The organism is Methanocaldococcus sp. (genome assembly GCF_024490875.1).
In the GTDB taxonomy this organism is placed as follows: Archaea; AGJL01; Methanococci; order Methanococcales; family Methanocaldococcaceae; genus Methanocaldococcus.
Window position 1 is genome coordinate 1 of the sequence record NZ_JACCLX010000003.1, and the last position, 57,671, is coordinate 57,671.

Sequence of the window (57,671 nt, forward strand, 5' to 3'; positions counted from 1 at the left end):
CAACAGAAGAGCAAATAAATAAGTTAGTAGAACTTGCTAAAAGCGTTAATAAAAAACCTTATGTAGCTCCTGCAGATGTAGTTCCAGTAGTCGCTGATATGGGTGTGTTGGTTACTGCTATTGCATTGGCTGGTATTTTAGATTATTATAGAGTTGGAAAAACAATAATAAAAGTCCCAAAGGATATGATGGAAAAGCAAATATTGGTTTCTCTTCAAACTATTGCCTCAATTATTGAAACTTCCGGAATTGAAGGTTTAATGAAGATTTTAGACAAAGATGTTTTAATTACATCTGCAAAGAATATACTAATTGATAAAAGGCAGGAGGATTTAATGTTGGCTTTAAAGATTCTTGAAGAGTTCGATAAATCAACAATTGGAGAAAAAGATGTTAATCAAACATATTTAGTAGCTCCTCAAGCTTTAATAAAAGAAGCCACATCATTAGTTGGAAAAAATGTTGTTGAAGGAATGATTAGAAGATGTTCCAATAAGTTATTTAAATAAAACTTTTTTAAATCAATTTAAATTTAAAGAGAATTATAATAGCATAACCTAACAGTATATATAAGAAAGATTTTTCTTTTTTATGCTCATAAATATGAGGAGATATAGTAAGAAAAGTTCCTAAAAATACTCCTCCAGAAACTGCTAATAGTGATTTTAAAGAGATTTTAAAGATATTTGAGAAATATTATTAAATACTATTAAACCAACGATGGTTCCTATAACCGATACAATAACTCCTGTAATTAATGGATTTTTATAAACTGTTTTTAATGGAGATATTAATACAAAACCTGCTGGTAATTTATGCATTAGTATAGCAAGATATAGAGGAAGTCCAATATTACTAATGTAAGATATAGAAATTATTAATCCATCTATAAGAGTATGTATGAAGAAAGATATTGGATAAAGGAATCTAATTTTAAACTCTCCTATATCACTACATTTTAAGCAGTATTTTTTGATAAGGGGCAATATGAAAGATATTTCTCAATAATATAAACTAAACCCATTCCCAACACTACAAATATTTCAAATCCTTTAAAAAATGCCTTTGGAATTAATATTAATGTTGCAACGCCCAAAATAAACCCAAAAGATATTGCCTCTATTTCATATTTATATTTTAGTGAGATAGAATAATATGCTAATATCTCTCCAAGGCACATAATAATAAAACTCAATACTGCAAAAAATAGTGGAATTTCCATAATCTCACATTGTTTTTATATTAAAATAAAAAACTTTTTTAAACATTATTTTTTATTATTTTGCAAATTTCTTTTAATAACATTAATTTATTTCCTTTATAATCAACTTCTACACATCCACAAATCTCCCAATGTTGTCTTGGATATCTCTTTTCTCTATGTATTATAGGATCTAAACCAAGTTTTTTTAAAGCATTCTCAATTTCTTTTAAACTGGGATTCTCTACTGCTAAATTTTTTGGAACTCTCCTTCCTTCTCTCCTACTTTTGTTTTTATCAATATATGAAGGCCAAATAATCATAAACTCACCTCTCACTAAATCCATCCTGACCTTTTGAATATATATACAAATATTATAATAATAATAATCATTAAAGATAGTATAATCCAAAAACCATCTGGATTATTTGCTAATGGTAAATAGGAAAAGTTCATTCCATATATTCCTGTAATCCACATTGGAACAGCAAAAATTGTAGTAACCATAGTCAGAATTTTCATAATTTGGTTCATCTTTATATTCTCCAACGATAAAGTTATGTCCATCATAGAAGTTAAAACTTCTCTATAAGTTACAGACATATCTATTAACTGCAAAGTGTCGTAGTATAAATCTTCAAAATTTTCTCTATCTTCTTTTGTAGTTATTGGTAAATACTTTCTTTTTAATATAACTAAGACATCTCTATTAGCAATTAATGATTTGTTAAAATAAACTAACGTTTTTCTTAAACTAAGTATATCTTCCATAACTACCTTATCGTATCCTACTAACACTTTATCCTCCAACTCTTCTAACTCTTCCTCTAAACTAATTAAAATCCTCGAAAAACTTCTCGTTATTTCATTCAGTATGTTGTATAATAAAAAACCAATACCTCTTTCAAATATAACTTTTGGCTTTTTTGTCAATATTAACTTGTGTAATCTTCCAATAGCCTTTATTTTATTTGTATGAATTGTCAATAATATATTATCTTTGATAAAAATACCTAAGGAAGTTGTAGTAATGTCCTCTTCAAGTAGAGGGGCTTTGTAAATAATCAAATAGTAATCTTCATTTTCTTCAACTCTTGGAATTTCTTGTTCATCTAACCCTACATACAATTCAGAGATCTCAATACCTATTTTTTTAGAAAGTTTATAAATTTCTTCATCATTAGGATTATAACAATCAATCCAAATAAGTTTGTAATCCTCTAAATTGAGATTATCAAATTTTACTTCCACAATTTTACCATCCTTAGATATTCCCATTACAGTAATCATAATTTAGCCCTATTTTTATTGTTTGATTTAGTGAATAAGATAACAGAAAGGATAATTATAATTGATATATAAACTATTATTTCAAGAACGAATGTAATAAATTCAATATTACCTAACAGATAGTTACCTCCACTTATAATTAATTCTCTTGCAATAAATATGCATATTAAATAGAAGAAATACTTTTTAAAAATCTCTAAAATTTCATTATCAGAGTGTATAACACTGTCTATAAACTTTCCAACCATTAAAACTATTAATGATAAGGTTAAAAAATTCACAAAATGTAGGAAAAATTTTCCAATTAGTAGGTTAAGTTCTTTTATTTGATGAATTAAACTTATAGAATATGTAAGTCCTATAATTAGTATAAACAAGGAAATAGTTGCAGAGATTGGGAATATTCTTCCTATTGAAAACTCTTCTTTCTTTTTAATTTTTTCATAAAGTAACTTTCTAACACCTAAACCTTCTGATAGTATGTAAAGTCCTAATATTCCTACAACAATTCTCCAACCAATGTCTGCAAATATTGCATAAAGCAACAATGAAAATCCAACAAACGATAAAATTAGTGGAATGTATTCTTCCATTGTCTTTTTTATAAATTCTTGAATTAAATAGTATGTAGATTCTAAGGTTTCACTCTGTTTAACAATAATCCTCTTTTTCCAAACAAAAACATCTTTTGATTCTAAATATTTTAAAATTAACTCATCTTCCTTACCATCAGAAACCAAGTAAATAAAATCTGGATTATACAAATAAAGAATAAAATCAATCTGTTCCTTTAATCTTAAAGCACATTTTTCCGATTCAACATTCACATCTCCTGATATCGTAACTATTTCAACATTTTTTCCAGAACTTTTTAATTCATCATAAATTTTAACTCCCCCTAAAATTGCATTAACATCACTATCTCCGGGGTCTGCTAAACCTAATTTTATCAATGCCTTTATATTTTCATCTCTTCCCAATATAGGAGTATTTAATCCTGCCTTTCTTCCAATGTCATCATCAATATCAACAACAAGAACAAGATAATTTTTTATAGAGTTTTTTCTTTTTGTCATTTTAATCCCCTACATAATAAATTTTACAAAAATATTAAAAATTAACAAAGAATCCAATTCCAAAGACCTATAACCAATAAAGATAAAGTTGTAGTTATAAATATAGAGGATGCTATTAATTTAATGTCCAATTCATACAATGTTCCTAAGACAAGGGACATCATTGCAGAGGGCATAGAACTCTCAACTAATAAAACATTTCTATCTAATCCTACTATCTTGATTATATCAGATAGCGTAAAAGATAATGTTGGAGAAATAATAAATCTAAATAAAGATGCTACCAATCCCCAAAAGATTCCAAACTTTAAGGATTTTGGAGATAAAGATAAACCTAAGGACATCATAATTAAGGGAACTGTTGCAGAAGACAGATAATTTAAAGATTTTAATAGGAAGTTAGGCAAATAACTTAACTTAAAATTAAAAATTGTTAATATTATAGAAAAAATTCCAGTCAAAAGAGGAGGAAACTTTATCATTTCTTTTAAAACACTTTTATTTTTACTCTTTCCAAATCTTATTCCTACATAAGTACCTAAAAGCATAGTGGCAAAAACACTTCCTAAGTCGCAAAAAATGGCTCTTGCTAATCCTTCCTCTCCAAACATTCCTAAAATAACTGGATAACCCAAGAAACCTGTATTTCCAAGCATTGAAACTAATATTAATCCACCAAGTTTTTTATCATCCAATTTAAATATATACTTTCCTAATAGATAAGATAGTAATCCAACTAACATAAAGGAAATAAAAATAATTATTGGTAGTTTTAAAAAATTTAATATTTGATTAGAGGAGACATTTTTTATTATAGTTAAAAATATTGTTGATGGCATTGCAAAATAGATAACAATACTATTCAAAATTTTTGCATGTTCTTCATTTAATATATTTAAAACTTTTGAGATATAGCCAACCATAATTAAAGTTAATATAATTAGAACTACATCCATAGTATCACATTTTTAAATAAAAATTTAACAAAAGATTATTTTATTAATCTACCCTCTTCATCTATTTTTCCCTTTCTGATCCTTGTCGTAGATATTGGTTTTCCATTTTCAGCAGTAATTTGTTTAAAAACAATTATTTTTAATGGCTTTAAACCTTTAAGTTTTCTAATTTCATTTATTTTTTCAGCATTTTTTAAAGTTTCTTTAGTTACTACAATAATATCATAATCTTCTGTAATTGCATCTCCATATGGGTCATTTATAACTTTAATCTCATAATCTGCATTTATACTATCTAAAAATTTTTTTAAATTTTCAATTCTTGTTTTTAAATCATTTATTTCATGTGTTTTATATTTTTTTGCAAAATTATCACTTGTTATTCCAACGGTTAATTTACCCAACGAAGAGGCAAACTTTAACAGTTCCTTATGCCCCTTATGTAATATATCAAATGTTCCTCCTACAACTACTTTCATACTATCTAACCTTCGGACAAAAATCTATAAAATTTATTTGAAAGATTAACAATTTCATCAACAGAAAGTTTAAAAACCTTTTTATTCATTAAATCTTTTACATCTAAATTATTTTTCACGAATTCATCTAAAATTTTTTTCATCTCTTCTTTACTATAATTTAATTCCTTAGAGGAATCAATTAAAGATTTCCTAACTGATTTATTTCTATGCTGAAATATTGCTCTCAAAAAATTATCAAAAAATTCTTCGTTCTCTATTTTTTTCTTTTTCTCAATGTTTGGGGTTATTTTGACCAAGGCAGAATAAACCTTTGGTTTTGGATTAAATGCAGTTGGAGGAACTTTACACAATATTTCTGGGTCAGATCTTGCTTTTACTGCAACTGTTAATCTACCATAATCTTTTGTTCCTTCTTTTGCTACCATTCTCTTTGCAAATTCATATTGATACATCAAAACTGCCAAATCAAAACCTCTCTTTAACAGTTTAAAAGTTATTGGAGATGAGATTTGATAAGGAAGATTAGCAACAACTTTATTAAAATCTAATTTATTTAAATCAAATTTTACAGCATCTCCCCAGATAATCTCAACATTGTCATAATTTTCCATTAATTTTTTAGCATAAGGTTCTAAATTTTTGTCAATTTCAATAACATAAACTTTTTTAGCATTTTTAGATAGTTTTTCAGTTAAAATCCCCTTTCCCAAGCCAATCTCTAAAACAATGTCATTTTTTGTTAAATTTGCAGATTCTATTGCCTTATCTACAAAGTTTTTATCTATTAAAAAACACTGTCCTAATTTTTTCTTTGGTTTGAACATTGTTTCACTTATCAAATAAATGTAAAATTTATTTTGATAATAGTTCAATAACTCTCTTCTCAATTTCATCAACTGGCTTATTTAATATGTTTGCCAATGCCTCTGCAAATATCTTAGCATACTTCATAACATACTTTCTTTTCTTTTCTTCTTCTGCCTCTCTTCTAATTCTTGATAAATACTTCTCTAACGCTCTTGCACAAATCATAAGAGCATGTCTAATCTCATTATAAATTTCTTCATTTTCATTTTCACTACATGCTACTGCCTGCTTTCCAGCAGATGTATAAGGGATAAATGTAGATATCAAATTAACAAACACTGTTATTGGAGCGTCTTCCCCTCTTAAACCATATCTTCTCCAATTTATGCTTTTAACTGCCTTAGTTAAACCGCATGCAGAAGCATCATACAGCAAAGGAACATGATTGGCAAACCTCATAATTTCCATTCTTCTACCTTCATCACTCTGCCTTCCTGCATTACCTCCATAAGCTATTGCTACTTCAACAGCAAAGGGTATTCCTCCTCTATATGTTTTTGGATTTCTTGTAATTGCCTTTACGAAATCAGGATTTAAGAATTCTTTTAATGACTTTTCAATATTTTCAGCCCCTATTGGTCTTAATCCAGTTGTAGGAGGGGCCATGAACTCCATACTTTGGAGGCTATTAACAATCATCTCTGCTTCATCCCAAGTCAATTCCTTAGGATTTTTATTTAAGATATTTTTAACATCCTTTTCTAATTTTTTTAACTCTTCATCAGAAATTAATCCTTTCTTTTTTATAGTAGCAATAAACTCCTCTGGTGGCTTTACAATATTTTTAATTTTTTTATTTAATTCTTCAACTACTGAGGCAGATAAATAATTCTTTTCAGCCCATTCCATGAAGTTTTCTGGTATCTTTTTAAAGTGATTTTTTATTTTATTAATTTCCTCTTTATTTAACTTACTAAATAGATATTCCATAGTTATATATTTTAAAGCATATCTCTTCAACTCATCCAAACTTTCTGGAAGGTTTGCAATTAACATCTTTACAGTATCTATTTCCTCACTACTTAAATAATCTTTAAATTTGGTTAAATATTTATCAATATCTATATTTAAATAGCATTGTATAATCATACTCCAAAATACACTATCTTTAAATTTTTTTAATATTAAATCTCTCAACAAATATTTTTCAAGTTCCTTAATTCTTTTTGTTGTAACTCTTGAAAGTTCAGAAACGAGCATTGAAGAAACTTTTTTTGATTTTGTTTTTCTTGCAATATAGAGTAGTTCATCAGTAGTTAATCCATAAGGGTGGGGCTTCATCTCTTCTGGTTTTTTTGGTAGTTCTTTAACAACTCTATCAAATACAACTTCTCCATAAGGATCTTTTAATATAATCTTAGCGTGAGGCGTTGCTAAACTAATCCTTCTCAAATACTCAAATGGACCAAATTCTCCTCTATTATAACTAACTTCTTTAAACTCTCCTTCTACTCTTGTTCCTCTCCACTTTCCTTTTCTAACTTTTTTTGATACTATTTCCCCTTCATTTTTTTCAACATTCATTTTTACTTCAACTTCGTAAATCTTACCGTCTCCCGTAGATGTTATAATTTTTAATGGCTTTCCAGTAGTTATTTGTGAAAATAATAAAACACCTGCCGCTCCAATTCCCTGTTGTCCTCTTGATTGAATAAATCTATGCATCTTAGAACCAGCTAACATTTTCCCAAATACCTTTGGAATAAACTCTAAGGGAATTCCTGGTCCATTATCTTCAACCGCCACTTTGTAATGATCAGCCCCTAACTTCTCAATCTCAACTTTTATATCTGGTAAAATTCCTGCCTCTTCACAAGCATCTAAACTGTTAGTGACTAACTCATGAATTATAGTCGTTAAACTTCTAACTTTTCCACTATATCCCAGCATGTGCTTATTTTTTCTAAAAAATTCAGCAACAGAATGCTCTTTAAATTCTTTAAATAAATCTTTGCTCATTTTATCACCATGATAATCTTAATGTCAATACAAAAATTGAAATTGAATTAGTTATATTTATATATTCTTTAATTAAATAAGGGAGACAATAAAAATAATGGGATAAATTATTTAGTAAGTGCAAGTATATAAAGAGCATTGGAAAAAGAATCATTTTTTATTTCTTTTCTTTAATAACAATCATTCTATCAGTGCAAGTAAAGCAAGGATCACAACTTGCTATAATTAATTCAGCATCTGAAACATGATGCTCAGGAAGAATAGCCTCCATACATGCCAAGTTAGTTAATGTAGGAGTTCTAACTTTCACATGTCTAACTCTTCCATTTTCATCTAATCCGTAGGAATAATAAACCTGCCCCCTTTGAGCTTCATTATAAACATCTATTGGTTTAAATTCTTTTAATTCATAGTTTGGATTATATATCTTTTTATCTAAATTTGGCAACTCTTTCAATCCTTGCCTAATAATCTTAATACTTTCAAAACATTCGTAAAATCTTACTGCCAATCTACTGAAAACATCACCATCGTCAAATATAACTTCTTCAAATTCAAAATTATCATATACTGGCACTATTCCCTTTTTTCTCATATCACAAGATAATCCTGAACCTCTTGCTGTTGGTCCAGTTGCATGCAATTTTTTAGCAGTTTTTTTATCTAAGACACCAACATCTTTAATTCTTGCCATAATCATTGGGTCATTTATAGTTCTATTCATCAATTTATTTAAATTTTCTTCAAATTTTTCTAATCTTTCCAATATTGATGAGATTTTGCTATCCTTTATATTACATCTCGGTCTAATTCCTCCAATTATTGGGCAAGAATTTTGGACTCTTCCACCAGTAATTTCTCTCAAAATTTGCATTATTGGCTCTCTAATCATAAATGCCCTAAAAGCCATAGTTTCAAAGCCAATAACTTCAAAGGCGTGACCAAATAATAACATATGAGAGTGTAATCTTTCAAATTCTTCAACTATTGCCCTTATATACTCTGCCCTCTCTGGAACCTCTATATCACAACCTTTTTCAGTTACCATTACATTAGTCCATACGTGAATGTGAGAACAAATTCCACAAATTTTCTCTGACAATATACTAATTTTTTCGGGTGGTAGCCCTTCCATAATGAGTTCTATTCCTCTATAATTAACGCCAATTACTAATTCAGCCTCCTTTATAATCTCATCTTCAATAAATAATCTTAATCTATGAGGTTCAAGCATTGTAGGATGAACTGGACCTATGGCAATCTCTCCTTCATACTTCATAATCAACACCTAATTTTAAATATTAATCTAAAAGAATTAACTATAAAATTTGTCATAATTAATAATGATAATTTAATTTATATAGTTTTGTTTTAATAGGACATTTACAGAATTTTTAATTGGTGATAGTTATGACTCAAATGGACGATGCAAAAAAGGGAATTATCACTGAGGAGATGAAAATTGTATCTGAAAAAGAAAAAATTGATGTTGAAAAACTTAGAAACCTTATAGCCAAAGGTTACGTTGTTATTCCAAAAAATGTTAATAGAAATACTGAGCCAGTAGGTATTGGTAAATATTTGAGAACTAAAGTGAATGCAAACATTGGAACATCCCCAGATTTCGTAGATATTGACTTAGAGATAAAAAAGGCAAAAGTTGCTGAAAAATATGGGGCAGATACTATAATGGATTTAAGTACTGGAGGAGATTTAGAAAAAATTAGAAAGGCTATTATGAACGCTGTTAATTTGCCAATAGGAACAGTTCCAATTTATGAGGCTGGAAAAATAGCGAGAGAAAAGTATGGAAGAGTTGTAGATATGAATGAAGATTTGATATTCAATGTTATTGAAAAACAGGCAAAGGAAGGCGTAGATTTTATGACACTACATTGTGGAATAACTAAACAATCCGTTGAAAGATTAAAAAAAAGTGGTAGAGTTTTGGGAGTAGTTAGTAGAGGAGGAGCGTTTTTAACAGCCTATATTTTATATCACAACGAAGAAAATCCTTTATACAAAAACTTTGATTATCTCTTAGAGATTTTAAAAGAGTATGATGTAACCATAAGTTTGGGAGATGGAATGAGACCGGGATGTTTATTAGACAATACAGACAGGGCTCAAATTGAAGAACTTATAATATTAGGAGAATTAGTAGAAAGATGTAGAGAAAAAGGAGTTCAATGTATGGTTGAAGGGCCAGGACATATTCCTTTAAACTATATTGAAACTAACATTAAATTACAAAAGAGTTTATGCAAAAATGCTCCATTCTATGTTTTGGGTCCAGTAGTTACAGATATAGCCCCTGGATATGACCACATAACAGCCGCAATTGGAGGAGCGTTAGCAGGCTACTATGGGGCTGATTTCCTTTGCTATGTAACTCCAAGCGAGCATTTAAGATTACCAACAGTAGAGGATGTTAAAGAGGGAGTTATAGCCACTAAAATAGCGGCTCAGGCGGCAGATATTGCCAAAGGTAATAAATTGGCGTGGGAAAAAGAGAAAGAGATGGCTTACGCAAGGAAAAACCACGATTGGGAGAAACAATATAAGTTGGCAATAGATAAAGAAAAAGCAAAAAAAATGAGAGAAGAGATTCCTTCAAAAGAAAAAAGAGCGTGCTCAATTTGTGGTGACTATTGTGCCTTATTGATGGTCGAGAAATTTTTAAGGTGAATTTTATGGAAAAAAATGAATTAATTACTGAAATTTTAAAGAAAGAGATTGTTAAGGCATTAGGTTGCACTGAGGTGGGATTAATTGGCTATACAGTTGCTAAGGCTAAGCCAGATGATGCATATTCAATAAAAGAGATCAAAATAATTTTAGATAAAGGAACTTTTAAAAATGCATATTCAGTAGGAGTTCCAAATACTGGAAAATTTGGGATACTTCCAGCTGTTGTTGGTGGTTTGTTGGGAAATAAAGAAAATGGTTTAGAAATATTTAAAGATATAAAATATGATGAAGAATTAGAAGAATTTATAAAAGATAAATTGAAAATTGAAGTTATAGATTCTGAAGTTTATTGTAAAGTATATATTGAGGCGGATAAAACTTATGAGAGTGAAACTAAGGGTAGTCATTCTGGAAAAGTCATAGATGAAACTTTGAAAGAGGCTTATAAAAATCTAACTCTCAAAGACTTTATAGATTATTTAGATGACATTCCAAAAGATGTAATTAATTTGATAAAAGAAACAATAAATATAAATAATAATCTCTCAATTCCAGAAGTCTCAGAAGATTTTATAAATTTAAATATAAATGATGATGTTTTAAATAATATGGTAAAAAAAACAGTTTCAGGTGTTTATAATAGAATGATTGGTGTTAATAAGCCAGCGATGGCTATTGCTGGCAGTGGAAATATGGGTTTAGTATCTACTTTACCAATAATTGCTTACGATGAAATTAATGATAAAGATGAAGAAAAACTAATTAAATCAATTACTTTATCTTCTTTAACTACTATATATTCAACCTACTATTCCTCTTATATTTCATCAATGTGTGGATGTGTAAATAGAGGTGGCATAGGGGCGGTTTCTGGTTTGTCATATTATAATCATTACAATGAGGAAAATATCATTAACTATATAGAAGAGAGTATTAAGAGTTTTACAGCAAATTTAACTGGAATTATTTGCGATGGAGGTAAAATAGGCTGTGCTTTAAAAATAGTATCAGGAGTTTTTGGAATCTATTTATCTCTATTTTCAAAGGTTCCATACAACAATGGAATTGTTGGAAAAAACTTTGAGGAATGCATTAAAAACATTGGAAAAATTGGAAAATCTATGAAGTTAGTAGATGATGCAATAATAGAGATATTAAAAAGTAAGGAATTATAAATTAGATGTTTTATTTGTTCAATATAATTTTTATAACTTTTTTTAAAGTTAAATTTTCCTCATATAACAATACTCCAATTTTAAACAGTTTTATTGACAAAACGAAAGATAATACAATACTAACAACCATAATTAATGTTGATATTATTATTTCAGTTAAAGGTAGTTGAGTTACACTTTCTCTTAAAACTACTGTATATGGTAATGTAAAGGGTATATATGATAAAATTTTAGCGATGTAGTGATTTGGATTAACCATTATAGTGTTCATAAACATTATTGGTATAATTTGAACAATTATTATTGGAGATATTAGTTGAGAGGCATCCTTAGGATGAGAGAATAATGAGACAATTCCGCACAACAAAGAGGAATAGAACAAATATCCAAGTATAAAGTAAATTAATGCAAATAATACTAAGTATAATGAAACTTTAACTGCATATATTATAATTACAGGTAAAGCAAATATAAGCCAAATACCTATTTGAATTAAACCTACTATAGATATTCCTAATATTTTTCCAAACATTAAATTTTCTGATGATGCATAACACAGTAGAATTTCCATAATTCTATTTTGTTTCTCTTCAATAATTGAGGAGACAATAATTCCAGATAATGATGTAATAGCCATATAAAGCAAAAATACAAAGCCCATTGGCAATAGTTGAGATAAAAATGATTCTTTTTCAACTCCTTTCTTAGAAACAAAATAGATCTTTGCATTTATAGGATTTACAACCCTATTGTAAGTTAAATTATCTACTTTCCCTTTTAGTAAGTTCTTAATTATAATATTAGATAATGTATCGGTTATTAAAGGATTTGGCGATTTTGTTGCCGAGTAAATAATTATATTCCCTGTTTTTAAATAATCTTTGGGAATAACAATTAAAGCATCTATTTTTTTATTTAAAATCTCCTCTTTTCCCTTTTCTATATTTTGGTATTTTATAAAGTATATTGTTATAGTTTTATTACCGATATTGTTTTTTACCACTTTATTTGGAATTTCTAAGCCAAAATTATCTATATAACCCACTTTAAGTTCTTTAATGTCAAACATCATTAAACTACCCATTACAGCCAAAGATATCATAATTATGGGAACTATTACAGTAGATATTAAGAACTGTTTTCTTTTTACATTACTAAAAATCTCTCTCTTTCCAATTGTAAATATTTTTTTAATGTCTATTTTCATATTTCCACCTTTAATTATTCAAAAAATAACTCCTCTAATGAGTATCTAACTTCAAATTTAATGACATTTTCAGCACTTTCCTTTAAAATTTTTATTGCCTCATTGTATGGAATTTCTTTTTTTATCAATCTTCCATTTTCTAAATATTCGATGTATGCCATTTTTCTACAAATATTTTCAATTCTTCCATAATGAACTACTTTTCCATTTTTTATTATTAAAACTCTATCACACAATCTCTCAATTTTTTCCAACTGATGCGTTGATAAAAGTATAGTTTTACCTTCGTTTTTTAATTCATACAATATATTTTTTAATAATTTAGTGTTAAAAACATCTAAACCAGAAAATGGCTCATCTAAAATAATAATATCTGGATTGTGCATAACTGACACAATAAACTGAACTTTTTGTTGATTCCCCTTAGATAACTCTTTAATTTTTGAAAATTTGTAATTGTAAATATTTAATTTATTTAACCAATAGTTAATACTTTTATTAATTTCTTCTTTTTTCATTCCCGCCAATTCTCCAAAAAATTTTAACACATTTACAACTTTTTCATCTCTATAAAGCCCTCTTTCTTCTGGTAAATAACCAATTTTTCCATTAATTTCAACATATCCTTCATAATCTTCAATAATCCCCGCCAATACCCTCAAAGTAGTTGTTTTTCCCGCCCCATTATGTCCCAATATTCCAAAAATTTCTCCTTCATAAACCTCAAAAGAAATATTATTAAGAACTTTTTTATTACCAAAATATTTAGACAAGTTTTTCACAAATACTCTTGGTTTCATATTTTCACTTTATTTAATTTTAATTATCTATCTTTGTTTTAACTATTCAACATTAGGTATTTATTTAAGTTTTTATCTAAAATTAATTAAAAAGATAAAATTAAAACTTAAAAATGTGATAAGATGCTTGAACCGATTGCCTACGATATTGGAAGATTATGCAAAGAAAAAGATAAAGAATTGACTCCAAATTTAATAAACATTGACATTGAAGTTAATGGTATTAAGATGCCATTTGATGTTCATAGAGAACTAACAACTCTATTTAAAAAATTTTTTACTGGAACTGTTGAATATAAGGGAGAGATAATTAAGTATCAAATATTAAATTTTGGTAAGCATATTGATTTAATTGAACTGGAAGATGTAGATTTATACATAATAGGTGATGGTAGAAGATTGATAGAAAGAAAAGAACTACAAATAATTCCAAAGATTAGAGAAAAAATATCTCCAAATTCAGCAATTTACTTTCCAGCAGTGTTTCCTTGGGAAATTCCACTTTTGGTTTATATGGGTGTTGATTACTTCGATGATTCATTGGCAAAGTTATATGCTTCATTAGGATACAAATTTACAAAAAATAGAGTTTTAAAACTAAATAATTATAATTTTGATGAGTTATTAAATTACAATAGAGAAGTTTATAGAGAGATATTGGAAGAAGTTAGATTAGGTATAAAAAATGGATTTTTAAGAAATATTGTAGAGGAAACATCTATATCTTATCCATATCTATGGGCAAATTATAGAAGGTATAAGCCAGATTTAAGAAATATTCCCTTATCAAAAGAGAATAAAATTATAGTTACCGCAAATATAGATATTCCAGAAGTTCAAAAATATTTAGATAGGTTGGATAGATATGAGCCTTATTCTAATATAGTGGTTTTACTTCCTTGCTCATCAAAAAAGCCATATTCTATATCTCAATCACATCAAAAGTTCATAAATGCAATAAAATCTGCAAAGGTTGTAGTAGAGGAAGTTATACTTACATCTCCTTACGGTTTAGTTCCAAGACCTTTGGAGGGAGTAGTAAATTATGACATTCCAGTAACTGGAAATTGGAGTTTTGAAGAAATAGAATTAATAAATAAATGTCTAAAAAACTTTTTAAAGAAAGTTAAGAATAAATTCAAAGATTTTATTGTTATTGCTCATCTACCAAAAAATTACCTTGAAATTTTAGATTTAGATAATATAATTGTTACTTCAAAGGATAATCCTACATCAAAAGAATCTTTAGAGAATTTAACAAATACATTAAAAGAATATAAGTATTTAACAGAAAACCTAAATATTAATAAAAAAGAGCAGAAAATTCATAACATTCAGCAACTTGCAAAGTTTCAGTTTGGTATAAATTTCATTCCTAATGAAATATTTATAAATCACAGAAAGCAAATATTTATAAATAAAAATATACAGATCGCCTCTATAAATCCTAAGAATGGATTACTTGTATTAACATTGAAAGGAGGAGAGTTATTATGGAATGTTGGAAAGAGAAATATTAACTATGTGGAAGTAAATTATAATATTAAAAAAGGTTCTCTTTTCCCTCCAGGATTCATTGATTGCAATGAAAATATATCCTACAACGATGAAGTAGTCTTAATAAAGGATGAAGAATTTTTAGGCGTTGGAAGATCTTTAATGAGTGGATTTGAGATGAAAAAGGCAAGGCATGGAGCATTAGTAAATATAAGAAATGTTAAAAGGTGAAAAATTTGGACAATGTTGAGAGAATTGTTAAATTGTTATTGATGGAGAAAGATTTTAATGATAAAGAGAAATTGAGGGATTTATATAAAGAATACATAAAAACAAAGGATGAAATTAGTTATTTAGAAAATATTCTTGAAGATTTTGAAACCTTGGATACAAATATAAATCATATTAAAAGATATTCTGAAATTGTAAAGTCATTATTACCTAAGTTGAGTAAATTTACTAATATTCCTATTTTTGTTGATATTGTTAAAATGTTGGAAACTGTTGATAATATTGATACAAAAGAACTTGAATCATTAAGATGGGAAATTAATAAAGAGATAGAGGAGTTAAATGATAAATTGAAAACTATAAAAAATGAAATAATGGCTATAGTTGTTAATGAGTCATTATCAAAAATAGGATCTTCAAACTTAGAAGAATTTTTAAAATACTTAGAAAATAACAAAGAAAATAAAAAACTTGAAATTGATGAATACAAAGAAGAGCCAAAAGTCGTTGATTAAAAGTTAATCTCTTCAAATACTGGTTTTTCCTTCTCTACTTTTGCATATACTGAGATGTAATCTTTTATACCACTCCACTTTATTTTTTCCCCTAAAATTTCTTGAATTTGGAATATTCCTGCCTCATTTGATAAAATTACTTCAATTTTAACCGGTTTTTCCTTTCCTTCCTTTATTATAACTTTCTCTACAGATGCCGCTGAAATTGAATGGATATCATAGCATTTTTTACATATTGGAATTCTTGATCTTCCTTTTGTCATATCCGTTCCATCAGCAACTGCAATAACTCCTGCTTCGATAGTTAAAGACATAATTCCCTCGCTGTGTGAATAAATAGCGTGTAATATTTCAGTAGTCATTTGATAAGCCTTTTCTTCATCGTAGTATTTTTTTAATATCTCTTCAATAATATTTATAGATAAATAGGCAGAGTGTAAATGATGTATATCTCTATGAACAGCATTTCCTATATCGTGTAAATACGCTCCCATAATTGTTATAACCAAAGAATCTTCAAAACTTCCTTTACAATCCTTCATAAAACTTGGCTTTATCCCTTTTTTATATAATATTTTCAATATCTTTATTGCGTTATTAGTTACAATTTTTGAATGTGTCTTTCCGTGATCGTTATATCCTAACCTACCCACAGCCATTATATTAGACATTTTTAAAAAAGTATTGACTTTTTTATTTTTAGATAACTCGTTGTAAATTTTTTTTGGAATTCCAATTAATGATTTAATCTCTTCATAGCTCATATTTCTCCCCAGAATAATTTTACTATTTACATTTAAATATTTTAATTAATAGACAAAATTTAAAATTAAAGAAAATAAAAAAATAATAAATTATTAAACACTAATTCAATAATTATCTGATCAATTAATAAATTATTAGAATTAACTTAGAGGTAATATAGAGTTAGCAATAATTTTAGTTATTATTTTACTCTTAGGTGACTACGTTTTATTATTTTCATCAAAAAATTAACTGTGTAAATGTCTAAATTTTATAATAATTATTTTCTATCCTTTAACTTAATCATCTCATCAAATAAGAACATTGTATCATGTGGTCCAGGTCTCGCCTCTGGGTGGAATTGAACTGAAAATATTGGTAGATCATTATGCATAATTCCTTCAACTGTAATATCGTTTAAGTTTATAAAACTCACTTTGACATCGTCAGGCAAACTTTCCTCTCTAACGGCAAATCCGTGGTTTTGAGAAGTTATATAAACTTTATCTGTTTTTAGGTCTTTAACTGGCTGATTTCCACCCCTATGACCAAACTTCATTTTGTATGTTTCTCCTCCAAAAGCTAAGGCTAAAAGTTGATTTCCTAAACAAATTCCTGTTATTGGCACCACTCCAATTAAATTTTTAATGCATTTAATAACTTCTTTTAACCTTGCAGGGTCTCCAGGACCGTTAGAAATTAAAACAAAATCTGGTTTATATTCCAATATCTCGTCATATTTTGTATTGTATGGAACTTGAACTACTTCGCAGTTTCTTTTAACCAAACTTCTTATTATATTCATCTTAACTCCGCAGTCAATTAAAACACACCTTGCTTTTCTGTTGGTAGTTTTATGAATTATCGTTTCTTTAGTGGAAACTAATGGAACTAAATCAATATCTGATATATCTTTATATTTTTTAACTTTATCTAATAAATCTTTAATTTCCTCATCACTTATTTCTTCAGCAACTTTTAAACAACTTTTTACGACCCCTTTATCTCTAATGTTTCTTGTTAAGAATCTTGTATCTATATCTTGAATTCCAGGGACATTATACTCTTTTAAAAAGTCATCTAAGGCTTTATTAGTTACTTCTCTAACTACAAAGCCCTCTGCCTTTATTCCATCTGACTCAAACCATTCTTTTTTAACGCCATAGTTTCCTTGTAGGGGATAGGTCATCATTACAATCTGTCCTTTATAGGAAGGATCTGTTAAAACTTCCACATAGCCAGTCATAACTGTTGTAAAAACCAACTCTCCAAAAACTTCTTTTTCTGCTCCAAAACCTTTTCCTTTAAAGACAATTCCATTCTCTAAAACTAACACTGCCTCCATAATTTTCACCAAAATACCTATATAAAGTAGTTATAATAAATAAGGCATTAATGAATGCCTTCCAAAAGGAAGGCATTCAAATTTCCTTATAAAATTTATTTTATTTTGCACAAAGCTATAAACTATACACATATATATAGGATTAGGATAAATCATCTATACTGAACTGATCTTATATTGCATTATTATAGTTTATTATATAGTTTTGTTTATGTTATAATGTATTAATGAGATTTGAATACCTCTCATAAGGAAGATCTAATTTCTTCATTATTAATTTAAAAACTTTTATACCCCCTCTATAAATGACATTAATACAAAAAACATCCTATGTTGGTGAATAGATTATGGTTAAAATATTGGTTACAGATCCACTGCACGAAGAGGCTATAAAGATATTGGAAGAGATTGGAGATGTTGAAATCGCAATAGGATTGTCTAAAGAGGAATTATTGAAAAAAATTAGAGATGTTGATGTTTTAGTTGTAAGAAGTGGGACTAAGGTTACAAGAGATGTTATTGAAAAGGCTGAAAAATTGAAAGTTATAGGTAGGGCTGGGGTTGGAGTTGATAACATAGATGTTGATGCCGCTACTGAAAAAGGGATTATTGTAGTTAATGCCCCAGACGCTTCATCAATTTCAGTGGCTGAATTAACAATGGGTTTAATGCTTGCCGCTGCAAGGAATATTTCACAAGCTACGGCATCTTTAAAAAGGGGAGAATGGGATAGAAAGAGGTTTAAGGGAATTGAGTTATATGGAAAAACTCTTGGAGTTATTGGTTTAGGAAGAATTGGACAACAAGTTGTTAAAAGGGCTAAGGCATTTGGAATGAATATTATCGGATATGATCCTTACATCCCAAAGGAAGTTGCTGAAAGATTAGGAGTTGAGTTGGTTGATGATATAAATGAATTATGTAGGAGATCTGATGTAATAACACTTCATGTTCCTTTAACTCCAAAAACTAAACATATTATTGGTAAAGAACAAATTGCATTAATGAAAAAGAATGCAATAATTGTCAATTGTGCAAGAGGAGGATTAATAGATGAAAAAGCACTATATGAGGCATTAAAAAATAAAAAAATTAGAGCGGCGGCATTAGATGTTTTTGAAGAAGAACCTCCAAAGAACAATCCTTTATTAACATTGGATAATGTTATTGGGACTCCTCATCAAGGGGCATCTACTGAAGAGGCTCAAAAGGCGGCTGGAACAATAGTTGCTGAACAAATAAAAAAAGTTTTGAGAGGAGAACTTGCCGAAAATGTTGTAAATATGCCAAATATACCTCAAGAAAAGTTAGGAAAATTAAAGCCATATATGTTATTGGCAGAACTTATGGGTAATATAGTTATGCAGGTATTAGATGGATCAGTTAATAGAGTGGAAATTACTTACTCAGGAGAATTATCAAAAGAAAAAACTGATTTAATAAAAAGAGCCTTTTTAAAAGGATTATTATCTCCAATATTGCTGGCAGGAATTAACTTAGTTAATGCTCCTGTTATAGCCAAAAATAGAAACATCAATGTAGTTGAAAATACTACTACATCTGAGGAAAAATATGGAAATGCTATTAAGATAAATGCTGAAAGTAATAATAAAAAGTTTTCAATTGTTGGAAGTATAATAAACAATAAACCAGTTATCTTAGAAGTTGATGGATATGAAGTTAATTTTATTCCAGAGGGTGTTTTGGCAATTATCAAACACATAGATAGACCTGGCACAATTGGTAAAGTTTGTATAACTCTTGGAGATTATGGAATAAACATTGCAAGTATGCAGGTTGGTAGAAAAGAGCCGGGAGGAGAGAGTGTAATGCTGTTAAACTTAGATCACACAGTTCCTGATGAGGTTATAGAGAAAATAAAAGAAATTCCAAATATTAAGGATGTGGCAATAGTTAATTTATAAAAAATTAAACTTTAATTTCAAATTTTTTAATTTCATCAATATGCATTCTTTCTTTTAAAAACTCTTTTGGTATTAAATATAAATATTTTGGCTCATAAGGTTCTCCTTTTAATCCCAAAATAACTGCATCAATATTTTCAGGATAATTTAGTTTTATAATTTCATTTATCGGATAAGTTTTTTTAAATATAGGATATACTTTGTATCCTTTAAAGTATATTCCATCATCTTTTAACTCCGCCCCCACATTTTTTAAATAATATATAAAGGTTTTTGTAGTTTCATCTAAGTTATCTAAATTATTTAAGGAAATATTTTTTAGTTTATCTGAACTATCTTCTATCTCTATCCTCTTACCAAAGTTTATTTTTACATAGCCATTATTTGAAACATCTTCAATTTTTATCTTCTTTCTCTTAAGTTTATACCATATTTTTTTAAAAAAACCTTTTACTTTATATTTAACCAAAATATAGATTAAAAATACCCCCAATATTACTAAAAATAAAGGTAGCATCAATATAGCTAATATTAATAGAATTAAAAATATTATAAAACCTTCTAAAATTCCCAATCTATAAACTTTAATTTTCATATAAATCCCTCAAAGATTTTTTAATTAACCTTACATATTCCTCCTTTCTTGGAACTACGATAATTTTTTTAGATGGAAGTTTTATTGACGCCCTAAAATTATATTTTTTTGCAACCTCTGTAACTATTTTGTTGTATTTATATAGTTCATTAAATAAATCTTCACTTAATTTTACATCTTCATCAGCATACTGCAAACAACAACCTTCTCTCCAAAAACCAAACTTGTCTCCAACTTCATGTGCCTTTTCTATTTCAATATTGTAATATTTCATCAAATTTAAAACATCTTCATAAGATAATCTTATCAATGGTCTAAAAAATAAAATTTCCTTATCTTTACCTTTACTATACTTTTGAGGAACTGGTGTGAGTTCCATTTTATTATAGACAACTTCTCCATAAACCTCTCTCAAATAGTTCATTACAGCCCCAGAAACTTTTTCAAGAGCAGAGTCTCCCGTCATAATTATTCTAATATCCCTCTCTTTTGCTATATCTACTGCCTTATCTTTCATTATATTTTTGCATATTCTACAAATACTACTTCCCTTAGCCCCTTTAATCCTTTTTAGCAATTCGTTAGTTATATCGTAATATATGACTGGGATATTGTATCTTTGAGAGATTTTTTCAACCATTTTTTTTGAAACATCCCAACTCCATTTATGGTAAAAATGTATTAATGCATCTATTTTTAAATTTAAATCTTCAGCTAAAGCTATTGCAGTTGAAGAATCCTTTCCACCACTTGCCATAACTACAATTTTTTCATTTAATACATTCTTTTCTTTAAATTGCTCAATAATATCTTTTTTTAATTCATCCAAATTATTTAACTTTCTCCTATTTTTTGTCCATTCTGAAAACTCCATATTTTCACTATTCTAAATCTTCCTATAAACATGAATATGCCTTATAAGTCCCTTATGAATGTATATCTTATAAAGACTTTCTAATTCCATATCATTAAGGTCTATTTTTTTAGGATAGGCAAAAACAAAATATCCATTCTTTTTAATGACATCTGGAAGTATTTTTAATATATTTTCAATTTCTCCTTTTTTAGCAGTAGAAATTCCATAAGGAGGATCTGTCACAATAGCATCAACTTCTTTTATTCCCAACTCATTTAAAAAATCTTTTACATATTTAGCATCTAACCTCTTAACCTTTATTACTTTATCTATTAAATTATATTCTTCAAGGTTTATTAAAGTTCCAGAGGACATTCTCCAATCAATATCACAACCAATAAGTTTAGCCCCAATTAATCCCGCCTCAATTAAAAATCCACCAGTTCCACAGAATGGGTCTAAAACAATATCTCCCTCTTTTACTCTTGCTAAATTTACCATAGCCCTCGCTAATTTAGGCAATATACATCCTGGATGAAAATATTTTCTTAAATGAGGTCTATTTTTTTGGAAATATTCTCTATCTCTCATGCCTAATACATTCCCAATAATAAATGAATCCTTTAAGATAACTACTCTAACTAATACATCTGGTTTTGTCAAATTTACTTTAGCATTAGTTTTTAGTTTTATAATTCCTCCTATCTCTCTCTCAATCTTTAAAGAATCTATCTTTTTTGTAAAATCATCTTTATGTAGTTTTAAAACTCTAACGGCAAATGATTTATTTTCATCAATATCTGGATAATATTCTATATTATCAATAAATGATTTAAATGTATTAATAAAATCTTTTGTAATCTCATCTATTAAGTTTATATCCCTATTTTCTAAATTATATCTAAAAATAACTCTATGTCCCTCATCTACATATCCACTTCTCTTAATTATTTCTTTAACTGGGCTATTTTCAGTTAAAACATATCTCTTTAACCTCTCAACATTTCCTTTATATTTATATATGTTCAACAATGCCATAAGTTCTCCATAAGGAAGTTCTTCATACTCTCCACTTAAAACATATCCAAACATATTAATCTCCTAAGTAGTTTTTTGATTTATTATAATATAGTTTTAAATTAAAAAATTAACTTCTATATTTTCCCTCTAACTTTAACATTGAATTTATTGCAATTATTCCAAATATCAGAGAAAAAATTCCAGATGTAAAGTCGCCAAATACTAAACTTATATATATTCCAAATATCCCTAAGCCCAAAATTATTGCAAATATGTATGCATAAGAGATATGACATATTAGAGATCTAAAAATAGCGATTATTAAAGATTTTTCCCCTTTTCCAATACCTTGAAATAACGCTGATGTAGTTAATATAAAAGGAGTAAAGATTAAGTATAATGGAATAATTCTTAACGCCTTAACTAACTCCTCGTGAATTCCCATTGAAATTTTAGTATAGGTAAATAAATACGCTAATATTGGTGCAAATAGAATTATTAAAGAAACTATAACAATCTCCATCAAAACTCCTATCTTTATAGTATAAAAATATGCTGTTTTTAGTTTTTTGAACTCTTTTGCTCCATAAGACGCTCCTATAACTGATGTAGCACCACTTGCTAATCCTAACATTGGAATAAATCCAAATTCAGTTATTCTCAATGCTCCAGTATATACAGCCAAATCTCTACTATCTCCAACTAACATAATTAAATATGTCATTATGAAAAATGATAATGCAACAGTTAAATCTATACATGATGTAGGGAGTCCTACTCTAATTAAGTCAGAAATAATCTTAAAATCTGGTTTAAAATTTTTTAAATTAACGGTAATGTAAGATGATTTTTTTATAAATAATTTATATGAAAGTATCAAAAGAGATATAAAAACTGATAATATTGTGGCTATACTTGCTCCACTAATTCCTAAGTTCAGGTTGTAAATAAATATTGGGTCTAAGATGATGTTTGAAACTGTCCCAACAATGCTCGCTATCATAACAATTTTTGTATTACCCTCTCCTCTAAATATTCCATAAAGAGCGTCGCATAAATTAATTATAATAACTCCTAAAACTAAGATTTTAGAATATTCTACTGCCAAAGTTTTACACAATCCATAGGTTCCCATTAAACTAAATATACTATTAAGATTTGGATAAACTAATATAATAAACAAAATCCCCATAATAATTGCCAAAACAATTCCATGATTAGCCACTTTATTTGCCTCTTTTTTATTTCTTTCTCCTATTTTTCTTGAAATTCCAGAACTTATTCCTATACTTAAACCCCAACTAATTGCATATACACTTATCAGTATAGGAAAACTCGCCCCTATGGCGGCTAATGCATTATATCCCAATCCAGAAACCCAAATACTATCTACTAAACTGTATATTGACTCAATAAATGTAGCAACAATTATAGGCTTAGAAACATAAATAACTGCCTTTTTTGGATCATCTAACAGTATTTTAACATTGTCCATTTGCTATCACCACAAAACAGTAAAGGATAAATATCACTTTCACATTTTAATTCTTTTTACTACACTCTAAAATCACTGTGATAAAAATGCCCAAACTTTTCATATATCACGCAAACCAATGTAATCCAAAAAAATGCACATCTCTAAAAATGGCTAAAATGGGTAAAGCAATTTTATTAAAAAACCCTTATAAAGTTCCAAAAAACTCAATTATTTTAAATCCTTTTTCAGAAAAAGCTATTTCTCCAGAAGATAGAAAAATTGTAGAAAAGTTTGGAATTACTGCCTTAGATTGCTCTTGGAAAGAGGCAGAATTAATATTTAAAAAATTTAAATTTAAGAATCAAAGAGCATTGCCATATTTAATTGCCTGCAACCCAGTAAATTATGGTAAGCCGTGTATGTTGTCAACCTTAGAAGCATTTATCGCCGCACTATATATAACTAACTTTAAAGAGGAGGCACTAAAATTAACTGGATGTTTTAAGTGGGTAGAAACATTTATAAATGTTAATTACGAACTATTAGGAAGATATTCTCAGGCTAAAAATTCAACTGATATTATAAAAATCCAAGAGGAATATTTAAAAAATAAATGAAGGTGAAACAATGCCATTCGAAGAGGCAATGAAAAGATTATTTATGAAAAAAATATGTATGAGATGTAATGCAAGAAATCCATGGAGAGCTACAAAGTGTAGAAAATGTGGTTATAAAGGTTTGAGACCTAAAGCTAAGGAGCCAAGAGGATAAACAAAATATTTGTTATTTTTCAAAATCTTTTTTTATTTTAAAAATCTATATAAACATATTGTTATATATAAATATAATAATCTCGAATTCTGCGTAATATATTAAAAAGACTAAAACGAAATACGAACCGTTAGGTTATTATAATATTCATTCATAACATCTTAATATAAGGTAATAATTTTAAAAATTTAAAATAAAATAAATATTAATAAAGTGGTGTCTATTATGAGGAAACTCCTTACCATCTTATTATTTTTATCAATATTAACATTATCCTATGCTTGGAATGACTGTCCTTTTGGAAAAGTTAATGATCCCTATCCTGGAATGTGCAGAATGTATATAGATACTAATCATGATGGAATTTGCGATCACAGTGAGCCACCACCTACAATTGTAAATAAATTCGTAAATATGTCTTATAAAGATCTAGAATCATATAATATTGAAGAAATCTGTAAATTATATAAGATAGATCCAAAAAGTTTAAAAGAAAAGTTAAAAATAAATGTTCCTAATAATACTAGTTTAAAATATATTGTAAAAAATTATCATATTTCACCAATATTTATAAAAGTTGCAATAGCTGAATGTATTATTGAAAAAAATAAAAATTCATCAAATAAAAACTCATCGTGGATTGATAAAATAATATCTTTCCTATTCTCAACGATAAATTTAAGAGATATTTTACTTGGGTGGTTATAAATGGATAAAATTCAGATATTGAGAAAAATATCTCAAATTTTCTTTTTTATTTATTTTGTTTTCTTAACAAGTTTTTGTTTGTGCTTTTTTGGAATTATTGAAAAATTTATTTTAAAAGGAACTTTTGGACAGTTGATTGTTAAATTAATTATTATTGTTGTTTTAACTTTATTATTGGGGAAGGTATTTTGTGGCTGGATGTGTCCATTGGGATTTTTGTTTGAATTATCCTATAAATTAAGAGTAAAGATTTTTAAGATAAAAAAACTTCCTAAGGTTGATGAGAAAATTCACAATAAATTAATATATTTAAGATATGTAGTATTAATACTTTCTTTAATATTAACTTACTATTTATCAACTTATGCCTTTTGTCAAGTTTGTCCAATTGGATTTTTAACTAATCTTTATGGAACAGTTATTTCTCTTATAATTTTAATTATCTTTTTAATTATTTCTTTCTTTATTCCCATGGCATTTTGTAGGTATTTTTGCCCATTAGGTGCATTTTTATCGATATTTTCAATAAAGCCAATATTTCAACTAAAAACAAATGATAACTGCGTTAAATGTAAGTTATGTGAGTTCAAATGTCCGATGCAAATAAAAATAACTGAAAATCTTGACCAAAAAGAATGCATTAGATGTTTCGAGTGTAAAAGTAACTGTAAAAAAGGAGGTTTATCATTTTCATACAAAAACTAATTATTTTTATGAATAATTGTGTATATTTTATATTTAGAATTATCTAATTTTGTATAACCTTCTTTTTAAATAATTAGTTAAAAATCTTTTTATATAGTATAGATATAAGATTATTTTAATGATTTTGAATTTTTTTATTCCATAAATATGGTGAAAATATGACAAAATTCAAATATTGAGGAAAATATCTCAAACATTCTTTTTTGTAAGGGCATTATTAACAGGTTTTTATTTGAGTATAATAGGTTTTGTTTGGAACTTTATTTTTGGATATGGTAACTTTTCTAATTTTAGAATTATAGCCATTATCTTGGCAATTATTGGTGGAAGAATATTTTGTGGCTGGATGTGTCCTTTTGGATTCTTATTTGATTTAACATATAAATTGAGAGTAAAAATTTTTAAGATAAAAAAACTCCCAACGGTTCCAGAGTATATACACAATAAACTAAAATATTTTAAGTATTTTGTTTTAATTGTAGTTATTGTCTTAGGTTATACATTTGGATTTAAAGTATTTACTGATTTATATTTATTATCTGATTCATTGCTAATTTTATTTTTAATTTTAGGTTTTATTTATCCAAGATTCTTTTGTAGATATGTATGTCCAGTAGGGGCATTGTTAAGTATATTTTCAAAGATTTCAATATTTAAATTAAAATTAAATAAAGATAAGTGTGTTGGTTGTAAATTGTGTGAGAGAAAATGTCCAATGCAGATAAAAATAGTAGATGTTGATAAAATAAACCAGATGGAATGTGTAAGATGCTTTGAGTGTATGAGTGCATGTAAAAAAGAAAGTTTATCATTTTCTTATAAAAAATAATTATTTTAATTTAATAATTTTTATATTCACATATTATATTTAAAAGTAATACTTAACCTCAATAAATTTTCAAAAATTTTAAAATCAGAAAAAATCTAAGATTAATTATTATTAAATACATATTTTTGCTACAAAATAATAAAAAATTTTTAACTCTATTTCAGCCATCTATCTAATGTTATTTCCTCCTTATACCAATCAACTTTTTGTGGCTTGAACGATATTTTTCCATACTCTCCACCACCACCTGGATAGATATATATTCTTCCCTCTCTAAACCTCTTTATAGTTTCAGCCACTTTTGGGTTAATTTTAGATAATTCCTCAATATTTGCATTTATCAATACTTCTATCTCATTACCATATTTTTTAATAAATTCTTTCCATAAACTTTGAACAGTTTTTGTAAATATTCCTTTATTAAGGGTTAAACTTATAATCTCTGCCAATGGAATTATTCTATAATATGGAGGTCTAAATTTAGGATGTTCTATTTTCCCATCACTTAACTCTTCAACTCTACTTAAAACTCCTTTCTTTATACTTCCACCACATCTTGGACATTTCCAATGGTATTTTTTAGCATCCTCCAACTTAAACCTTGTATGGCATTTAGAACAGGCAGTTAAATGATACTTTCCTAATTTTGGGTCTAATCCATAATTGGCAATTATTTTATTATGCTTTATTGCTTTTTTTATTTCTTCAAAGTTATCCTCTATTCCACCTATATAATCAACCTCTATTTGATTAAATTCTCTACCCAATCTGTGTAGATGATAGGAATGAGCATCTGAATTTGATAAAAATGGCAAATCTCTTAGTTCTGGAACCATATCTGCCATATCGGTATCTGCCGATAAACCGAGTTCAACAAAATCTGGTTTTTTTTCATAACACTCGTATATTGAATTAAACGACTTATAAACTGATGTCCACGGCGTAAAAGAATGTGCAGGCCCTATCAAACCACCAATTTCTTTAACGATCTCTAATAACTCTTTTCCACCAATATTTACCTTAGGTCTTCCTTCTGTGTCAATATTCTTAGAGAATTTTTTTAAACTTTCTCTAAGTTCTTCTGCCTTACTTATTGAAGGTAGTAAAATGAGATGATGAACTCTATCTTTATCTTCAATTTCAGTTGTTAAAATTAGTTCTCTATCTTTATATTCCTTTATTTCCTTTAAATATTCTGGATGTGTGCAATCACCAGTTCCAATAATGTTTAATCCTTTCAACTTTCCATACTTTAATATATTCTCTATGTTCATATCTTTTGATGTCCCGCCGGAAAATCTTGAATGTATGTGTAAATCCACATTAGCAATCATATTACCACCTTAAATATATAATTTAAATTTTTATAAAATTAGAATTTAATAAATCGACATAACTATAAAACTACATAGGGCGAGATTATGGAAATAATAAATTATGAAATATATGAAATATTAAAAAAGTATCCACTCTGTGATAGATGTTTTGGAAGATTATATGCTAAGTTGTTACATGCAACAAACATTGAGAGAGGTAAATCTTTAAAATTATATAAAGCATTAGAACTTGAAGCAAAAATAAAAAAATGCAAAGAGGAAGGAATTGACTATAAAGAAGAGTTAGAATTATTAAAAGTTTTAGTAAGAAGTGGTTTTAATAAAATAAGGTTGAAAGAAGTTTTAGATGAAAATATAGAAAAGGAAAACTGCCCTTGGTGTAGGAATATATTTGATAAACAAAAAATTGATAGGTTATTAAATAAAACTATTGAACTTTTGAAAGATTACGATTTTGATACTTTTTTAATTGGAACTCATATACCAACTGAAATTAAAGAACTTGAAAAAGAGATTGAAACAGAATTTATGGAAAGTATAAAACAAGAATTTGGTAGAGAGTTTGGTAAATTATTGGCGGTTAAATTAAACAAAATGCCAAATAAGGAGTATCCAGACATAGTTGTTCATATAAATCCATACACTGAAAATATTTATTTGCAGGTTAATCCATTATTTATAAAAGGTAGATACAGAAAATTAGTTAGAGGGATTCCACAAACAAGATGGCCGTGTAGAAAGTGTAGAGGAAAAGGTTGTGAAGTTTGTAATTACACAGGGAAGAAATATCCAACATCTGTAGAGGAAATCGTTGCAAAACCATTCTTAGAGGCAACAAAAGGAACCGATGCAAAATTTCATGGTGCAGGGAGAGAAGATATAGATGTTAGAATGCTTGGAGATGGGAGACCTTTTGTCTTAGAAATTAAAGAACCAAAAATAAGAAAAATTGATTTAAATAAACTTGCTGAAGAGGTTAATAAAGATGGAAGAGTGGAGATTTTAAATTTAGAATTTGGCAAAAGAGAGGATAAAGTCATAATAAAAAATACTCCTCATAAAAAAACATATAGAGCATTAGTTGAATGTTCTGAAAAAATAAATGAGGAAGAATTAAAACTTCTTGAAAAAGAACTTGAAAATAGAACCATATATCAAAAAACTCCTAAAAGAGTTTTGCATAGAAGGGCTGATTTAGAAAGAGTCCGTAAGGTATATAAAGTTAAAGTTAATAAAGTAGATGACAATCATTTTGAGATGATTATATATTGCGATGGTGGATTATATATTAAGGAATTAATTAGTGGAGATGATGAAAGAACTTATCCATCAGTTTCATCTATATTAAATAAACAATGTATTTGTAAAGAATTGGATGTTTTAAAAGTGCATGATGATGAAGTAAATAATATAGAGGGTGGAAACAATGGTAGAAATGAGTGAAGGATTTAGAAGAAAAACAAGAAAGAAGTTATCAAAACATCCAAGAGAAAGAGGTTTATATCCAATAACAAGAGCTTTAAAGGAGTATAAAGAAGGAGATTATGTCCATATTGTTATAGATCCATCAGTCCATAAAGGAATGCCTCACCCAAGATTCCACGGAAGAACAGGAATTGTTGTTGGAAAACAAGGAAGAGCGTTTATTGTAAAAGTGAGAGATGGAGGAAAATACAAACATATAATTACTTATCCACAACATTTAAGACCAGCAACTGCATAAATTTTAAAAATTTAAATAGATTATTTTGATTTTTATCTATTAATAAACACTACCATTTTGTTTTTCTAATATTATTGAGAGGGAGAGAATGATTGGTAAAAAAATTTTAAGAGAGAGATATGTAACGATCTCTGAGGCATTAGAAATTATGAATGAAAGGGCAAAAATTGGAGAACTGTCTTATGAACAATGTTGTGCATTAGATTATTTACAAAAATTTACTAAGTTAGATAAAGAGACTGCAAAAAAATTAGTTGAAGAATTAAAATCATTAGGAGTAGATGAAAAGACAGCAGTGAAAATAGTCGATATTCTACCCGTAGATATAGATGATTTAAGGGCAATATATTACAAAAGAGACCTTCCAGAAAATGCTGAGGAAATTCTAAAAACTGTTAAAAAATACATTTAATTTTTTTATTGCAAATTTTAATTCATAGATTTAAATAAAGGGTGGAATTTTATGGTTAGAGGACAATATAAAAAAGAAACAAAATTTCCTAAAAAAAACAAGCCACAAAAATTTGAAAAATATGCTTGGGTTTTAGATTATCTACCTTATGGTTATCCTGATAAACCTGATGAGCCAATTGTTCAAGGACTTGGTGAGTATCAATTTTTATTAATGGAGATGATCCCAAAGCCTGATACCGATATTCAATTGGGTGAAAGAGTTTATATTGGTAGAGGGAAGAGGGATAAAATAGACCATGTAAGAAGAATGATAAAATATGAGTATTTAACACCAACTGCTAAGGCAGAACTTTTATATGTCATTATGGAGGCTGTAAAGATGCAGGAACCAAGATTTATAAGATTTTTAAATGAATGTCCCCCAATTACTACAAAATTACATACATTAGAGTTATTGCCTGAAATTAAGACAAAATACATGTGGAAAATAATTGAAGAGAGAGAATCAAAAAAATTTGAAAGTTTTGAAGATTTTAAAGAGAGAGTGGGTAAAGACCCTATAAGAATTATAGCTAAAAGAATAGAAAAAGAACTGTCAGATGATAAAAAAGATAAATATTACTTATTTGTAAAGTGGAAAAAAGGAATAATATTGGATGAAAAAAATATGGCATATTATTTAAAAGAATAAATGTGTTTTTGCAAACTCTTGTAGTTTTTTAAGAGTTCCAAAATTTAACAATCCAATATCAGTTATTCCAATAATTTCAGAATTTAGATAATCTTTTTTTATAATTTTTGATGAGGGAGGATTGTTAATTAGATCATTCCCCGGAGACAGTGGATTAAATGCTGGTAAAACAATATATTTTCTATTTAATAAATAAATTGGAAATTTTATAATTGCTCCTACTTCATCTCTAAGTTTTATTGAAGGATGCTCATGTCCCAAAATCCAATATTTTTTCTCTAACAAATCATTAGAAACTTTTAGATATTTATCTCCGTGAAAAATTAAATAATTATCTAATATGAAATAATCATAAACTTCATAACCAGTAGAAGAAATAAATGTGTCATGATTTCCTTTAATTAAAATAACATTAACATATTCTTTAACAATATCAATAAACTCCTTCAATAATTTAATTTCTCTTGGATAGGGCTTAAAATTATGCTTTATATCTCCATTAATTATTAAATTGTTAATTTTATATTTTTCAATTATTGATAATATATTTTTTACAACAATATCCTTTTGTAACAGTGGAAAATTAGCTCCTCCCTCGTTGAAAAATATATCAAAACCTATATGTGTATCTGAAATAATCCCATAATCTTTATAAATCAAACATCTATCAATTGTTATATAAAAATCTTTAATTTTAAGTTTATTTTTCATAAAATCACTCTTAAAAAATTAAAATAAGAGAATTCATTAACTTTATGCCTGCTCGACCAACAATCTTGCAGTTTCTGGAGTGTATCTCCAATCTGGTGGTAAGACTCCTCTTGACTTGTAGTATTTTACTAATCTTCTAATTTTTGATTCTATTAATTGTAATCCTCTCTTTGAGTGTAAATCCTTCGGATGCTGTTCTAAGTGTTTTCTTAAATTGACTGCTCTTCTCATTAAGTTTAATAAATCTTCTGGAACTTTTGGATATAAGCCATGTTCTTTCATAATTTTACTTATTTTTTTACCAGTAATTAATTTAACATCTGGTATTCCATAAGTGTCTCTCAATATTAAACCAATCTGTGCTGACTGATAACCTTTCTTAGCTAACTCTACTACTAACTGTTCTACTTGCTCCGGTGTGTATTGGACCCATTCAGGAGGTTCTTTCCTGAAGGGTCTCTTTGAACCGGAGCGACCTCTTTTTCTTGCATGCATTCTTGCCATTATTATCACCCGATGGTCGCCAGTCCAAAGAGACCTGGCGTTTTTAACTTTTTATTTATTTTTTTAATAGAAATGTTTTTATTTATGTTGTCAAAATTTATATTTTAACTTTTGTAGTTTTTAATGAAAATCTATAAAAGACCTATTTATAATTTTTGGTGAATACCATGTTATTAAAAGTGGAAGATTTGCATGTTCATAGAGGTAACAGAGAAATATTAAAGGGAATAAATTTAGAGGTAAAGGAGAATGAGATCCACGCCATAATTGGGCCGAATGGAGCAGGTAAATCCACATTGGCATACACAATAATGGGAGTTTCTGATTACAAACCAAGTAAGGGAAGAATTATTTTTAAAGGAGTTGACATAACAAATAAGAGCATTACTGAAAGAGCAAGGATGGGCTTAACCTTAGCGTGGCAAGAGCCCGCGAGATTCGAAGGAATTAAGGTTAGAACATATTTAACCTTAGGTATGAATGAGAAATATAAAAAAGATAAAGAAACTATGGAGCAAAAAATTAGGGAATCTTTGGAGTTAGTTAAATTAGACCCTGATAAGTATTTAGATAGATATGTTGATGAAACATTAAGTGGTGGGGAAAGAAAGAGGGTTGAATTGGCATCCATAATATGTATGGAACCAGATTTAGCTATTCTTGATGAGCCAGATAGTGGAATTGACATTGTATCATTTGATGAAATTAAAAGAATTTTTGATTATTTAAAAGAAAAAGGATGCTCTTTATTGGTTGTTACCCATAGAGAGGAACTTGCAGAGAGTGCTGATGTTGTTTCTTTAATTTGCAATGGAGAAGTTATAAAAAGTGGAGATCCAAAGGAAGTTGGAGAATTTTACAAGAAAAATTGTGGAAAATGTTATAAATTTCAAAGAAATTAAAATTTAAAGTGTATGGGGGATTAATATGGTTAAAGAAGAATTGATGGAAATAATGGAAGCATTAAAATATACATCAGATAATCCTGAAAAAGTTGTTCATGGAATAGGTCCAAGAATTATAGTTAAAGAAAATAAAATAATAAATATTGAAAGATCTGAGGGAATTATATTGGATGGAAAAGAAGAAGGAGATAGGTTAAAAGTAAAGATGGTCGTAAAGAAAGGTTATAAATTTAAAGAACCAATACATATGTGTTTTGGTATTACTAAGGAAAATGTATCTCAAATTATAGATGTAGAAATTGTATTAGAGGAGAATAGTGCTATATCATTAATGTCTCACTGTTCATTTTTAAAGGGTAAGGGAATTAAGCATATTATGAATGGAGTTATAAAAATTGGAAAAAATGCAAGATTTTCTTATAATGAGTATCACTATCACGGTATGGAAGGAGACATTTTAGTAAAACCAACAGTAAAAGTAGAAATTGACGAAGGGGGAATATATACTTCAAACTTTACCCTAACAAAAGGTAGAATTGGTACATTGGACATTTATCAAGAAATTGATGCTAAAAAGGATGCTATAATTGATATAATGACGAGAACTTATGCTATAAAAGATGATGTGGTTAAAGTTGATGAAATAGTTAAATTAAATGGAGAGAATGCAAAGTGTATTATAAAAAGTAGAGGAGCGGCGATGGATAACTCTAAAATATCCTTAAAGTTAAAAATTGAAGGAAATGCTCCATACTGTAAAGGACATATTGATTGTGCAGAAATTATAAAAGGAAATGCAGAGGTTGAATCAATTCCAATACTCGTTGTTAGAGATGACAGAGCGAGAATTACACATGAAGCGGCAATAGGTAGCGTTGATAAAAAACAGTTAGAGACATTAATGGCTAAGGGATTAGATGAAGAGGAAGCAACTGAAATAATAGTAAAAGGGATGATTGGAGATTTATAGATAACAATTTTATATTTTGGAAGTTATTTTCATATTAAAGAATGATCTGTTAGTCATTTTTCTATAAATTATTTCAAAAATTAATGATCCCATAAGGGTTACTATTATACCATAAAATGCAAATTTATTATTTATCCATTGATAATATAATAAAATTAAAAAAACACTTAAAACCACAATAAAACTAAAAATAACTATCTCTTTTCTACCTCCTACTTTATCAATAAGAATATAATGGGAAATTATAACAAAGAGATAAATTATTATAAATATGGCACTAATTATTGAAGCTACACCTTCCATATTAAACAATAATGCAAACAATAATCCTAAGGCTGAAGTAATATAAAGCCCCTCTGTGGAGTTAAACCACACCTTTCTCTCAAAATATTCTGGAAGTTCTCCATTTTTTGCTAAGGAATATGCTACATTAGCTCCTCCATATATTGTTGCATTCATTGCAGATGAAATTGAAAATATTGCCCCAATAGATATTAATAAAAATCCTAATTCTCCTAAAAATGGCTTTGCTGCCACTGCTAAAGCATTTTCACTTGCCTTAATTAATTCATCTATTGGTAAATTTCCTATCGCTGAAATGGCTACTCCAACATATACGCACATTACTATAAATATACTTATGAATATAGCCCTTGGAACATTCTTTGTAGGATTTTCAATATGCTCTGAAGCATTTGTTATTACACCAAAACCCATATAAGATAAGAAAAATATAGCAGAAGCAAATATTGTTCCGTATATTGAAGATAATGAAATGTTAGGAATTAAATAGGATATATGTAAAGTCATCAATCCAGCAAAGATAAATAATCCTAATATTAACAGTTTTATTAAAACTATAAAAAACTCTGCCCTTCCAACTGTTTTGGAGCCAAAAAAGTTTAATGCTGTAAAAAACGCTACAATACCAATTTCACAAATAGATACATTAAATTTAGTTATTGGAGCTCCTATAAGAGGTAAAAAATAACCTGCAAAACCCTTTGCAAATAAGGCTATTGAAACAACATAACTCATCCAGAGTAAAATACTCAAAGCACCAGTTATTATATTATCTCCAATAGCCGTATGTATGTATGCAATAGGTCCAGCGTTTGAAACTATCTTAGATCCAAGTTTTGTATAAGAATATGCTACTAAAAGAGCATAGAATCCAGATAACATAAATGTTTCTGGAAGACAGTTTCCTGCTATTTTAGCACCTACTCCAAATATAGAAAATATACTTGCTCCAATCATAACTCCAACAGCCATAGATACGGCTTCCCATAAACTAAGTTTTTTATTTTTTATTTCCATATTATGCAACCTCTAAATTAACTTTATAAAATATAAAATTAATAATTTATATTTTATATTATTAAATTATATAAAATTCTTTTTAGTTAAAATATTAATTTGGTGGTTTTATGAATTGGATTGAAAAATATATAGAAATATTTCAATGTCCTTATTGTAAGGGAGATATATATTTGAATAAAGATAAATTAATATGTAAAAAGTGTAAGAGAGTTTATGAAATAATTGAAGGAATTCCAGTATTATTAAGATATTAAAGTGATAAAATGAGATTGTTTATAGCAATAGATATTCCAGAGGAGTTAAAAGAAAAAATTAGCAATTTCCAAAAACAGATAAAAATGAAAGGAATAAAATTAGTTGAAAAAGAAAATTTACATATAACAGTAAAATTCTTAGGAGAAGTTGATGAAAATCTACTGAATGAAATATTAAATTTAGATTTATCAATCAAACCTGTAAAAATAAAATTAAATCAACTTAATGTCTTTCCAAATATGAATTATATAAGAGTTATATGGATTGGGGCTTATGGAGATAATCTTATAAAAATCTTTGAAGATGTTGATAAAAAACTGGCGAACTTGGGATTTAAAAAAGAGAGGGAATATGTTCCCCATTTAACAATTGGTAGAGTTAAATTTATTGAAAATAAGAAACAACTAAAAGATAAAATTGAGAAATTCAAAGATATTGATTTTGGTGAATTTGAGGCTAAAAAATTAAAGTTGTATAAATCAACTTTGACACCAAATGGACCAATATATGAAGTCATTAAAGAGTGGTAGTAATGAATGAAAATCAGCAAAAAATTCATTATATTATAAATTTATTGACAAATGGTGATAAGAGAAAAGGTTTAAGGCAGATAGTTTTGTTTGCCCTAATCTACTATTTTATAAAATTAAAGGTTTTTAAAGATTATGACTATTCTCCAACCCCATTTATGTGGGAAGATAAGATAAAATTTATAAATATCTCCTATGAAGCGTTAAAGGATATAAATTTTTTATTAGATACTGGATATTTAAATGAAATTCTTATGTCAGTTATAGGAGTAAATGAATTTATAGTTGGGTATAGTATTGGAAAAAAAGTTGAATATAAATTTAATATTGAAGACAAGAAGGTTATTGATAGATCTCTATTAGAAGAAAATGGTAAAATAAAAAATATTGAAATTACTGATAATGGTATCATAATAAAATCCAAAGATGGAGATAATGTTGAAATAAATATCACACAAATAGATAAAATTAAGTATAAATCAAGAGAATATAAGATGAAGGTATCATTATGGGATACAAAATTGTAAAGATAGAAAAACCAAGAGTTATATTAACAGAGTGGATTCCATTTGGAAAAAACTATATGACCGAATTTATTGACAGAATTACATTAAAGGAGTATCAAAAAAAGAGAATAAAATATTTTACAACTTCAAAAAATAGAGAAGTAATAAATAAATCTATTTTTGAAACATCTGAATATCAAACAACAGTAAATATTATTGATTTCATTCCAGAAACTTCTGTAAAATTCACTGCTGAAATAAGAGGAGAGGCAAAAAAAGATTTTTTTATATATGTTGATTACCTTGGAAGATGTATATATTCCTCAGAAATTTTTAAGGCAGAAGAAGAAGAGAATTTTATAAGTTTAGATTATCTATCCTTTATTTTACCCGACTCAATATTAACATCTTCAAGAATAATGTCTCATTTAATAGCGGCATCTCAGAGATATCTCTTAGAAACTTTATATGGAGAATTGAAAGTTTATAAACATGTTACAATTTTAACAGAGACAAAAATAAACATAACTGAGGAATCTTTACCCGAAATTAATCAAGTTATAGGTCAGGTAAAAAATATTATTAATATAGATGATAGTTTAATAATCTTTGGAGATTTTGGAATATTAATTTCAAGTCCAAATCCAGAGAAGTTTGAGAGATTTATATGTTATTATCCATTCATAAGGAGTATTACAGGAGTTTCAAGAGATTTGTTTTATAAATTAAATAGTATTGCCTCAAAGTTAGAAATTATAAGTAGAACTCTCGAATCAGGAATAAATTTGGAAAAAATTGGAGATATTAGAGGAGAGTTAAGTAGAATAGATAGAGAACTGTCAGTTATAGAAATTGTCTGTGGATATTTAAAAGAGATTATTGAATTGTTAGATAATAACTACCCTCCCAACTTTGGAGATTTTGACCTAATGCTCTTAGAAAAGGTTGAGGCAGAAAGAAAAATAAAACGACTTGTTTATAGAATCATCGAAATAGAGAATATCTTAGAAAGTAATGAAAAATTGGCTACAAGTTTAACAAGATTACTAACAACGATATCAGAAGATTTGGAGAGAAATATAGCAAACCAATTGGCTGAAAACACAAAATATCAAGTAGCCATTGGAGAGGCAATGGAAATTCTTGAAATTGGAATCTTTGGTGTCTATGCCTTAGAAGCGACTCATGTCTTATTAATAACTTCTGGGAAAGAGGAAATCTTAGAGCATTTTAAAATATTAGGATTTCCACTAAATTTTTGGATAATGGTATCTGTTATAATTCTTGGAATTTACATTGGGAAAGTATGTATTGAATATAAGAAGAAGAAAGCTTTAAAACAGTAACTCAATAATCTTAAAATTTGGTTCAATATTTATTCACTCTTTTTAAATTCAGTTTCTGTATTATTAGTTTCTTTTACAGTTTCTAATTCATCCTCATTAATTATAACTCCTCCTTTTGTTCTTGGAGCAATGTCTTTTATAATTTTTATAATATCTTCATTTTTATCAGCAACTATTTTTACAAAAATTCCTCCATGTGTATCTATGTCAAAATTTACCGCCCCTACATAGGCAGCTTGCTTATTTAAGTAAAATTTAGTTGAACTTTCCATAATTCCTTTTTCTAAAACCATTCTTGCAGTGTCTAAAATTGCCTGCCGTCTCAAAATTTCTTTAAATTTCTCTACATTCTTAGTAACTCCTTCCCACTTACCAAATTCATCCTCTCCTTTAACAAAATTAAGTTTTGCCTTTGGAAATATGTTTAATATTGCCTTTTTAACTTTATATTTATCCTCAGTTGGCTTTACCTTTGCTTTAATTATAACATCCATTATTATCACCTTAAAAATTTCATTTATTTTCCTATTTTTGTTTGATAAATATTAAAATTTAGATAACTTATTTATGTTTATTTATCCTTAATCTTATTGTTGGTGATAAGATGAAAACTGATATTCTAATTATAGGTGGAGGAGGTTCAGCAGTTAGAGCGGCAATAGAATGTAGAAATAAAGATGTTATAATAGCAGTAAAAGGATTATTTGGAAAAAGTGGATGCACAGTAATGGCTGAAGGAGGTTATAATGCAGTATTTAATCCAAAGGATAGTTTTAAAAAGCATTTTTATGATACAGTAAAAGGTGGAGGATTTATAAATAACCCTAAATTAGTGGAAATATTAGTAAAAAATGCTCCTAAGGAACTTTTAAACTTAGAAAAGTTCGGCTGTCTATTTGATAGGGATGAAAATGGTTTTATAGCTCAGAGACCTTTTGGAGGGCAGAGTTTTAATAGAACATGTTACTGTGGAGATAGAACTGGACATGAAATAATGAGAGGTTTGATGGAATATATATCAAAATTTGAAAGGATTAAAATCTTAGAAGATGTTATGGCAATAAAGTTAATTGTAAATAATAATAGATGCTATGGAGCTATTTTTTTAGATTTGAAAACTGGAGATATATTTCCAATATTTGCAAAGGCAACAATATTGGCAACTGGAGGAGCTGGACAACTCTATCCTGTAACATCAAATCCTATTCAAAAGGTTGGAGATGGATTTGCTATAGCATATAATGAAGGAGCTGAACTTATAGATATGGAAATGGTTCAATTTCATCCAACTGGCATAGTGGGTTCAGGAATCTTAGTTACAGAGGCTGTGAGAGGAGAGGGAGGAATACTATATAACAAAAATAAAGAAAGATTTATGGCAAGATACGACAAGGAAAGAATGGAGTTATCCACAAGGGATATAGTTGCAAGAGCTATTTATAAAGAGATTCAAGAAGGTAGAGGAGTTAATGGAGGAGTTTATTTGGATGTATCCCACTTACCTAACGAAGTTATTGAGAAAAAATTAGAGACAATGCTTAAACAATTTTTAAAGATTGGAATTGATATTAGAAAGGAGCCAATGATTGTCTCTCCAACCGCTCATCATTTTATGGGAGGTTTGAGAATTAATGAAAAATGTGAAACTAATATAGAGGGATTGTTTGCTTGTGGAGAAGTTACTGGTGGAATTCATGGGGCTAATAGATTAGGAGGAAATGCCTTGGCAGATACTCAAGTTTTTGGTTCTATCGCTGGAAAATCAGCAAAGGAATTCGTTGAAAATTGTGAATTTGAATATATTAATGTAGAGGATTTAATTAAAGAATTTAAAGAAGAAGTAAATGACTTAGAAGGAAATTTAAATCTTTACAATTTAATTAAAGATTTAAAAAAAGTAATGTGGGATTATGTATCTATTGTTAGATGTGAAGAAGGTTTAAAAAAAGGTCTAAAAAAAATTGAAGAAATTGAAAAAAATATAAAATATGTTAAAGTTAGTGGAATAATTGACATGCAAAAATATTTTGAATTAAAAAATATGATTACCGTTGCTAAATTAGTTACAAAATCAGCCTTGTATAGAGAGGAAAGTAGAGGAGCACATTATAGAGAAGATTATCCAGAAAGTAAAGAAGAATGGAGAGGAAATATAATTATAAAAGATAATAAAATATGGTTTGAAAAGGTAGATTATGATGTTGATGAATATTTAAAGAGAATTTAAAAAAGGTTTGGCTCAGCTGCGGGAGTAGTCATCATATACAAATCAGATAGCGAAATTGTCATCATCGCCAAATATTAGAAATATTAATCTATTAACTATTTATAATTTTATATAAGTTTAGGTTATAAATATGGAAATAGAAAAAATTATTGAAGAAAAAATAAATAAAAAATTGATTGAATTAAGATTAAAAAATTCTTTGGAAATTTTAGAAAAATTAAATTTAAATAATAATGTAAAATATGCTTTAAAAAATATGCTTTTAAGGAGATTAAATGGAGAAAAGGATTTTTATAAAATCTCTATTGAGGAAGAGAAAAAACCAAAATCTGTAATTGCATTCAGTGGTGGAGTTGATAGCACAACATCCTTAATAATTGCCAAACAAATATTTAATGTAAAGGCTGTTTCTTGCTATTCAAAATATATAATAACTGATGATATGAAAAAAAATATTAAAAGTTTGGCTAAACATTTAAAGGTAGATTTGGAATTTATAGACATTGATTTAGAAGATGTTTATAAAAAGGTTGTTGAGGGGAGATTTCATCCCTGCGGTAGATGTCACAAAATCATTGAAGAATCTGTTTTAAATTATGCAAAGAAAGTTAAGGTAGAATTTGTTATATTTGGAGATTTATTAGCGTTTGGATATCTATCACTATATAAGATAGACAATAATATTTTTAGGTTTAATTTACCTTCTTTTTTTGCTCTAACTAAGGATGAAGAAAGAGAGATATTAAAAAATAATAAAATTTTTATAAAATCATCTTATGGTTGCCCTTTGCTAAAAGTTTATCATAAATACAATAGAGGATATAAATTTTCAATCCAAAGAATATTGAGAGAAGTCAGAGGGAGAGTTATTAGTGAAGAGGAAGGATTTAAAAATATAGTTGAACTTATTGAAAATTTAGAGGATTAAAAATTAGATGGGATACTTATGTTTAATATTAGAAAAATCTTAACAGTATCAGATTATGTAACAATGCTAAATATTATCTCTGGTCTCTTAGCAATATTTTTAAATAGTTTTTCCTTTGTTTATTTAGCAGTTATTTTTGATTCCTTAGATGGCTATGTTGCGAGAAAAACAAATACTGTCTCTGACTTCGGGGCTGAACTTGATAGTATTTCAGATGTCGTTAGTTTTGGAGTGGCTCCCGCATATTTATTATATACTAATTATGAATCTACATTATCTTTAATATCTGCCATAATATTCTGCCTTTGCGGTGCTTTGAGATTGGCGAGATTTGGAATATTGAATGTTAAGGGCTTTATTGGACTACCAATACCGGCTGGGGCTTTATTAGTTGTAAGTTTTTGTCAATTAATTAATAATAAAATGATAGATTCAATATTTGCCATATTTGTGGGATTACTAATGATTAGTGATGTAAAATACCCAAAATATCCAAAGAAAATATTTATTTACATGTTTGCAATATCTTTAATTTTAGCAATGTTTGGAATTCCTCACTTTGCCTTATTATTATGTTTAATATATGCAATCTATGGTTTAATTAAACACTTTAATAGGTGATTGAAAATTAAAGAGGAGATTTTAAAAAAAATTCCAGAAAATATATTAAATATAGATGTCTTAAATAAATTAGAGGAGATTAAAAAAGTAAAAATTATAGATGTCTTAGGAAAGGGACATAAGGGGGTTGTATTAAAAGGAATATACAATAATAAAGAGGTGGCTATAAAAATTCCAAGAAAGGATAGTCCAAAAAATACTATAAAAAATGAGGCAATGATTTTAAAGATGTTAGAAAAATATAACATTGCACCAAAAGTTTATGACTATGGTGAAGATTATTTAATTATGGAATTTATAGATGGGGAGGAGTTAAAGTCAGCAGTAGATAAGTTAGAAAAAAATAAATTATTAAAGGTTGTTGAAGATATATTAAGGATTACTTTAAAACTTGACAACCTTGGAATAGAGCATAAAGAAATTCAAGGGGGAAGACATTTTTTAATAACCAATGAAAAAACTTACATTATTGACTTTGATAAGGCAAAGATAAAAAAAACTACTAAAAACTTTACTGGGGCAATTGCATTATTATTTGGTGAAGGTAAAATATCAAAAACAATTAGAGGAAAACTGAATATTAATAATGATGAAATAACTTTCATAAGAAAATTTGCAAAAACTTATAAAAAACTTTAAGGATAATAAAATTATTAAGGTGATGCCATATGGTTAAGATTATTACAAGAGTTATAAAAGAGATTGAACCTCTAAAAAATGCTCTATTAATTGAAGGATTACCTGGAATTGGACACGTTGGTAGATTAGCGGCTGAGCATTTAGTTCATGAATTTAATGGAGAATTATTTTTAGAGTTGTTCTGTTATGATTTCCCTCCACAAGTTTTAGTTAGGGATGATGGAACAATTGAGTATATGAGTGCTAAATTTTATGCCATAAGAGAGCCAAAGCCAATGATAGTTGTTTTAGGTAATACTCAGGCATTATCCTCTATAGGACAGTATCATTTAGCAGAAGAAATCGTAAAAATTGGAATAAAGTATGGGGCAAATTTCGTTTATACATTAGGTGGTTTTGGTGTTGGAAAGTTATGTGAAGAAATTAAGGTTTATGGAGCCACAACATCAAAAGAACTTGCTGAAAAACTTAAAGAGCATGGAATTTTGTTCAGAACAGATGGAGGAGGGATTGTTGGAGCTGCTGGTTTAATGCTAATGTTTGCAGACTTAAATGGAATTCCCGGAATTTGCTTAATGGGAGAAACTCCTGGTTATTTAATTGATCCAAATGCGGCAAAGGCTGTTTTAGAAAAATTCTGCAAACTTGAAAATATAGAAGTTGATATGACAGAGTTAGAGAAAAGAGCTAAGGGTATGGAGCAGTTTATTGAAAAGATTAAAAAGTTTGAAGAAGAGATGTTAAAGGCAGCTCAAGCAAAACCACCAAGTGATGAAGATTTAAGATACATTGGATAAACAATTAACTTTAGATATTATCTTCTCTTTTTAATTTTACTAAATTTTCCTCATTTTATTAAAAATTTAAATCCATTTTTAGTTCTAATCTTTAAGTAATGGTGATTATTGTGAAAATCTGGAATAAAATCAATGGAATAACTCTAATAAATGACGATTTTTTAAATGTGAATTTGCCTAAGAAGAGTATTGATTTAATAGTTACTTCTCCTCCCTATAATGTAGGAATTGACTACAACCAACACGATGATACAATTCCCTATGAAGAATACTTAGATTGGACAAAACAATGGTTAAAAAAGGCATTAACACTTTTAAAAAGAGATGGACGACTTTGTTTGAACATTCCGTTAGATAAAAATAAGGGAGGTATAAAACCAGTTTATGGGGATATAGTCAAAATTGCTTTAGATGTTGGATTTAAATATCAAACAACAATTATATGGAATGAACAAAATATATCAAGAAGAACAGCATGGGGCAGCTTTATGAGTGCCTCTGCCCCTTATGTTATTACCCCAGTTGAAACTATTGTAGTATTATATAAAGAAAGTTGGAAAAAGCTTTCAAAAGGAGAATCTGATATAACAAAAGAAGAATTTATTGAATGGACAAATGGTTTATGGACTTTTCCAGGAGAGAGTAAAAAAAGAATAGGACATCCTGCACCGTTTCCATTAGAACTCCCAAAAAGATGTATTAAACTTTTTAGCTATGTGGGGGATACTGTTTTAGACCCATTTTTAGGTAGTGGAACAACAGCAATAGCTGCATATAAATTAAGAAGAAAAGCTATTGGTGTGGAAATAGACGAAAAATATTTTGAATTAGCAATAAAAAGAATAACAAGAGAATGTTGCACTTTGGAGGGTATATTATGGAGATAACCAACATATCTAAGATTTTAGAAAAAGAAAGAGAAAAATACATCAAAAATAAAGTTGAAGAATATTTAAAACAAGGTTTTTCCAAAGATGATGCGATAAATAAGGCAAATCAATCGTGGAGAACCTATATTGGTCATAGAATTCAAGATGTAATTTATAATCTTCTCAAAAAATTCTTAGAAAATAGTGAATTAAAAGTAACAACAGACAAAGTTTTAAGTAGTCAAAATCTATCTGAAGAGTTAGATAAAGTTAAACGATTGATAGCAGTAAGTTACGGCAAATACTTATTCCTTCCAGATGCAGATATTATCGTTTATAAAGTTGAAAATAATAATGTGAGAATAATAGCAATTATTTCAGTTAAAAATTCTTTTAGAGAAAGAGGATTCGAAACAACATATTGGAAACTAAAATTAAAAGAATCTCCTGTAACTTCCCATATAAAGGTATTTTTAGCTACTCCAGATAAAGATAATGAAATTTCATATAAATGTCCTAATGGAAAGCCTAAAAAAATGAGGATAATTTTAGAATACGAACTTGATGGAATATATTTCCTAAAAGATGACTTTGAAGAAACAGAAAAAGCAAAACATTTTGAAAAAATTGTTGAAGATATTATAGAAATTTCTAAGAAATTATAAAAAATTATTTTTTTTGTATTTTTAGATTTAGAATGTATTTACTTTCCCTTCAACTATCATTTTTTGAACTTCCATAATATTATCTAACCATTTATTGGCGATTTCTTTTGCCTTTGGCTCAATATCCTTTATATCATAACCATCTTCTGTTATAATCTCTATATCTAATGCCTTTGGTTCATTTATTGGCTTACCAATTTGACTCAATATTCTTACATAACACTCCTTAACTCCTTCTAATTTTGCTATATCATTTGCTATTAAGTTAGCTAATATATTATAAATCTTTCCAACATGATTTACTGGGTTTTTACCGCTCGCCGCTTCCATACTCATAGGTCTAAATGGTGTTATTAATCCATTAACCCTATTCCCTCTACCAACAGAACCATCATCTCCCATTTCTGAAGAAGTTCCTGTAACAGTTAAATAGACACTTCCTCTTTCATAATCATCTGCAGTATTTATATTTACTTCTACTTCATATCCATTTGCTATTTTTTTAGCCAAATCTTCAACTTTTTCTTTTACTTTTCTAATAACTTCTTTATATTCCTCTATGTTTTTAACATACTTATCAACAACAGCCATAGCAATAGTTAAAGTTATCTTATTCCCTTCTCTTAAACCCATAACTTTTATATCCTCTCCTACTGCTGGAATTTCTTTTTTTAATTCATCACTGTTTAAAAATCTCTCTGTTTCTAAAACTAATTTTTCAGTTGTTGATAATGGAGCGTAGCCAACACCAAATGATGTATCATTTGCCAAAGGAACTTTATTTTTTTGCCTTTCAAAAACATCTATTAAATCCATACTCCCCTGTCCAATTCTACAATCAATAATTACATCTTTATCAACATCAATATTTCTTAGAACCTTTTTTAAGTATTCTTTGGCGGCTTTAACTGCTGTAGTTCCAACAGGCAATTTAATAATTTCGTTCTTTTCTCTATCATAGATTTCCATTGTGGCTCTACCAGATAATAAAATATATATTGGACTTACAAGTTCTCCTCCACCAAACTTTGGATAAGCATGACCTCCAACAAGTTCTACCTGATCTGTATTGTGGTGCAAAATAGTTCCAAATTTTTCAATATACATTTTACATAATGCCCTACTAACGCTTTCTGCTATACCGTCACAAATTGAATCCGGATGTCCCAACCCTTTTCTTTCAACGATCTCAACCTCTCTTTCTTCTATTGGCTCAATATCTAATTTTTTTACAATTATGTTTCTCATTATGTATCACCTTAAACAATAGATAAAAAAGATAAGATTAAATTTTTATATTTAAAGTTAATCCTCATAATTATTACAATCATTTATAGCCTTTTTATCATTCTTAGCCATTCTTTAACCACTTCTTTTTCTTCAAATCCTAATTTTTTGTAAAATTCTCTTGCATTTTTATTTTCTACCCCAACCCATAGTTCAACTAAATCTTTTCCTCTTTTTTTAGCATAATCTATTGCCTTGTTCATTAACAATTTACCTATTCCTCTACCCCTATAATCTGGATCTACAAATATTTCATGTATTTCAGCAACATCTCTTTTCTCTATATTACTAATCCAATTACAATCACAACCTATAAATCCAACTGGTTTATTGTTAATTTCACAGACAAAAAATCCATCCTTATCTCTTTTCATTAACCACTTAAAATACCACTTAGCCCATCTTCTTGTCTTGTAATAGTATTTATCAAAACCTCTATATGCTTTAAAATATAAATTTAAAAAACTATCTAAGTCATCCTTAATTACATTTCTTATTACAAGTTTTTCATCTTTATCTTTTTTTGTTAAATAATAAGTTTTCATACTGACATCTAAACATCTGAAAAAATCATCTAAAATTGACTTTAAAGAACCGATAGAATGGGTTTTAACATATAATATTGGCTCTTTTTCACATTGTAATTTAATCGTAATATCATCTTTAATATAGTTATCAACCTCTAAACTTTTACAAACTTCTTTTGGAATGTCTAATTTAAGTTTTAAATTGACCCTCATAATCTCACAAAGAATTAAAAAAGTTAATTTGTTGATTTAATTCTATAAATATATTGTTCAAAAATAAAAAATGGTGCGCCGGCCGGGATTTGAACCCGGGTTGCTGGCTTGGAAGGCCAGAGTGATACCAGGCTACACCACCGGCGCTTATTTAACAGATACTCAAATTCAGTGGTGCGGCCTCCGGGATTTGAACCCGGGGTCCGGGCGTGGCAGGCCCGTGTGTTACCAGGCTACACCAAGGCCGCTCATTTGAGCGGTTGTAAGCAAGAATAACATACTCAAAACTTATATATATAATTTTCGGTCATAAGATTGAAATATATAAAAGTTTTTAAATAAAAATGTAATATTAAAATATTTTTTAAAATATTTTTAGTCGTTTATTAGCATAATAGACTGTAATAGTGTACTAAAACATCTTATAAAACTTATTTAATTTTCTTAAATTTAGTAACACTTATACACATAAAAATAATTTTTTATACTTTGATTTGTTTTATTAATATCATTGAGAGATTACTATTCTTTGGTGAGAATCAAAATTATTACTGGTGATGATTATGAATAATTTGGGGACTACTAAGTATATAATTCATGCTGAACTTATTGCTGATGGTTATGTTGAGAAACATGACGTTATTGGAGCAATATTTGGACAAACAGAGGGACTTTTAGGAGATGAATTAGATTTAAAAGAATTACAAAAGTCTGGGAGAATAGGAAGGATTGATGTAGAATTAACTAATATAAACGGAAAGTCTATTGCTAAAATTACTGTTCCTTCAAGTTTAGATAAAATAGAAACTTCTATACTGGCGGCTACCTTGGAGACAATAGATAGGGTAGGGCCATGTGTAGCTACTGTTAAAGTAGTAGATATTGAAGATATTAGAAAGAAAAAGAGAGAATATATTATTGAAAGAGCTAAGGAGATATTAAAGCAGTTAATGAGTAATATTGATGTAAATACAATAATTGAGGAGGTTAAAGAAAGCGTAAGAATGGGAGAAATTATTGAATATGGTCCTGAAAAACTACCTGCTGGACCAGCAGTTGATATATCTGACGATATTATTGTAGTTGAAGGAAGGGCGGATGTTTTAAATTTATTAAGATGTGGTTTTAAAAATGTCATAGCAGTTGAGGGAACATCAGTTCCTAAAACCATAATAGAGCTTAGTAAAAAAAAGATAGTAACCATCTTTACAGATGGAGATAGAGGAGGAGAACTTATTTTAAAAGAATTACTACAAGTTTGTGATGTTGATTTTATAGCAAGAGCTCCTCCTGGAAAAGAAGTTGAAGAACTTTCTAAAAAGGAGATAATAAAATGTTTAAGAAGTAAAATTCCAGTAGAACATTTTTTAACCCAACAATTATGTAGTGAGAAAAATAGGGATAAACTTGAATATGAAAAATTTTTATATGCTGCTGATAATAATAACAATAATACTAATGTTGATATTATTTCAACAGTAAAAACAGATTCTGATATAGAAAATAATATAGAAAAATATCCACAAACATTAAAACATATAAAATATAAAAAATATTATGAGAAATTTGTTAATTTAAAAGATTCTGAAGTTTTAGTAATTTATAATGGTGAAGAGAAAATTGTAAATCTTAATGAATTGATATCTAATATATCTCACTATGACCTATTTGATGCCATTATAATTAAAGGAACTGTAAATCAAAAGTTAGTAGATATTTTATATGAAAAAACTAACTTAATTTTTTGTAATGATGCCAAAATAATAAAAAAGCCAGCAAACTTGAGAATTATCTCTTTTGGTGATTTAAATGCATAAAGATGAACTTATTCAGTTACATCAACTACTTGTTTATTTAAGAAAATACATTGAAAAAAAATATAACTGTAGTAATGATGAATTTAAAGAGTATGATGACTTAAATATTTATCCCCATCACATTCATAGGACTAAAGCAGAGCATATATATGCGATATTTTTACTCTCTACAATAATCGCAAAGGTATTATCTGACAATGGAAAAATACCAAGAAGTGTCTCAAATCTACTTAGAGCAAGTGGAGAAGAAGTAAAAAAAGAAATTCTGAGAAAAAGATTAAAAATAAAAAATAAATTAAAAAAAAGATAGAATATAATGGGATAGAATGATAATGTTTGCTTTACCAAATAAGGGAAGGATTTCAGAACCCGTTATGAAAGTTTTAGAAAAGGCAGGTTTAAAAATTACTGTTCAAGGTAGAAGTTTATTTGCAAATACAGTAGATGAGGATATTAAGGTAATGTTTGCAAGAGCAAGAGATATTCCAGAATTCGTTGCTGATGGTGTTGCTGATGTTGGTGTTACAGGATATGATTTAGTGTTAGAGAGAAATGTAGAGGATAAAGTTGAGTTTTTATTAGATTTTGGTTTTGGATTTGCAAAATTAGTTTTAGCCGCTCCAGAAGACTCAAATATTAATAGTGTTGATGATATAAAGGATGGTATGAGAGTAGCAACAGAATTTCCAAATTTAACAAGAAAATTTTTTGAAAAATTAAATAAAAAAGTTGAGATTATTGAACTTAGCGGAGCCACAGAGATAGCCCCATTTATAGGAGTAGCGGATATAATAAGTGATTTAACATCTACAGGAACTACGTTAAAGTTAAATAGATTAAAGGTTATTGAAGAAATTGTATCATCAACTACAAGGTTAATAGCAAATAAAAATAGTCTAAAAGATAAAGAAAAGAGAGATAAAATAAATAAAATTGTATTGGCGATAAAAAGTGCATTATTTGCAGAGACTAAGAGATTAATTATGATGAACGCTCCTAAGGATAAAGTTGAAGAAATAAAAAAGTTAATTCCTGGAATGAGTGGCCCTACTGTTGCAAAAGTTTTATCTGACGATAATATGGTGGCTATTCACGCAGTTGTTAATGAAGATGAAATATTTAATTTAGTTCCTAAACTTAACGCCTTAGGAGCAAGAGATATATTAATAGTGCCAATTGAAAGAATTTTATAAATCCAAAAGTTTTATATACTAAAAATAATTAAGTTGTTATACCTTCTTAACCAATGACTGAAAAATAAAAAGATGAAGGAGGTCGAAAATATGGCAGTTTATGTAAAGTTTAAAGTTCCAGAAGAAATTCAAAAAGAATTATTAGACGCTGTAGCAAAAGCTCAAAAAATCAAAAAAGGAGCAAATGAGGTAACAAAAGCAGTAGAGAGAGGAATTGCAAAATTAGTTATAATCGCTGAAGATGTTAAACCAGAAGAAGTTGTTGCTCATTTACCATACTTATGTGAAGAAAAAGGAATTCCTTATGCTTATGTAGCATCAAAACAAGATTTAGGTAAAGCTGCTGGATTGGAAGTTGCAGCATCATCAGTGGCTATTATCAACGAAGGAGATCCAGAAGAATTTAAAGCGCTAATTGAAAAAATAAATGCTTTAAAACAATAAAAACATGATGATATAAAGTTAAAAAATAAAAAGTATGAATTATCACTTTTTTATAGATTTTTTATATTAAACCTTTAAATTTTCTTTTAAGATATAAATATATTAACATTTTTATTATTAGGTGATGAGGATGGAAGACGAATTTGTATATAAAGAGGCAGTAGCAGCTGAAGTTATTGAAGTAATTGGTAGAACAGGAGTTACTGGAGGGATTATCCAAGTTAGATGTAAAATTTTAGGGGGCAAAGATACTGGAAGAGTTTTAGTTAGAAACGTTAAAGGGCCAGTAAAAGTAGGAGATATAATTATGTTAAGAGAAACAGAAAGAGAAGCAAGACCATTAGACAGAAAAAGATAAAACATTAAAAAATTAATTTTAAGGTGAAGAACTATGCCAGAGTGGAAAGTTTGCAGTTTCTGTGGATATGAAATTGAGCCTGGAAAAGGAAAAATGGTTGTAGAAAAAGATGGAACAGTATTATATTTCTGCTCATCAAAGTGTGAGAAAAGTTATAGAATGGGAAGAAACCCAAGAAAATTAAAGTGGACTAAAGTATATCAAGATATGAAAGCTGAGTTAAAGAAAGCTCAAGCCGCAAAAGAGTAAAAAACTATAACAACCAAATTATAAAATTTTTTCCTATTTTACTTTAAAATTAATTTAAACTTAAGATATATTTTTGATATGATATTTTATTTATTTAGTGTTAATTTTTATCTAATTAATTTTATATTTTTGAATTGGAAAATATTTATTTTGGTGATAAGGTTGAAATTTATAGACTTATTTTGTGGATGTGGGGGATTTTCAAGAGGTTTTGTAGAGGAAGGTTTTGAACCATTGGTGGCTATTGAATTAGATGAAGATGCCGCTTTTTCCTATGCATTAAACTTTAATGGAGAGATATATGAAAAAGTGAGAGATGGAGAATATAGATTAAAGGAATTAAAAGGCTATGTAGGAAGTTACCCATTCAAATTTCCTTTTGAAGATGAAGATATAAAGTGGTTAAGAAGATTGGGAACATTAAATGAGAAAACTAAAAAATTAAAGCCAATAGTTATTAACGATGACATTAGGGAGATACATTCCTTAGATATAAAAAAATTCTGTAAAAATAAAAAAGTAGATGTTATTATTGGAGGACCTCCTTGTGAAGGATATACAGGGGCTAATCCTAAGAGAGAAAAAAATCCCTATGATAGATTGTATAAAGATGAAACTGGAAGGTTAGTTTTAGAATTTATAAGGATAGTAGGAGATTTACAACCAAAAATATTTGTTATGGAAAATGTTCCTGGAATTAAAGAAGTTAGAGGAGAAATAATAAAGGAGTTTAGAGAAGTTGGCTATGAGGATGTATATTTCAATATCTTAAGAGCAGAAGATTATGGAAATCCATCTGTAAGAAGAAGAGTTTTTGTATCAAATATAGAAATTAATCCTGAAAAGAAAGAACCAAAAACTGTTATTGAGGCAATAGGAGATTTAATGTATAAAGGTAGAGACATCCCAAATCATGAATTTGCCGCTTTACCAGCAAGGTTTAGGAAGAGAGTTCATAAATTAGGTTGGGGAGATGCTTTTATATATTTCAAAGGGGCAAATAGAAGATTAGGTAATTATATAAGATTACATCCTCTTAAATTGTCTGAAACTGTTATGGGTAAGAGATTCTTTATCCATCCTTATGAAGATAGATTATTAACACCAAGAGAACAAGCGAGATTAATGAGTTATCCTGATTATCATCTATTTGCAGGAGGTATAAGAAGTTGCTATAATCAGATTGGAGAAAGTGTTCCTGTAGCTTTAAGTAGAGCTATAGCACGAGAAATTAAAAATAATTTATAAAGTTACACCTCCGAGCGTAAGCGAGGAGGTGTTATGTTTTGGTGAAGCTTTTACTAAAAGGTTCGGAAGAGAGTGTTCCAGTATCTTTGAGTAGAGCTATAGCTAAGGTAGTTAAAGAAAACTTAAAATAAAATATTTTAGAATAAATAATCTGTCTTATAATAATAAAAAACTAAAAAAGAATAAAGGTGAAAAAATGTTTATCTGCTTACATAATACATACAGTGCTAAGCAAGTAGAGGAGTTTGGTAGAATTGCATATGGGTTTGACATAAACACAATAGTTGTAACGAAGGCAACGGCTTCAGCGGCACAAAGTGGAGTTCCTACATTGCACAAGATGGCATATAAATTAGGTAAAAATGTTTTATTCTTTGAGGAGTTGGATGACGCTATAGAAGTTTTAAGACCAGAAAAAGTATTTTTAATAGGAAATAAAAATATTTGTGAAGAAAAACTAAATTTTGACGAAGTTGGAAAAAATGATTTAATTGTTTTCTGTGGAGCATCAACAGGATTTACGCAGTTAGAGTTAGAAAAAGGATTAGGAAGATATATTGTAGAAAATGAAATTGGAGCATTGGGGAATTTATCAATCTTTTTATATGAAATGAGTAAAAGACTTTAAAAACTGAATATTCAATTAAATCAATAAATAGAGCTAAATAAAAAAGTTTTTAATTTACTCTTTTGGCTTCATATTTCTAATAATTTCTATAAATCTACTAATTACTTTATTTCTCAATCCCTCCACAAATTTTAAACTACCTGCACACTCATGACCTCCTCCATCTAAAGATGCTTCAGGAATCTCTTCCATTAACTGCTCAACTATTAAGTTTAAATTAAAGTTGTATTTTTCATGAACTGCGTCTGTTGCTCTAACAACTCCAAAGTCAGGACCATAGGATAATGTTATAATTGGCTTGTCTTCACCATACTTTTGAACTATGTAGTCATGAGCAAATCCTGTTGTTTTTCCTGGTGGTGGGAAAGTAAATTTGTGGGCATATTTCTCAACATCTAAGGTATTTAATATAATTCCATTCTCTAAGAACTCTGTTTTTAATGCAGGTATTACTGCCTTCATCTGTCTTTCAACCATCTTTATTGCTTGTTCATATAATATTTCAATTAAATCCTCGTGTCTCTTAAATTCTTTTATGTTTGTTGCCAATATATCATCAACAATTCCCTTTCCATCCATAAATCTTAAATAAAATGCTTCAAAATCCATACATAAGGATATTTTTTCTAAATATTCTCTATCATATTCTCTTCCTTTGCCATACTTTTTACTTAGTTCAGTCAATCTCTCAATTGCTATTTTTACATACTCCTCTACTTCATTTCCTTTGGCGTGATCTCCAACAACTGCTATTCCAGGAATATGTTTTATTTCATCTTCAACATCTGGATTAATCATCCTTGCTATCTCAGTTCCTAAAACTCCTGCTGTTAAATTGCTATCTCCACCAACTAAGTAAGGATTTACATGAGCATCGACATAGTCATCAACTTCTACTCTACCATCAACAACCTCTCCAGGGTAGTGGTGATCAATAACTATAACTTCAATACCGTAAGCCTTTGCCTTTGATATAGCAGGAATATCCTCATCAGTACTTCCATTATCAATTAACACAATCAAAGGTAATTTTTGCCCAAATTTTAATGAATCTTCTATGGAAAATACTAAATCTTTTGTTACATCCTCTAACTCATAGAATGGAGCTTTTGAAGGTCTTCTTTTGAAGAAGTGCCATATTGCATCGACATCTATGGCGAATTGGTCAATTATTGGCAGTATTGCCTTCTCTAAGGCTATTCCTCCACAGTAACCATCTGTATCAGCGTGATGTCTAATAATTATTGGTCTTCCATCTAAAACTGCTTTTCTAATTCTTTTAGCAACATCAGCCATTTTTGGTCTTAATTTTTCTAAAACCTCACTTTTAACTAAGAATTTTATATCTCTTGCTGGCTCTGCTCTTTTATCTATTTCTGCCTCTATTTTTTTCTTAATTTCTTCTGCCTCTTTACCTTCTAATTTTACAAGTTTTATTCTTTCAATTTGTAATCTACCTTCCCTTATTGTAACCCTACCTATAACATCAACTATATCCCCAACTTTAACTTCTGGATGAGCCCTTAAACCAGCAATCTCTAATGCCGCCACCCACGTAAAGTCAGTTCCATCAGTTATAGTAAATACAGTAGGTCCAGGAGTTTGAACTATTTGGACTACTTCTCCTCTTATATGAACTATTTGATCTCTCATTTCAACTAAATTTTTGGTTATATCTTTTATTTGAGAAATAGGAATCTCTTTTTCATATTTAACTAAATCATAAGTTGTTAGTGGGATATATTTAAAGTCAATTTCTCTCTTTTCTGGTCTAACATCTATTGCTTGGACAATAATCTCATCGCCAACATTTAAATCCTCTAATTTTAAACTTATCATGTCTCTTGGTCTTAAAAGTCCTCTAACTTGATCGTTTAAGTTAATAAATGCTCCATACTTTTCAATTCTTGTTACAACACCTTTGTAAAACTTACCCGGCTCTACATCGTAAAATGTAGCTAACTCATCAAACACATAAACATTTCTTAATCCTTTCTTTCTTTCTTCCTCCTCTTTTAAACATTTATCACATAAAGTTCTATCTTTAAAGTCAGGATACTTTCCAATTATTGCTCCACATCTGTCACATTTAACTACCTTCCCACTACCTCCACAAAAATCACATTTTGCATAAATTGGAACTTTTCCTGTTCCTTTACACTTTGGACACTCTATTTCTCCATAATCTAAGTCATATTTTGCTCTCTTAGAAACTCTTTTTATATGTCTTTTTGGAGAAAATTCATCTATGTATCCAGTTCCCTCACATACAGGACATATTCTATATTTAACTATTTTTTTACCAGTTCCATCACAAATAGGGCATTTAACTATCATATTATCCCTCTCAATTTAATAAACTTTAAAAAGTTTGTTATTAATATTAATTTTAATAGTAGTTTAAGATAACTTTAATTAATAATAAGATAGAATAGTAAGTATTACTATCGCTAATAACTTGGAAGTTATTAATATAATTATCGAAGTATAAAATTACAGAAAATGTAGGGTGATAACATTTCAAAAATTAGTTTAAAAATTAGAGTATCTTTGCTTATATCGTTTCTTTTATTATCAATATTTTTTTTATCAATACTAAGTATAACTACTGGAACTATTAAAATAGAGCCAAAAAAATTCTACAATTATTTAGTAGAGGGAACTACTGGAAATCCTATTTATGATAAAATTATAAAATGTAGAATACCAAGAGCTCTTGGAGCTATATTTGCAGGAATGGGATTGGCTATTGCAGGCTTGTTAATGCAAAGTTTATTTAGAAATCCACTTGCTGATCCCTATTTAATAGGAGTATCAGGTGGAGCTTCATTAGGAGTTGCTCTCTATATATTTACCTCATTGTTATTTAAACTTGGAATACCACAATCTATTTGGGGATTTATAATATCTGCATATTTAGGCTCACTAGTGTCTATGTTTATTGTTTTAGCCCTTGCAAAGAAGGTTAAACAAATTACTACGCTTTTAATTGTAGGTCTTATGATTGACTATATATCATCTGGGTTAATTACAATTGTCATTGCATTTAGTAATTTTCTTGGAGTTAATAATGAAGTTTTAGCAAGTTTTCTAATGTGGAGATATGGTTCTTTAAATTCATTAATTTTGAAGGAAGCAATAATTATGAGTATTTTTGTAGTTATATGTTGCTCTATAACCTATCTTATGTCAAAATACCTTGATTCTTACTTACTTGGAGAAATGTATGCAAAAAGTGTAGGAGTTGATATAAAAAAATTGAGAATTTTTATTATTCTAATATCTTGTATGATTACAGCAACTGTTGTAGCATGTGTAGGACCAATAGGATTTATTGGATTTATGTGTCCAATAGTTGCAAGATTGTTGTGTGGAACTTCAAAACATATCTATGTAATTCCAAATGCTATGTTAATTGGAGCAGTTTTTTTAATTATATCAGACATTCTCGTTAGGCCAGGAGTAGTAATACCAACAACGAGTAAAGAACTTCCTTTAATGTGTCCTTTATCACTAATTGGAGCCCCAATTGCCATAATAATTTACTTAAAAATAAAAAAGATGGGGATATAAATGAGGAAGATCTTTATTATTCTGATATTAATATTACTTACTTTTTCTTTATTTGTATATGGAATTTTTAAAGGAGGAAATGCAAAATCTATAAGTATTGAAGATGTAAAGAATTTTCTACTATATGGAACTACTGGAAATAAGTTTAAAGATATGTTAATATGGGATGTTAGAATACCTCCGCTAATAACTGCCATAATAGTAGGTGGAGTTTTAGCGGTTTCAGGATTAAAACTACAAACATTATTTAGAAATATTTTAGCATCTCCATATACAACAGGAATATCGAGTGGTGCAGTACTTGGAGTTGCTATTGCTATATTTCTTAGATTTCCATTTACTTCTTTAAATTTTATTTTAAATATTTCTAAACCTAACTATGTAATTGGTGGTTGGATAGGTGCAGCTTTGGCATTGGTTGTTTTATTATTACTTGCTTCAAAAGTTAGAGATGTTACTGGTGTATTGGTTTGTGCATTACTATTTTCATACTTCTACTATGGAATTGAAAGTTATCTTATAACTTTTGCTGAAAATATGCAAATTCAAGAATTTTGGATGCTTTTACAGGGAAGTTTTACTGGTGTTGGATGGAATGACATAAAATTAATGGCTATATGTTCAATAATTTTCTTAATTTCATCATATTTATTATCAAAGTTCTTAAATGCCTTACTTTTTGGAGAATCTTATGCAAAAAGTTTTGGTTTAAATATTAAAAGGGTTAGAATATTAATTCTATTACTTTCTGGATTTATTGTAGGATCTATAATTCCATTTGTAGGTTTAATTCCATTTATTGGTATTGCCTCTCCATATATAGCCAGAATTATTATGAGAACATCTGATCATAGATGGACAATTCCTGCATCAATGCTTGTAGGAATGTGTCTCTCATTACTGTGTTATTTGGTGTCTATAAAGATATTTGCTCCACAGATAGTTCCTGTAACATCAATTTTAGATTTATTAGGTGGAGCATTAGTTGTTTATTTAATATATAGTTCAGAGAAAAAATATAGATTGTAAATTATTATATAATAGTTGTGTGAAATAGTGTTTATTATAAACCATTATTATAAATTAAAAATAAAACTTGTGGGGATATTTATGAAACCAACAGCTTATTTTTGTATGGAGTTTGCTATTCATCAACCTTTAAAAACTTATGCAGGGGGCTTAGGTTTCTTAGCAGGTTCCCATTTTAGAGCGGCTAAGAGATTAAATCAACCTCTTGTAGGAGTTTCAAT

63 protein-coding genes, 2 tRNA genes and 1 pseudogene (1 of these 66 running past the window's edge) are annotated in these 57,671 nt (G+C 28.2%); 39 read left to right on the forward strand and 27 right to left on the reverse strand.

The window, feature by feature from the left end; genetic code table 11:
- The coding region (locus HZY31_RS00085) for a 5,10-methenyltetrahydromethanopterin hydrogenase family protein (RefSeq protein ID WP_297317454.1) at positions 1-509 on the forward strand (509 nt) is incomplete at its 5' end.
- Between the two features lie 7 nt (positions 510-516).
- Here the strand turns inward: HZY31_RS00085 and HZY31_RS08135 are convergent.
- From HZY31_RS08135 to HZY31_RS00130, 9 genes and pseudogenes are all read right to left on the reverse strand, one after another.
- Positions 517-1,222 (reverse strand): annotated as a pseudogene (locus tag HZY31_RS08135) (ZIP family metal transporter).
- A 38-nt stretch (positions 1,223-1,260) separates the two neighbouring features.
- Positions 1,261-1,524: a signal recognition particle subunit SRP19/SEC65 family protein gene (locus HZY31_RS00095; RefSeq protein WP_297317455.1), complete on the reverse strand. Its 264-nt coding sequence runs from the start codon at positions 1,522-1,524 to the stop codon at positions 1,261-1,263.
- Between the two features lie 14 nt (positions 1,525-1,538).
- Entirely contained in the window at positions 1,539-2,492 is a 954-nt protein-coding gene (gene corA, locus HZY31_RS00100) for a magnesium/cobalt transporter CorA (protein ID WP_297317456.1), read from the reverse strand.
- Positions 2,489-3,568, reverse strand: coding sequence for a DUF373 family protein (locus HZY31_RS00105; RefSeq protein ID WP_297317457.1), 1,080 nt, complete (start codon positions 3,566-3,568; stop codon positions 2,489-2,491). The genes corA and HZY31_RS00105 overlap by 4 nt, the downstream gene beginning before the upstream one ends.
- A gap of 41 nt (positions 3,569-3,609) precedes the next feature.
- Positions 3,610-4,524 (reverse strand): AEC family transporter, encoded by a 915-nt coding sequence (locus tag HZY31_RS00110; RefSeq protein ID WP_297317458.1) that lies wholly within the window; start codon positions 4,522-4,524, stop codon positions 3,610-3,612.
- Positions 4,525-4,559: 35 nt separating this feature from the next.
- The gene (locus HZY31_RS00115) at positions 4,560-5,003 is read right to left on the reverse strand and encodes a phosphopantetheine adenylyltransferase (RefSeq protein WP_297317459.1); all 444 of its coding nucleotides are present in this window, start codon (positions 5,001-5,003) and stop codon (positions 4,560-4,562) included.
- Between the two features lie 5 nt (positions 5,004-5,008).
- Positions 5,009-5,830 (reverse strand): 16S rRNA (adenine(1518)-N(6)/adenine(1519)-N(6))-dimethyltransferase RsmA, encoded by an 822-nt coding sequence (gene rsmA, locus HZY31_RS00120; protein ID WP_297317460.1) that lies wholly within the window; start codon positions 5,828-5,830, stop codon positions 5,009-5,011.
- Positions 5,831-5,858: 28 nt separating this feature from the next.
- The gene (locus HZY31_RS00125) at positions 5,859-7,832 is read right to left on the reverse strand and encodes a DNA topoisomerase VI subunit B (protein ID WP_297317461.1); all 1,974 of its coding nucleotides are present in this window, start codon (positions 7,830-7,832) and stop codon (positions 5,859-5,861) included.
- A 157-nt stretch (positions 7,833-7,989) separates the two neighbouring features.
- A complete protein-coding gene (locus HZY31_RS00130) occupies positions 7,990-9,111 on the reverse strand; it encodes a hydrogenase large subunit (RefSeq protein WP_297317462.1) in 1,122 nt (373 codons plus the stop codon).
- 131 nt (positions 9,112-9,242) lie between these two features.
- Here HZY31_RS00130 and thiC point away from each other — a divergent pair, with 131 nt between their 5' ends.
- On the forward strand, positions 9,243-10,520 hold the full coding sequence (gene thiC, locus HZY31_RS00135) for a phosphomethylpyrimidine synthase (RefSeq protein ID WP_297317463.1): 1,278 nt from the start codon (positions 9,243-9,245) through the stop codon (positions 10,518-10,520).
- 5 nt (positions 10,521-10,525) lie between these two features.
- Positions 10,526-11,698, forward strand: a complete 1,173-nt coding sequence (locus HZY31_RS00140) for an L-serine ammonia-lyase, iron-sulfur-dependent, subunit alpha (RefSeq protein ID WP_297317464.1) — start codon at positions 10,526-10,528, stop codon at positions 11,696-11,698.
- Between the two features lie 10 nt (positions 11,699-11,708).
- Here HZY31_RS00140 and HZY31_RS00145 read toward each other — a convergent pair whose 3' ends face one another.
- Positions 11,709-12,905, reverse strand: coding sequence for an ABC transporter permease (locus HZY31_RS00145; RefSeq protein ID WP_297317465.1), 1,197 nt, complete (start codon positions 12,903-12,905; stop codon positions 11,709-11,711).
- Between the two features lie 14 nt (positions 12,906-12,919).
- Positions 12,920-13,705, reverse strand: a complete 786-nt coding sequence (locus HZY31_RS00150) for an ABC transporter ATP-binding protein (RefSeq protein WP_297317466.1) — start codon at positions 13,703-13,705, stop codon at positions 12,920-12,922.
- Positions 13,706-13,828: 123 nt separating this feature from the next.
- Here HZY31_RS00150 and HZY31_RS00155 point away from each other — a divergent pair, with 123 nt between their 5' ends.
- Together HZY31_RS00155 and HZY31_RS00160 are read left to right on the forward strand one after the other, a co-directional pair.
- On the forward strand, positions 13,829-15,433 hold the full coding sequence (locus tag HZY31_RS00155; RefSeq protein WP_297317467.1) for a DUF5591 domain-containing protein: 1,605 nt from the start codon (positions 13,829-13,831) through the stop codon (positions 15,431-15,433).
- The gene (locus HZY31_RS00160) at positions 15,430-15,948 is read left to right on the forward strand and encodes a hypothetical protein (protein ID WP_297317468.1); all 519 of its coding nucleotides are present in this window, start codon (positions 15,430-15,432) and stop codon (positions 15,946-15,948) included. The genes HZY31_RS00155 and HZY31_RS00160 overlap by 4 nt, the downstream gene beginning before the upstream one ends.
- Here the strand turns inward: HZY31_RS00160 and HZY31_RS00165 are convergent.
- On the reverse strand, positions 15,945-16,712 hold the full coding sequence (locus tag HZY31_RS00165) for an HD domain-containing protein (RefSeq protein ID WP_297317469.1): 768 nt from the start codon (positions 16,710-16,712) through the stop codon (positions 15,945-15,947). The two genes, HZY31_RS00160 and HZY31_RS00165, sit on opposite strands and share 4 nt — an antisense overlap.
- 260 nt (positions 16,713-16,972) lie before the next feature.
- A complete protein-coding gene (carA, locus tag HZY31_RS00170) occupies positions 16,973-18,037 on the reverse strand; it encodes a glutamine-hydrolyzing carbamoyl-phosphate synthase small subunit (protein ID WP_297317470.1) in 1,065 nt (354 codons plus the stop codon).
- A gap of 347 nt (positions 18,038-18,384) precedes the next feature.
- On the opposite strand from carA, the gene serA reads away from it, so the two are divergent.
- Positions 18,385-19,962 carry a phosphoglycerate dehydrogenase gene (serA, locus tag HZY31_RS00175; protein WP_297317471.1) on the forward strand — a complete coding sequence of 526 codons (1,578 nt, stop codon included), beginning with the start codon at positions 18,385-18,387 and terminating at the stop codon, positions 19,960-19,962.
- 4 nt (positions 19,963-19,966) lie between these two features.
- Here serA and HZY31_RS00180 read toward each other — a convergent pair whose 3' ends face one another.
- Genes HZY31_RS00180 through HZY31_RS00195 form a run of 4 tightly spaced genes read right to left on the reverse strand, consistent with a single transcriptional unit; the run spans position 19,967 to position 23,928 of the window.
- Positions 19,967-20,557: a hypothetical protein gene (locus HZY31_RS00180; protein WP_297317472.1), complete on the reverse strand. Its 591-nt coding sequence runs from the start codon at positions 20,555-20,557 to the stop codon at positions 19,967-19,969.
- On the reverse strand, positions 20,547-21,431 hold the full coding sequence (locus tag HZY31_RS00185; RefSeq protein WP_297317473.1) for a phosphoadenosine phosphosulfate reductase domain-containing protein: 885 nt from the start codon (positions 21,429-21,431) through the stop codon (positions 20,547-20,549). Before HZY31_RS00185 ends, HZY31_RS00180 begins: the two co-directional genes overlap by 11 nt.
- A 12-nt stretch (positions 21,432-21,443) precedes the next feature.
- On the reverse strand, positions 21,444-22,505 hold the full coding sequence (locus tag HZY31_RS00190) for a TIGR01177 family methyltransferase (protein ID WP_297317474.1): 1,062 nt from the start codon (positions 22,503-22,505) through the stop codon (positions 21,444-21,446).
- A gap of 55 nt (positions 22,506-22,560) precedes the next feature.
- Positions 22,561-23,928: an MATE family efflux transporter gene (locus HZY31_RS00195; protein WP_297317475.1), complete on the reverse strand. Its 1,368-nt coding sequence runs from the start codon at positions 23,926-23,928 to the stop codon at positions 22,561-22,563.
- A gap of 86 nt (positions 23,929-24,014) precedes the next feature.
- Here HZY31_RS00195 and HZY31_RS00200 point away from each other — a divergent pair, with 86 nt between their 5' ends.
- The 5 genes from HZY31_RS00200 (at position 24,015) to HZY31_RS00220 (ending at position 26,923) form a co-directional block, all read left to right on the forward strand.
- On the forward strand, positions 24,015-24,527 hold the full coding sequence (locus tag HZY31_RS00200) for a DUF367 family protein (RefSeq protein ID WP_297317476.1): 513 nt from the start codon (positions 24,015-24,017) through the stop codon (positions 24,525-24,527).
- Positions 24,528-24,537: 10 nt separating this feature from the next.
- Positions 24,538-24,681 (forward strand): 50S ribosomal protein L40e, encoded by a 144-nt coding sequence (locus HZY31_RS00205; RefSeq protein WP_010870213.1) that lies wholly within the window; start codon positions 24,538-24,540, stop codon positions 24,679-24,681.
- Positions 24,682-24,906: 225 nt separating this feature from the next.
- Positions 24,907-25,389 (forward strand): hypothetical protein, encoded by a 483-nt coding sequence (locus HZY31_RS00210; protein ID WP_297317477.1) that lies wholly within the window; start codon positions 24,907-24,909, stop codon positions 25,387-25,389.
- On the forward strand, positions 25,390-26,094 hold the full coding sequence (locus tag HZY31_RS00215) for a 4Fe-4S binding protein (RefSeq protein ID WP_297317478.1): 705 nt from the start codon (positions 25,390-25,392) through the stop codon (positions 26,092-26,094). It abuts the gene before it with no gap.
- 166 nt (positions 26,095-26,260) lie between these two features.
- Positions 26,261-26,923, forward strand: coding sequence for a 4Fe-4S binding protein (locus HZY31_RS00220; RefSeq protein ID WP_297317514.1), 663 nt, complete (start codon positions 26,261-26,263; stop codon positions 26,921-26,923).
- 155 nt (positions 26,924-27,078) lie between these two features.
- Here the strand turns inward: HZY31_RS00220 and HZY31_RS00225 are convergent, their stop codons facing one another.
- Positions 27,079-28,257: a TIGR00375 family protein gene (locus HZY31_RS00225; RefSeq protein ID WP_297317479.1), complete on the reverse strand. Its 1,179-nt coding sequence runs from the start codon at positions 28,255-28,257 to the stop codon at positions 27,079-27,081.
- An 87-nt stretch (positions 28,258-28,344) separates the two neighbouring features.
- Between HZY31_RS00225 and HZY31_RS00230 the strand changes: the two genes are divergently transcribed.
- From HZY31_RS00230 to HZY31_RS00245, 4 genes are all read left to right on the forward strand, one after another.
- Positions 28,345-29,703 (forward strand): tRNA pseudouridine(54/55) synthase Pus10, encoded by a 1,359-nt coding sequence (locus HZY31_RS00230; protein WP_297317480.1) that lies wholly within the window; start codon positions 28,345-28,347, stop codon positions 29,701-29,703.
- Positions 29,687-29,983: a 50S ribosomal protein L21e gene (locus tag HZY31_RS00235; protein WP_297317481.1), complete on the forward strand. Its 297-nt coding sequence runs from the start codon at positions 29,687-29,689 to the stop codon at positions 29,981-29,983. Before HZY31_RS00230 ends, HZY31_RS00235 begins: the two co-directional genes overlap by 17 nt.
- An 88-nt stretch (positions 29,984-30,071) precedes the next feature.
- Complete coding sequence (locus tag HZY31_RS00240; protein ID WP_297317482.1) at positions 30,072-30,395, forward strand: RNA polymerase Rpb4 family protein; 324 nt, start codon at positions 30,072-30,074, stop codon at positions 30,393-30,395.
- A 51-nt stretch (positions 30,396-30,446) separates the two neighbouring features.
- The gene (locus HZY31_RS00245) at positions 30,447-31,088 is read left to right on the forward strand and encodes a DUF655 domain-containing protein (RefSeq protein ID WP_297317483.1); all 642 of its coding nucleotides are present in this window, start codon (positions 30,447-30,449) and stop codon (positions 31,086-31,088) included.
- Here the strand turns inward: HZY31_RS00245 and HZY31_RS00250 are convergent.
- Positions 31,077-31,799 (reverse strand): metallophosphoesterase, encoded by a 723-nt coding sequence (locus tag HZY31_RS00250; protein ID WP_297317484.1) that lies wholly within the window; start codon positions 31,797-31,799, stop codon positions 31,077-31,079. The two genes, HZY31_RS00245 and HZY31_RS00250, sit on opposite strands and share 12 nt — an antisense overlap.
- Before the next feature lie 42 nt (positions 31,800-31,841).
- Positions 31,842-32,303 (reverse strand): 30S ribosomal protein S15, encoded by a 462-nt coding sequence (locus HZY31_RS00255; protein ID WP_297317485.1) that lies wholly within the window; start codon positions 32,301-32,303, stop codon positions 31,842-31,844.
- A 167-nt stretch (positions 32,304-32,470) separates the two neighbouring features.
- On the opposite strand from HZY31_RS00255, the gene HZY31_RS00260 reads away from it, so the two are divergent.
- Positions 32,471-33,205 (forward strand): ABC transporter ATP-binding protein, encoded by a 735-nt coding sequence (locus HZY31_RS00260; protein ID WP_297317486.1) that lies wholly within the window; start codon positions 32,471-32,473, stop codon positions 33,203-33,205.
- 25 nt (positions 33,206-33,230) lie between these two features.
- Complete coding sequence (locus HZY31_RS00265) at positions 33,231-34,178, forward strand: SufB/SufD family protein (RefSeq protein WP_297317487.1); 948 nt, start codon at positions 33,231-33,233, stop codon at positions 34,176-34,178.
- Between the two features lie 9 nt (positions 34,179-34,187).
- Here HZY31_RS00265 and HZY31_RS00270 read toward each other — a convergent pair whose 3' ends face one another.
- Positions 34,188-35,498 carry an APC family permease gene (locus HZY31_RS00270; RefSeq protein ID WP_297317488.1) on the reverse strand — a complete coding sequence of 437 codons (1,311 nt, stop codon included), beginning with the start codon at positions 35,496-35,498 and terminating at the stop codon, positions 34,188-34,190.
- Positions 35,499-35,608: 110 nt separating this feature from the next.
- Between HZY31_RS00270 and HZY31_RS00275 the strand changes: the two genes are divergently transcribed.
- Genes HZY31_RS00275 through HZY31_RS00290 form a run of 4 tightly spaced genes read left to right on the forward strand, consistent with a single transcriptional unit; the run spans position 35,609 to position 38,138 of the window.
- On the forward strand, positions 35,609-35,755 hold the full coding sequence (locus tag HZY31_RS00275; RefSeq protein ID WP_297317489.1) for a Trm112 family protein: 147 nt from the start codon (positions 35,609-35,611) through the stop codon (positions 35,753-35,755).
- Positions 35,756-35,764: 9 nt separating this feature from the next.
- Positions 35,765-36,286, forward strand: coding sequence for an RNA 2',3'-cyclic phosphodiesterase (gene thpR / locus HZY31_RS00280; protein WP_297317490.1), 522 nt, complete (start codon positions 35,765-35,767; stop codon positions 36,284-36,286).
- Between the two features lie 2 nt (positions 36,287-36,288).
- Positions 36,289-36,813 carry a hypothetical protein gene (locus HZY31_RS00285; RefSeq protein WP_297317491.1) on the forward strand — a complete coding sequence of 175 codons (525 nt, stop codon included), beginning with the start codon at positions 36,289-36,291 and terminating at the stop codon, positions 36,811-36,813.
- A complete protein-coding gene (locus HZY31_RS00290) occupies positions 36,795-38,138 on the forward strand; it encodes a hypothetical protein (protein WP_297317492.1) in 1,344 nt (447 codons plus the stop codon). The genes HZY31_RS00285 and HZY31_RS00290 overlap by 19 nt, the downstream gene beginning before the upstream one ends.
- A 29-nt stretch (positions 38,139-38,167) precedes the next feature.
- Here the strand turns inward: HZY31_RS00290 and HZY31_RS00295 are convergent, their stop codons facing one another.
- Positions 38,168-38,632, reverse strand: coding sequence for an RNA-binding domain-containing protein (locus tag HZY31_RS00295; protein WP_297317493.1), 465 nt, complete (start codon positions 38,630-38,632; stop codon positions 38,168-38,170).
- A gap of 110 nt (positions 38,633-38,742) precedes the next feature.
- Between HZY31_RS00295 and tfrA the strand changes: the two genes are divergently transcribed.
- The 7 genes from tfrA (at position 38,743) to HZY31_RS00330 (ending at position 44,884) form a co-directional block, all read left to right on the forward strand.
- Positions 38,743-40,365 carry a fumarate reductase (CoM/CoB) subunit TfrA gene (gene tfrA, locus HZY31_RS00300; RefSeq protein ID WP_297317494.1) on the forward strand — a complete coding sequence of 541 codons (1,623 nt, stop codon included), beginning with the start codon at positions 38,743-38,745 and terminating at the stop codon, positions 40,363-40,365.
- 130 nt (positions 40,366-40,495) lie between these two features.
- The gene (locus HZY31_RS00305) at positions 40,496-41,293 is read left to right on the forward strand and encodes a 7-cyano-7-deazaguanine synthase (RefSeq protein WP_297317495.1); all 798 of its coding nucleotides are present in this window, start codon (positions 40,496-40,498) and stop codon (positions 41,291-41,293) included.
- 18 nt (positions 41,294-41,311) lie between these two features.
- Entirely contained in the window at positions 41,312-41,914 is a 603-nt protein-coding gene (pssA, locus tag HZY31_RS00310) for a CDP-diacylglycerol--serine O-phosphatidyltransferase (RefSeq protein ID WP_297317496.1), read from the forward strand.
- Positions 41,915-42,553 (forward strand): protein kinase, encoded by a 639-nt coding sequence (locus tag HZY31_RS00315; RefSeq protein WP_297317497.1) that lies wholly within the window; start codon positions 41,915-41,917, stop codon positions 42,551-42,553.
- 29 nt (positions 42,554-42,582) lie between these two features.
- Positions 42,583-43,350, forward strand: coding sequence for a proteasome assembly chaperone family protein (locus tag HZY31_RS00320; RefSeq protein WP_297317498.1), 768 nt, complete (start codon positions 42,583-42,585; stop codon positions 43,348-43,350).
- Positions 43,351-43,460: 110 nt separating this feature from the next.
- Positions 43,461-44,237 (forward strand): DNA-methyltransferase, encoded by a 777-nt coding sequence (locus tag HZY31_RS00325; protein WP_297317499.1) that lies wholly within the window; start codon positions 43,461-43,463, stop codon positions 44,235-44,237.
- Positions 44,228-44,884, forward strand: coding sequence for a BsaWI family type II restriction enzyme (locus tag HZY31_RS00330; RefSeq protein WP_297317500.1), 657 nt, complete (start codon positions 44,228-44,230; stop codon positions 44,882-44,884). The genes HZY31_RS00325 and HZY31_RS00330 overlap by 10 nt, the downstream gene beginning before the upstream one ends.
- Before the next feature lie 27 nt (positions 44,885-44,911).
- Here the strand turns inward: HZY31_RS00330 and HZY31_RS00335 are convergent, their stop codons facing one another.
- The 4 genes from HZY31_RS00335 to HZY31_RS00350 all read right to left on the reverse strand — a co-directional run bounded on the left by HZY31_RS00335 (position 44,912) and on the right by HZY31_RS00350 (position 47,159).
- Entirely contained in the window at positions 44,912-46,132 is a 1,221-nt protein-coding gene (locus tag HZY31_RS00335) for a methionine adenosyltransferase (RefSeq protein WP_297317501.1), read from the reverse strand.
- Between the two features lie 83 nt (positions 46,133-46,215).
- Entirely contained in the window at positions 46,216-46,911 is a 696-nt protein-coding gene (locus HZY31_RS00340) for a KEOPS complex subunit Pcc1 (RefSeq protein WP_297317502.1), read from the reverse strand.
- A 71-nt stretch (positions 46,912-46,982) separates the two neighbouring features.
- A tRNA-Gly gene (locus HZY31_RS00345) sits at positions 46,983-47,058 on the reverse strand.
- Positions 47,059-47,083: 25 nt separating this feature from the next.
- Positions 47,084-47,159 (reverse strand) — tRNA-Gly (locus HZY31_RS00350).
- Between the two features lie 309 nt (positions 47,160-47,468).
- On the opposite strand from HZY31_RS00350, the gene dnaG reads away from it, so the two are divergent.
- The 8 genes from dnaG (at position 47,469) to HZY31_RS00390 (ending at position 52,848) form a co-directional block, all read left to right on the forward strand.
- Positions 47,469-48,728 carry a DNA primase DnaG gene (gene dnaG, locus HZY31_RS00355; protein WP_297317503.1) on the forward strand — a complete coding sequence of 420 codons (1,260 nt, stop codon included), beginning with the start codon at positions 47,469-47,471 and terminating at the stop codon, positions 48,726-48,728.
- The gene (locus HZY31_RS00360) at positions 48,721-49,038 is read left to right on the forward strand and encodes a UPF0058 family protein (RefSeq protein WP_297317504.1); all 318 of its coding nucleotides are present in this window, start codon (positions 48,721-48,723) and stop codon (positions 49,036-49,038) included. Before dnaG ends, HZY31_RS00360 begins: the two co-directional genes overlap by 8 nt.
- 16 nt (positions 49,039-49,054) lie before the next feature.
- Positions 49,055-49,921 (forward strand): ATP phosphoribosyltransferase, encoded by an 867-nt coding sequence (gene hisG / locus HZY31_RS00365; protein ID WP_297317505.1) that lies wholly within the window; start codon positions 49,055-49,057, stop codon positions 49,919-49,921.
- A gap of 90 nt (positions 49,922-50,011) precedes the next feature.
- On the forward strand, positions 50,012-50,365 hold the full coding sequence (gene rpl7ae, locus HZY31_RS00370) for a 50S ribosomal protein L7Ae (protein WP_214400701.1): 354 nt from the start codon (positions 50,012-50,014) through the stop codon (positions 50,363-50,365).
- A 130-nt stretch (positions 50,366-50,495) separates the two neighbouring features.
- Entirely contained in the window at positions 50,496-50,723 is a 228-nt protein-coding gene (locus tag HZY31_RS00375) for a 30S ribosomal protein S28e (protein ID WP_297317506.1), read from the forward strand.
- A gap of 33 nt (positions 50,724-50,756) precedes the next feature.
- A complete protein-coding gene (locus HZY31_RS00380; protein ID WP_297317507.1) occupies positions 50,757-50,972 on the forward strand; it encodes a 50S ribosomal protein L24e in 216 nt (71 codons plus the stop codon).
- A 162-nt stretch (positions 50,973-51,134) separates the two neighbouring features.
- Complete coding sequence (locus HZY31_RS00385) at positions 51,135-52,220, forward strand: DNA cytosine methyltransferase (protein ID WP_297317508.1); 1,086 nt, start codon at positions 51,135-51,137, stop codon at positions 52,218-52,220.
- Positions 52,221-52,416: 196 nt separating this feature from the next.
- Positions 52,417-52,848 (forward strand): RecB-family nuclease, encoded by a 432-nt coding sequence (locus tag HZY31_RS00390; protein WP_297317509.1) that lies wholly within the window; start codon positions 52,417-52,419, stop codon positions 52,846-52,848.
- A 54-nt stretch (positions 52,849-52,902) separates the two neighbouring features.
- On the opposite strand, the gene HZY31_RS00395 is transcribed toward HZY31_RS00390, so the two are convergent.
- Entirely contained in the window at positions 52,903-55,185 is a 2,283-nt protein-coding gene (locus tag HZY31_RS00395; protein ID WP_297317510.1) for a DHH family phosphoesterase, read from the reverse strand.
- A gap of 213 nt (positions 55,186-55,398) precedes the next feature.
- On the opposite strand from HZY31_RS00395, the gene HZY31_RS00400 reads away from it, so the two are divergent.
- The 3 genes from HZY31_RS00400 to glgP all read left to right on the forward strand — a co-directional run.
- Positions 55,399-56,421 carry a FecCD family ABC transporter permease gene (locus tag HZY31_RS00400; RefSeq protein ID WP_297317511.1) on the forward strand — a complete coding sequence of 341 codons (1,023 nt, stop codon included), beginning with the start codon at positions 55,399-55,401 and terminating at the stop codon, positions 56,419-56,421.
- Entirely contained in the window at positions 56,422-57,450 is a 1,029-nt protein-coding gene (locus tag HZY31_RS00405) for a FecCD family ABC transporter permease (RefSeq protein ID WP_297317512.1), read from the forward strand.
- A gap of 81 nt (positions 57,451-57,531) precedes the next feature.
- Positions 57,532-57,671, forward strand: the beginning of a protein-coding gene (glgP, locus tag HZY31_RS00410) for an alpha-glucan family phosphorylase (RefSeq protein ID WP_297317513.1). Its footprint extends 1,420 nt past the window's final position; only the first 140 of its 1,560 coding nucleotides appear in the window; it begins with the start codon at positions 57,532-57,534; its stop codon lies beyond the right edge, outside the window.

Excerpts from the sequence above, each read along its gene's own strand:
- HZY31_RS00095 (WP_297317455.1), bottom strand. The coding sequence starts at position 1,524 with ATGATTATTTGGCCTTCATATATTGATAAAAACAAAAGTAGGAGAGAA.
- corA (WP_297317456.1), bottom strand. The coding sequence starts at position 2,492 with ATGATTACTGTAATGGGAATATCTAAGGATGGTAAAATTGTGGAAGTA.
- HZY31_RS00105 (WP_297317457.1), bottom strand. The coding sequence starts at position 3,568 with ATGACAAAAAGAAAAAACTCTATAAAAAATTATCTTGTTCTTGTTGTT.
- HZY31_RS00110 (WP_297317458.1), bottom strand. The coding sequence starts at position 4,524 with ATGGATGTAGTTCTAATTATATTAACTTTAATTATGGTTGGCTATATC.
- HZY31_RS00115 (WP_297317459.1), bottom strand. The coding sequence starts at position 5,003 with ATGAAAGTAGTTGTAGGAGGAACATTTGATATATTACATAAGGGGCAT.
- rsmA (WP_297317460.1), bottom strand. The coding sequence starts at position 5,830 with ATGTTCAAACCAAAGAAAAAATTAGGACAGTGTTTTTTAATAGATAAA.
- HZY31_RS00125 (WP_297317461.1), bottom strand. The coding sequence starts at position 7,832 with ATGAGCAAAGATTTATTTAAAGAATTTAAAGAGCATTCTGTTGCTGAA.
- HZY31_RS00130 (WP_297317462.1), bottom strand. The coding sequence starts at position 9,111 with ATGAAGTATGAAGGAGAGATTGCCATAGGTCCAGTTCATCCTACAATG.
- thiC (WP_297317463.1), top strand. The coding sequence starts at position 9,243 with ATGACTCAAATGGACGATGCAAAAAAGGGAATTATCACTGAGGAGATG.
- HZY31_RS00140 (WP_297317464.1), top strand. The coding sequence starts at position 10,526 with ATGGAAAAAAATGAATTAATTACTGAAATTTTAAAGAAAGAGATTGTT.
- HZY31_RS00145 (WP_297317465.1), bottom strand. The coding sequence starts at position 12,905 with ATGAAAATAGACATTAAAAAAATATTTACAATTGGAAAGAGAGAGATT.
- HZY31_RS00150 (WP_297317466.1), bottom strand. The coding sequence starts at position 13,705 with ATGAAACCAAGAGTATTTGTGAAAAACTTGTCTAAATATTTTGGTAAT.
- HZY31_RS00155 (WP_297317467.1), top strand. The coding sequence starts at position 13,829 with ATGCTTGAACCGATTGCCTACGATATTGGAAGATTATGCAAAGAAAAA.
- HZY31_RS00165 (WP_297317469.1), bottom strand. The coding sequence starts at position 16,712 with ATGAGCTATGAAGAGATTAAATCATTAATTGGAATTCCAAAAAAAATT.
- carA (WP_297317470.1), bottom strand. The coding sequence starts at position 18,037 with ATGGAGGCAGTGTTAGTTTTAGAGAATGGAATTGTCTTTAAAGGAAAA.
- serA (WP_297317471.1), top strand. The coding sequence starts at position 18,385 with ATGGTTAAAATATTGGTTACAGATCCACTGCACGAAGAGGCTATAAAG.
- HZY31_RS00180 (WP_297317472.1), bottom strand. The coding sequence starts at position 20,557 with ATGAAAATTAAAGTTTATAGATTGGGAATTTTAGAAGGTTTTATAATA.
- HZY31_RS00185 (WP_297317473.1), bottom strand. The coding sequence starts at position 21,431 with ATGGAGTTTTCAGAATGGACAAAAAATAGGAGAAAGTTAAATAATTTG.
- HZY31_RS00190 (WP_297317474.1), bottom strand. The coding sequence starts at position 22,505 with ATGTTTGGATATGTTTTAAGTGGAGAGTATGAAGAACTTCCTTATGGA.
- HZY31_RS00195 (WP_297317475.1), bottom strand. The coding sequence starts at position 23,928 with ATGGACAATGTTAAAATACTGTTAGATGATCCAAAAAAGGCAGTTATT.
- HZY31_RS00200 (WP_297317476.1), top strand. The coding sequence starts at position 24,015 with ATGCCCAAACTTTTCATATATCACGCAAACCAATGTAATCCAAAAAAA.
- HZY31_RS00205 (WP_010870213.1), top strand. The coding sequence starts at position 24,538 with ATGCCATTCGAAGAGGCAATGAAAAGATTATTTATGAAAAAAATATGT.
- HZY31_RS00210 (WP_297317477.1), top strand. The coding sequence starts at position 24,907 with ATGAGGAAACTCCTTACCATCTTATTATTTTTATCAATATTAACATTA.
- HZY31_RS00215 (WP_297317478.1), top strand. The coding sequence starts at position 25,390 with ATGGATAAAATTCAGATATTGAGAAAAATATCTCAAATTTTCTTTTTT.
- HZY31_RS00225 (WP_297317479.1), bottom strand. The coding sequence starts at position 28,257 with ATGATTGCTAATGTGGATTTACACATACATTCAAGATTTTCCGGCGGG.
- HZY31_RS00230 (WP_297317480.1), top strand. The coding sequence starts at position 28,345 with ATGGAAATAATAAATTATGAAATATATGAAATATTAAAAAAGTATCCA.
- HZY31_RS00235 (WP_297317481.1), top strand. The coding sequence starts at position 29,687 with ATGGTAGAAATGAGTGAAGGATTTAGAAGAAAAACAAGAAAGAAGTTA.
- HZY31_RS00240 (WP_297317482.1), top strand. The coding sequence starts at position 30,072 with ATGATTGGTAAAAAAATTTTAAGAGAGAGATATGTAACGATCTCTGAG.
- HZY31_RS00245 (WP_297317483.1), top strand. The coding sequence starts at position 30,447 with ATGGTTAGAGGACAATATAAAAAAGAAACAAAATTTCCTAAAAAAAAC.
- HZY31_RS00250 (WP_297317484.1), bottom strand. The coding sequence starts at position 31,799 with ATGAAAAATAAACTTAAAATTAAAGATTTTTATATAACAATTGATAGA.
- HZY31_RS00255 (WP_297317485.1), bottom strand. The coding sequence starts at position 32,303 with ATGGCAAGAATGCATGCAAGAAAAAGAGGTCGCTCCGGTTCAAAGAGA.
- HZY31_RS00260 (WP_297317486.1), top strand. The coding sequence starts at position 32,471 with ATGTTATTAAAAGTGGAAGATTTGCATGTTCATAGAGGTAACAGAGAA.
- HZY31_RS00265 (WP_297317487.1), top strand. The coding sequence starts at position 33,231 with ATGGTTAAAGAAGAATTGATGGAAATAATGGAAGCATTAAAATATACA.
- HZY31_RS00270 (WP_297317488.1), bottom strand. The coding sequence starts at position 35,498 with ATGGAAATAAAAAATAAAAAACTTAGTTTATGGGAAGCCGTATCTATG.
- HZY31_RS00275 (WP_297317489.1), top strand. The coding sequence starts at position 35,609 with ATGAATTGGATTGAAAAATATATAGAAATATTTCAATGTCCTTATTGT.
- thpR (WP_297317490.1), top strand. The coding sequence starts at position 35,765 with ATGAGATTGTTTATAGCAATAGATATTCCAGAGGAGTTAAAAGAAAAA.
- HZY31_RS00285 (WP_297317491.1), top strand. The coding sequence starts at position 36,289 with ATGAATGAAAATCAGCAAAAAATTCATTATATTATAAATTTATTGACA.
- HZY31_RS00290 (WP_297317492.1), top strand. The coding sequence starts at position 36,795 with ATGGGATACAAAATTGTAAAGATAGAAAAACCAAGAGTTATATTAACA.
- HZY31_RS00295 (WP_297317493.1), bottom strand. The coding sequence starts at position 38,632 with ATGGATGTTATAATTAAAGCAAAGGTAAAGCCAACTGAGGATAAATAT.
- tfrA (WP_297317494.1), top strand. The coding sequence starts at position 38,743 with ATGAAAACTGATATTCTAATTATAGGTGGAGGAGGTTCAGCAGTTAGA.
- HZY31_RS00305 (WP_297317495.1), top strand. The coding sequence starts at position 40,496 with ATGGAAATAGAAAAAATTATTGAAGAAAAAATAAATAAAAAATTGATT.
- pssA (WP_297317496.1), top strand. The coding sequence starts at position 41,312 with ATGTTTAATATTAGAAAAATCTTAACAGTATCAGATTATGTAACAATG.
- HZY31_RS00320 (WP_297317498.1), top strand. The coding sequence starts at position 42,583 with ATGGTTAAGATTATTACAAGAGTTATAAAAGAGATTGAACCTCTAAAA.
- HZY31_RS00330 (WP_297317500.1), top strand. The coding sequence starts at position 44,228 with ATGGAGATAACCAACATATCTAAGATTTTAGAAAAAGAAAGAGAAAAA.
- HZY31_RS00335 (WP_297317501.1), bottom strand. The coding sequence starts at position 46,132 with ATGAGAAACATAATTGTAAAAAAATTAGATATTGAGCCAATAGAAGAA.
- HZY31_RS00340 (WP_297317502.1), bottom strand. The coding sequence starts at position 46,911 with ATGAGGGTCAATTTAAAACTTAAATTAGACATTCCAAAAGAAGTTTGT.
- dnaG (WP_297317503.1), top strand. The coding sequence starts at position 47,469 with ATGATTATGAATAATTTGGGGACTACTAAGTATATAATTCATGCTGAA.
- HZY31_RS00360 (WP_297317504.1), top strand. The coding sequence starts at position 48,721 with ATGCATAAAGATGAACTTATTCAGTTACATCAACTACTTGTTTATTTA.
- hisG (WP_297317505.1), top strand. The coding sequence starts at position 49,055 with ATGATAATGTTTGCTTTACCAAATAAGGGAAGGATTTCAGAACCCGTT.
- rpl7ae (WP_214400701.1), top strand. The coding sequence starts at position 50,012 with ATGGCAGTTTATGTAAAGTTTAAAGTTCCAGAAGAAATTCAAAAAGAA.
- HZY31_RS00375 (WP_297317506.1), top strand. The coding sequence starts at position 50,496 with ATGGAAGACGAATTTGTATATAAAGAGGCAGTAGCAGCTGAAGTTATT.
- HZY31_RS00380 (WP_297317507.1), top strand. The coding sequence starts at position 50,757 with ATGCCAGAGTGGAAAGTTTGCAGTTTCTGTGGATATGAAATTGAGCCT.
- HZY31_RS00390 (WP_297317509.1), top strand. The coding sequence starts at position 52,417 with ATGTTTATCTGCTTACATAATACATACAGTGCTAAGCAAGTAGAGGAG.
- HZY31_RS00395 (WP_297317510.1), bottom strand. The coding sequence starts at position 55,185 with ATGATAGTTAAATGCCCTATTTGTGATGGAACTGGTAAAAAAATAGTT.
- HZY31_RS00405 (WP_297317512.1), top strand. The coding sequence starts at position 56,422 with ATGAGGAAGATCTTTATTATTCTGATATTAATATTACTTACTTTTTCT.